The organism is Candidatus Saccharibacteria bacterium, from assembly GCA_034521515.1.
Lineage (GTDB): Bacteria > Patescibacteriota > Saccharimonadia > Saccharimonadales > JAXHMH01 > JAXHMH01.
This window is the reverse complement of the sequence record JAXHMH010000002.1, coordinates 115,343-173,013: the sequence shown is the minus strand read 5'-3', so window position 1 is coordinate 173,013 and position 57,671 is coordinate 115,343. Positions and strand designations below refer to the sequence as shown.

38 protein-coding genes and 1 pseudogene (2 of these 39 running past the window's edge) are annotated in these 57,671 nt (G+C 47.7%); 33 read left to right on the top strand and 6 right to left on the bottom strand.

Annotation, left to right across the window (positions count from 1 at the left end; translation table 11 throughout):
* The 9 genes from ileS to U5K77_00805 form a co-directional block, all read left to right on the top strand.
* Positions 1–464, top strand: the 3' end of a protein-coding gene (gene ileS, locus U5K77_00845) for an isoleucine--tRNA ligase (GenBank protein ID MDZ7744297.1). Its footprint begins 2,428 nt before the window's first position; the window shows 464 of its 2,892 coding nt (coding positions 2,429–2,892); its start codon lies beyond the left edge, outside the window; it ends in the stop codon at positions 462–464.
* Positions 465–533: 69 nt separating this feature from the next.
* Entirely contained in the window at positions 534–842 is a 309-nt protein-coding gene (gene rplU, locus U5K77_00840; protein MDZ7744296.1) for a 50S ribosomal protein L21, read from the top strand.
* A 408-nt stretch (positions 843–1,250) separates the two neighbouring features.
* Positions 1,251–9,998, top strand: coding sequence for a hypothetical protein (locus tag U5K77_00835; protein ID MDZ7744295.1), 8,748 nt, complete (start codon positions 1,251–1,253; stop codon positions 9,996–9,998).
* 3 nt (positions 9,999–10,001) lie between these two features.
* A complete protein-coding gene (locus tag U5K77_00830; protein ID MDZ7744294.1) occupies positions 10,002–15,569 on the top strand; it encodes a LamG-like jellyroll fold domain-containing protein in 5,568 nt (1,855 codons plus the stop codon).
* Between the two features lie 450 nt (positions 15,570–16,019).
* Complete coding sequence (locus U5K77_00825; GenBank protein MDZ7744293.1) at positions 16,020–21,212, top strand: carbohydrate binding domain-containing protein; 5,193 nt, start codon at positions 16,020–16,022, stop codon at positions 21,210–21,212.
* A gap of 91 nt (positions 21,213–21,303) precedes the next feature.
* Positions 21,304–28,044 carry a PA14 domain-containing protein gene (locus tag U5K77_00820; GenBank protein MDZ7744292.1) on the top strand — a complete coding sequence of 2,247 codons (6,741 nt, stop codon included), beginning with the start codon at positions 21,304–21,306 and terminating at the stop codon, positions 28,042–28,044.
* A gap of 39 nt (positions 28,045–28,083) precedes the next feature.
* Positions 28,084–28,827, top strand: coding sequence for a hypothetical protein (locus U5K77_00815; GenBank protein MDZ7744291.1), 744 nt, complete (start codon positions 28,084–28,086; stop codon positions 28,825–28,827).
* A 220-nt stretch (positions 28,828–29,047) separates the two neighbouring features.
* Positions 29,048–29,809, top strand: coding sequence for an AAA family ATPase (locus U5K77_00810; protein MDZ7744290.1), 762 nt, complete (start codon positions 29,048–29,050; stop codon positions 29,807–29,809).
* The gene (locus U5K77_00805; protein MDZ7744289.1) at positions 29,806–30,672 is read left to right on the top strand and encodes a ParB/RepB/Spo0J family partition protein; all 867 of its coding nucleotides are present in this window, start codon (positions 29,806–29,808) and stop codon (positions 30,670–30,672) included. Before U5K77_00810 ends, U5K77_00805 begins: the two co-directional genes overlap by 4 nt.
* 28 nt (positions 30,673–30,700) lie before the next feature.
* Here U5K77_00805 and lepB read toward each other — a convergent pair whose 3' ends face one another.
* Complete coding sequence (lepB, locus tag U5K77_00800; GenBank protein MDZ7744288.1) at positions 30,701–31,384, bottom strand: signal peptidase I; 684 nt, start codon at positions 31,382–31,384, stop codon at positions 30,701–30,703.
* Between the two features lie 87 nt (positions 31,385–31,471).
* Here lepB and U5K77_00795 point away from each other — a divergent pair, with 87 nt between their 5' ends.
* From U5K77_00795 to U5K77_00785, 3 genes are read left to right on the top strand one after another with little or no spacing between them, the layout of a single operon-like run.
* On the top strand, positions 31,472–33,112 hold the full coding sequence (locus U5K77_00795) for an LCP family protein (GenBank protein MDZ7744287.1): 1,641 nt from the start codon (positions 31,472–31,474) through the stop codon (positions 33,110–33,112).
* Complete coding sequence (locus U5K77_00790) at positions 33,087–33,836, top strand: hypothetical protein (protein MDZ7744286.1); 750 nt, start codon at positions 33,087–33,089, stop codon at positions 33,834–33,836. The genes U5K77_00795 and U5K77_00790 overlap by 26 nt, the downstream gene beginning before the upstream one ends.
* Before the next feature lie 30 nt (positions 33,837–33,866).
* Positions 33,867–35,048 carry a trypsin-like peptidase domain-containing protein gene (locus tag U5K77_00785; protein MDZ7744285.1) on the top strand — a complete coding sequence of 394 codons (1,182 nt, stop codon included), beginning with the start codon at positions 33,867–33,869 and terminating at the stop codon, positions 35,046–35,048.
* On the opposite strand, the gene prmC is transcribed toward U5K77_00785, so the two are convergent.
* From prmC to U5K77_00765, 4 genes and pseudogenes are all read right to left on the bottom strand, one after another.
* The gene (prmC, locus tag U5K77_00780) at positions 35,045–35,878 is read right to left on the bottom strand and encodes a peptide chain release factor N(5)-glutamine methyltransferase (GenBank protein MDZ7744284.1); all 834 of its coding nucleotides are present in this window, start codon (positions 35,876–35,878) and stop codon (positions 35,045–35,047) included. The genes U5K77_00785 and prmC overlap by 4 nt on opposite strands.
* Before the next feature lie 9 nt (positions 35,879–35,887).
* Complete coding sequence (locus tag U5K77_00775) at positions 35,888–36,130, bottom strand: hypothetical protein (GenBank protein ID MDZ7744283.1); 243 nt, start codon at positions 36,128–36,130, stop codon at positions 35,888–35,890.
* A gap of 27 nt (positions 36,131–36,157) precedes the next feature.
* Positions 36,158–37,213: a peptide chain release factor 1 gene (prfA, locus tag U5K77_00770; GenBank protein MDZ7744282.1), complete on the bottom strand. Its 1,056-nt coding sequence runs from the start codon at positions 37,211–37,213 to the stop codon at positions 36,158–36,160.
* A 311-nt stretch (positions 37,214–37,524) separates the two neighbouring features.
* Positions 37,525–37,764, bottom strand: a pseudogene (locus U5K77_00765) (type B 50S ribosomal protein L31).
* A gap of 460 nt (positions 37,765–38,224) precedes the next feature.
* Here U5K77_00765 and U5K77_00760 point away from each other — a divergent pair.
* Positions 38,225–39,046, top strand: a complete 822-nt coding sequence (locus U5K77_00760) for a DUF1566 domain-containing protein (protein MDZ7744281.1) — start codon at positions 38,225–38,227, stop codon at positions 39,044–39,046.
* A gap of 47 nt (positions 39,047–39,093) precedes the next feature.
* On the opposite strand, the gene U5K77_00755 is transcribed toward U5K77_00760, so the two are convergent.
* Complete coding sequence (locus U5K77_00755) at positions 39,094–40,005, bottom strand: DUF1566 domain-containing protein (GenBank protein MDZ7744280.1); 912 nt, start codon at positions 40,003–40,005, stop codon at positions 39,094–39,096.
* 489 nt (positions 40,006–40,494) lie between these two features.
* On the opposite strand from U5K77_00755, the gene U5K77_00750 reads away from it, so the two are divergent.
* From U5K77_00750 to secA, 20 genes are all read left to right on the top strand, one after another.
* Positions 40,495–40,902 (top strand): hypothetical protein, encoded by a 408-nt coding sequence (locus U5K77_00750; GenBank protein ID MDZ7744279.1) that lies wholly within the window; start codon positions 40,495–40,497, stop codon positions 40,900–40,902.
* A gap of 266 nt (positions 40,903–41,168) precedes the next feature.
* Positions 41,169–42,062 carry a 30S ribosomal protein S2 gene (gene rpsB / locus U5K77_00745; GenBank protein ID MDZ7744278.1) on the top strand — a complete coding sequence of 298 codons (894 nt, stop codon included), beginning with the start codon at positions 41,169–41,171 and terminating at the stop codon, positions 42,060–42,062.
* 29 nt (positions 42,063–42,091) lie between these two features.
* Positions 42,092–42,691, top strand: coding sequence for a translation elongation factor Ts (locus U5K77_00740; protein ID MDZ7744277.1), 600 nt, complete (start codon positions 42,092–42,094; stop codon positions 42,689–42,691).
* Positions 42,692–42,838: 147 nt separating this feature from the next.
* Entirely contained in the window at positions 42,839–43,096 is a 258-nt protein-coding gene (locus tag U5K77_00735) for a hypothetical protein (GenBank protein ID MDZ7744276.1), read from the top strand.
* 11 nt (positions 43,097–43,107) lie between these two features.
* Positions 43,108–43,671 carry a ribosome recycling factor gene (gene frr, locus U5K77_00730; protein MDZ7744275.1) on the top strand — a complete coding sequence of 188 codons (564 nt, stop codon included), beginning with the start codon at positions 43,108–43,110 and terminating at the stop codon, positions 43,669–43,671.
* A gap of 89 nt (positions 43,672–43,760) precedes the next feature.
* Positions 43,761–44,465, top strand: a complete 705-nt coding sequence (uppS, locus tag U5K77_00725) for a polyprenyl diphosphate synthase (protein ID MDZ7744274.1) — start codon at positions 43,761–43,763, stop codon at positions 44,463–44,465.
* The gene (locus tag U5K77_00720) at positions 44,465–45,571 is read left to right on the top strand and encodes a M50 family metallopeptidase (GenBank protein ID MDZ7744273.1); all 1,107 of its coding nucleotides are present in this window, start codon (positions 44,465–44,467) and stop codon (positions 45,569–45,571) included. Before uppS ends, U5K77_00720 begins: the two co-directional genes overlap by 1 nt.
* Before the next feature lie 22 nt (positions 45,572–45,593).
* Positions 45,594–46,385, top strand: coding sequence for a CPBP family intramembrane glutamic endopeptidase (locus tag U5K77_00715; protein MDZ7744272.1), 792 nt, complete (start codon positions 45,594–45,596; stop codon positions 46,383–46,385).
* 17 nt (positions 46,386–46,402) lie between these two features.
* Positions 46,403–47,665, top strand: a complete 1,263-nt coding sequence (locus U5K77_00710) for an aminoacyl--tRNA ligase-related protein (protein ID MDZ7744271.1) — start codon at positions 46,403–46,405, stop codon at positions 47,663–47,665.
* 63 nt (positions 47,666–47,728) lie between these two features.
* Positions 47,729–48,187, top strand: a complete 459-nt coding sequence (gene greA, locus U5K77_00705) for a transcription elongation factor GreA (GenBank protein MDZ7744270.1) — start codon at positions 47,729–47,731, stop codon at positions 48,185–48,187.
* Between the two features lie 358 nt (positions 48,188–48,545).
* Positions 48,546–48,842, top strand: a complete 297-nt coding sequence (locus tag U5K77_00700) for a hypothetical protein (protein MDZ7744269.1) — start codon at positions 48,546–48,548, stop codon at positions 48,840–48,842.
* 77 nt (positions 48,843–48,919) lie between these two features.
* Complete coding sequence (gene lysS, locus U5K77_00695; protein MDZ7744268.1) at positions 48,920–50,452, top strand: lysine--tRNA ligase; 1,533 nt, start codon at positions 48,920–48,922, stop codon at positions 50,450–50,452.
* A gap of 3 nt (positions 50,453–50,455) precedes the next feature.
* The gene (locus U5K77_00690; GenBank protein ID MDZ7744267.1) at positions 50,456–50,857 is read left to right on the top strand and encodes a hypothetical protein; all 402 of its coding nucleotides are present in this window, start codon (positions 50,456–50,458) and stop codon (positions 50,855–50,857) included.
* A 37-nt stretch (positions 50,858–50,894) separates the two neighbouring features.
* On the top strand, positions 50,895–51,731 hold the full coding sequence (locus U5K77_00685) for a hypothetical protein (GenBank protein MDZ7744266.1): 837 nt from the start codon (positions 50,895–50,897) through the stop codon (positions 51,729–51,731).
* 5 nt (positions 51,732–51,736) lie between these two features.
* Complete coding sequence (locus U5K77_00680; protein MDZ7744265.1) at positions 51,737–52,984, top strand: TRAM domain-containing protein; 1,248 nt, start codon at positions 51,737–51,739, stop codon at positions 52,982–52,984.
* Between the two features lie 32 nt (positions 52,985–53,016).
* Complete coding sequence (locus U5K77_00675) at positions 53,017–53,811, top strand: PD-(D/E)XK nuclease family protein (protein MDZ7744264.1); 795 nt, start codon at positions 53,017–53,019, stop codon at positions 53,809–53,811.
* A gap of 49 nt (positions 53,812–53,860) precedes the next feature.
* Positions 53,861–54,388: a hypothetical protein gene (locus tag U5K77_00670; GenBank protein MDZ7744263.1), complete on the top strand. Its 528-nt coding sequence runs from the start codon at positions 53,861–53,863 to the stop codon at positions 54,386–54,388.
* A 44-nt stretch (positions 54,389–54,432) separates the two neighbouring features.
* Entirely contained in the window at positions 54,433–55,677 is a 1,245-nt protein-coding gene (gene serS / locus U5K77_00665) for a serine--tRNA ligase (protein ID MDZ7744262.1), read from the top strand.
* Between the two features lie 18 nt (positions 55,678–55,695).
* Positions 55,696–56,070: a ribosome-associated translation inhibitor RaiA gene (gene raiA, locus U5K77_00660; GenBank protein ID MDZ7744261.1), complete on the top strand. Its 375-nt coding sequence runs from the start codon at positions 55,696–55,698 to the stop codon at positions 56,068–56,070.
* 94 nt (positions 56,071–56,164) lie between these two features.
* Positions 56,165–57,671, top strand: the 5' portion of a protein-coding gene (gene secA / locus U5K77_00655) for a preprotein translocase subunit SecA (GenBank protein MDZ7744260.1). It continues 1,103 nt past the right edge of the window; only the first 1,507 of its 2,610 coding nucleotides appear in the window; the start codon lies at positions 56,165–56,167; its stop codon lies beyond the right edge, outside the window.

Here is a 57,671-nt window from a genome sequence, read left to right as displayed (position 1 = left end):
TTTCTCAGAGAGCTGCTGCCGGTATCAAAGTCCGCCAGCCGTTGAAGACAGTTCGGGTTGACGGCGCGGAAGCTTTTCTTGGCGATAATGTGCAAGAGCTAGCTGCAATAATCACCGAAGAATTGAACGTAAAAGAGTGGGTAAGTGAAGGAAGCGGGAAAACAGACATGAAGGTCGAGCTTGAAACCAATATCACACCCGAACTTAAGCGTGAAGGTTTAGCGCGTGAAGTAATAAGGCACGTACAGAGTGCACGTAAACAGGCAGGACTTGAGGTGGATGATCGGATATCCCTCAGTTTGTCTACAGATGACGACGAGCTCAAGCAATCGATACAAGAACAGAGCCATATCATTAAGCATGAGACACTTGCAAATCATCTCACAAAGGATGGCGCAGGAGGGGTTGAATCGATTGCGAAGGTAGATGGTATCGAGCTAGCTATTAAAATCAGCAAAGATTAACACTTTTGACAAGTATACCCTTCTCTGTTAGACTCAATCGGTAACATTTCAAAAGGTAAGAGTAATTGTATGAAAAAAGCAATCATTGCGACAGGTGGCAAGCAGTACCTAGTCGTAGAAGGGGAAACCCTTGAGGTGGAGCTGCTCAAACAAGAAGGCAAAACTGCGACGTTTACACCCCTTCTTGTTATTGATGGCGACAAAACAACTGTTGGCACGCCAGAGGTAACTGGGTCTAAGGTGACAACTGAGGTGGTTGAGCCGGAAGTAAAAGCAGACAAAGTGACAGCTATTAGATATAAAGCTAAAAAACGTGTACATAAAACACGCGGCCACCGGCAGCGCCATAGTGTTATTAAGGTGACAAAAATAGCTTAGCTCAAGCTACGAACCTAAGATTCACGAAAACACCGCGTTCCTGCGGTGTTTTTTATAAATTGTTGATTTTTCCTGTGGATAACTTATACATTATGTGTTCAATTTTGGGCGCTAGTGCATTGTTTGCGTGCTACCGACCCCATCCATATCATGTCATCTTATATTTGCTACTACACTAATTTAAACCTGCAGTTTAACCCCGTTATCTGGAAACTAAGGATGTAAAAATCACAACTATAATGTCACAAAGAACCAGTATATTTGCACTGTCTGTCGGCTGTCGTAGACCTGACTTTGCTTTCCCTTGAATACCTCTTGTCATACAACCCAGATTCCGCCATACTAAACCCTAGATCTACCAAAACAAAAATACAAAAAACGTGTAGATCAAAAACAAAACAAAAACAAATGTTCCAAAAACAGCGGTCACACCGCCTACCTTTCAACACAGCCAAGCTCTGGCTATCAGGGCTATTGTTTGTGCTGTTTTTGTTTGTTTGGTCTATCCTAATTCCACCCCTGCAATCCACCTCTGCCGCCACCAGTGAATACCTCAACTTCCAAGCCCGTCTGTACAACAGTACCGGCAACATAGTGCCTGACGGTACCTACAACCTAGAATTCAAACTACACGACCATGCCACCAACACTGGTGGCGCCCAAGGCAGCTGTTCCGGCAGCTGTGCTTGGCGCGAAACCCGCACCAGCACTGACCAAGTCACCGTCCGCAACGGCTACTTCAGCGTCAACCTGGGTTCCGTCACCAGCCTGCCAGATATCAACTGGGATCAAGACCTGTGGCTCAGTATGAACATTGGCGGTACTGGCTCTCCCACCTGGGATGGTGAGATGACTCCCAGAATCAAACTAACCGCCATACCCCACGCCCTCAGTGCCGGCCAACTCAACCAAGACGACGGCACCAACCGCGGCACCCTCAACTTCAGCTCCATCACCAACGACCCATCAATCCTGCTACCTGATGCCAGTGGTACCATAGCCTTACTGCAAGGTGACCAAACCTTCACCGGCCAACTCACCCTCAGTGCGAGTGGTACGGCTCTGAACGTCACCAACAACACCACTGTAGGCGGCAACCTAACCGTCAACGGTAACACCATCCTCGGCAACGACGCCGCCGACACCCTGCTTATTAACGGCACTTCCATCACCCTGCAAGACTTCGACTGCTCCACCTACGACAATGGCGGTAAGCTAACCACCAACAGTTCTGGAGTCTTACTCTGTGCTAATGACGGGGGAGGCAGCGGTGGTGACTTTGTGGAGCTACAAAGTACCACTCCTGGTACCGCCCAAACCGGCCACATCAACCTTACCGGCACCATCATCGCCGGTAGCTTCAGCGGCGACGGCTCACTCCTTACTAACCTCAACGCCGACAACATCACCACCGGCACCCTGGCCGATGCCAGACTAAGCTCGAACGTGGCACTGTATGACGCCACCACGGCCAACTTTACCGGCACCTTGCAGCAAAGCGGTGACAATGTCTGTACGTTTGCCGGCAACTGTATCGGGGGTACCGCAGGCTACGGCGATATATTGCAAGGTGGCAATGATCTTGGCGGCAGCGTTGCCATGGTACTCGGTACCGTTAATGACGGTGACGTTAATTTCAAGACAAACGACACCATCCGTATGACCGTCTCAAACACCGGGCAGGTAGGCATAAATAACGTTGCTCCGGCAAACACGCTCAGTGTAAACACGCTTTCCACTGCTGACAGCTCGGCTCAGACCGCGCTTGCCACAGGCGGAAGCGCCAATACTGGTTTGCTTGTTCAGGGCACATCAGGACAAACCGCCGATTTATTACAACTGCAAGATAGCAACGGTAATGTCAACGCGTCGTTTAATGAAACAGGTGCACGGTTGACACTAGGCAGGATCGCCAGCAGCGGCACAGTTACGCAAGGCCTGTTGACGCTGGGTGACGGTAGCTATAGTAATTACGGCGCGACCATACAATCGGCTACATTGACTGCGGATCAAGCCTACTTACTCCCCAACACGACAGGTACATTTGTATTAACTCCGGGAGAGGCTGGTAGTCAAACCTTTGAGCACGAAAAATACGGACAGCCGTTTGTCGTACCAGCGGGTATAACAGAATTGTTCGTGGACGTTAGGGGAGCTGCTGGTGCTACAAGTAACGGTGGTACAGGTGCAATTATCACTAGCACTATCGAGGTCACTCCCGGGGAAACAATCTACATGTATGTTGGAGAACAAGGGGGTAGTTCGGATGTAAAAGACGGTGGTTGGAACGGTGGTGGTAGTTCAGCTGGTGGTGCTCTTTCTGCCGGTGGTGGCGGTGGTGGCGCATCAGACATACGACGAGGAGGGACTGACCTAACAGATCGTGTGGTGGTCGCTGGCGGTGGTGGCGGTCGTGGTTCGTATGGTACTAAACTGGGCGGTGATGGCGGTGACATCAATGGTTATGATGGCCAAACTGCAGGTGGTGAACCTGGTGGTAGCGGCGGCACGCAGTCTGCCGGAGGTGCCGGTGGCGGTGATGGCGGTTCGGGTAGCCTTGGTCAGGGTGGTGACGCTGTTAATCACTACTATTCTGGCGGCGGCGGCGGCGGCGGCTATTACGGCGGCGGCGCCGGTGGGGGTACGGGAACGTGCTGCGGTGGCGGTGGTGCTGGCGGTGGTGGCTCATCGCTTATGCCAGCTGGAGGTACGGCTTCGGTAGGCAATGAAGGTGATGGCAGTATCCATATTTCTTGGGTGGAAGATGCAGGCACGGCCGGCACTATCCCAGTGTTTGATGACAACAACACCATAATAGATTCAATGATAAGCCAATCAGGCTCATCCGTTACTATAGATGCCGGCTTAGATGTCACAGGCCAGGCTCTATTCCAGAACCAAACAGACTCTACAACTGCCTTCCAAATCCAAAACGCCGCAGGTACTACCAATCTCTTGACCGCTAACACTACTAATAACCGCATATCTCTTGGTTCTGGCACTGCCCTTGTGCTTGGCTCTGACTCTTCTTCCCCAACCGGCGTCAACGGTGCTATGTACTACGACACCACGTCCAACACCTTCCGTTGCTACGAAAACGGTGCCTGGCTAGATTGTGTGACAGATACCAGTGGCAACATCAGTCAAGGTGGTGACACATTCGGTGCAAATGTAGTCATAGGCGCCCAGGACAATTACGGCGTAGAACTCCTCGCCAACAACCAAACAGTCTTAAGCCTGTCTAATACCGGCCAAGCCCTATTCCAAAACACCTCCAACTCCACCACCGCCTTCCAGATCCAAAACGCCGCCGGCACCAGTATCCTCACCGCCGATACGACCAACCAACGCATCGGTATTGGCACCAACACCCCAACCGACAAACTTACCATCATAAACACCGACCAAAACCAAAATGCCTTACGTATCAACCAAACCGTGGCGACCACAACCTTTATGCTCGCTACTGGCGATACCACAGATGATCGTTTCCACAGCGTGATCCAAACCAGCGACGGCGGCTACCTGGCAGCCGGAAGAACTGATAGCTTCGGTGCCGGCGGTTTGGACGGCTATATGGTCAAATATGACGATAGCGGTAGCATCGAGTGGTCCCGTACTGCTGGTGATACCGGAGTAGACTATTTTGAACATGTTATCCAAGCCAGCGACGGCGGCTACCTGGCTGTAGGCTCAACCGATAGTTTTGGTGCCGGTAGTAATGACGCCTATATTATTAAATACGATGACAGCGGCGCTATCGAGTGGTCACGTACCGCTGGTGGTACAGGCTTGGACTACTTCTATAGTGCTATACAAACTACTGACGGCGGCTACCTGGCAGCCGGCAGCACAATCAGCTTTGGCGCCAGTAACTACAACGCCTACCTAGTCAAATACGACAGCAGCGGTACTATCGAGTGGTCACGTACCGCTGGCGACACCCAGCACGATCAATTCTTCAGCGTTATTCAGACTGATGATGGCGGTTACCTGGCAGCAGGTGAAACCGAGAGCTTCGGCGCCGGCGCCGATGACGCCTACCTAGTCAAATACGACAGCAGCGGCACCATAGAATGGTCCCGCACTGCCGGCGATACCGGCAATGACCGATTCCTTGAGGTCATCCAAACCAGCGACGGCGGCTACCTGGCAGCCGGAAGAACTGACAGCTTCGGTGCTGGTGGTAATGACGCTTACCTAGTCAAATACGACAGCAGCGGCACCATAGAATGGTCCCGCACTGCCGGCGACACCGGTTTTGATGCACTCTACTCCGTCGTTCAAGCCGATGACGGCAGTTATCTGGCAGCTGGATACACCGATAGCTTCGGTGCCGGTAACCAAAGTGGCTACCTTATTAAATACGACGATAGCGGCAGTATAGAGTGGTCCCGTACCGCTGGCGGTACCGCCAATGACCGGTTCTATAGTGTTGCTAAAACTGATGACGACGGCTACATAGCTGGTGGATATACCAATAGTTATGGAGCCGGTACCGCTGATGCCTATTTGGCTAAATACGACGCAGCCGGCAATATTACTGGCTGCACAAGCGAATGCACTAGTCCAACCTCCACCGCCAACTCCCCAACCTCCAGCACCAGCTCCCCAGCATCCACCGCCAACTCCCCAACCTCCAGCACCAGCTCCCCAGCATCCACCGCCAACTCCCCAACTTCCACAGTCACAAATATTGTGGCTACGGACACCTCGACCACAACTGTCGATGCTCTAACCGTTAACGCCCAGGGCGACACTGTGCTACACGGCAACCTACTCCCCGGCACTGACAACACCTACAGTCTTGGCTCTAGTACTGCCCGCTGGCAAGACCTGTTTGTTGGTCCCGGCTCGCTACATATAGGTACGGCAGGCAACGAAGGTGTCATTAGTTATGACACTACAGAAAATAACTTGGTACTAGGGTCTAGCTCTGGTGGTGTTAATATCCAAAACACCACTAACTCCCCAACCGCCTTCCAAATCCAAAACGCCTCAGGTGTTAATTTGTTCAACCAGGACACGGTTGATCAAGAACTATCCTTGTTTAATAACAACTTAACTGTTAACGCTAGTTCCAACTTTAATGTTACTGAAACTACTCAGCCAGAGTGGGAAACAGGTACGCTAACCAATACGGATGCAGTAGGCGGTAGCGTCAATCTGGCGGTAAACTCCTATGGAGCACCAGCTATTGAGGATAGCGAAAGCTTTGAGTCTGGCTTTGGTAACTGGACTAATGTTTCAGGCGATGATTTCGACTGGAGCCGTAATAGCGGTGGCACCGGTAGTTCCGGTACTGGACCGACAGCAGCTTACGATGGAAGTTGGTACATCTACACTGAATCGTCAGGTTCCAACTATCCGACCCAAACCGCTCTAATCGAGTACACTATGGATAGTCATGGCGGGGGTAGCGTTGATTTTAATTATAATATGTACGACAACACGACAATGGAATTGTCGCTGGAAAGTTATAATGGTGTCAGTTGGAGCGAGCAGTGGAGTGTGATCGGAGACCAAGGTACAGATGTTTGGAACAGTGCTAACGTCAGTTTTCCGGCGGGTACAACAAAAATTCGGTTTAAGGGCGTGACCGGTAGCAGTTTTGATAGTGATATGGCGCTGGATGCTGTGGTGGTCAATACCAACCAGCCAATATATGAGAGCACTGGTAGTTGGACTTCCGAGACCTATGACTTATCTGGTGTAGATATTGCTAGTGGCTCCACTGTTACCTGGGTCGATACTGTACCTGCTAATACGACGCTCGAGCTAGAGGCACGTGTATCGGTTGACGGTGGTGTTAGCTGGGGCAGTGGCTGGCAAAGCCTCACCAGCGGCGGCTCATTACCCGGTATTACAAATGGTATTGACCTCTCCGACGGTCAACTACAGGTACGAGCCAATTTATCCACGTCTGATACATCTGTTACACCGTTACTTCACCAACTGGATGTACTTGTCAATTCGTATGGAGAAGGTAAAGGTAGTGTCGGCATTGGTGGTAGGAACTCCTCAGTACGGCTAAACGTAGATGCAACGGGCTTTACATATGGATCAGGTGGTGAAACCTGGACTACTCACGCTTCCACAGAAGTAAATTTCTGGAATTCCGTCACCTACGGAAACGGCATCTACGTGGCAGTTTCCAGTGACGGCACCAACCGCGTTATGACCAGCCCAGATGGCGAAACTTGGACCGCCCACGCCGCCGCTGAACAGAACTTTTGGCGTTCCGTCACCTACGGTAATGACCAGTTTGTGGCAGTTGCCAACAGCGGCACCAACCGCGTCATGACATCGCCAGATGGCGAAACTTGGACCGCCCAAACAGCTGCCGAACAGAACTCCTGGCAATCTGTTACATATGGCAACAACCAATTTGTGGCGGTTTCTTATGACGGCACCAACCGCGTTATGACCAGCCTAGATGGCGAAACTTGGACCGCCCAAACAGCTGCCGAAGCTAACAGTTGGCGTTCCGTCACCTACGCCAACAACCAATTCGTAGCCGTAGCAGCCAACGGCACCAACCGCGTTATGACCAGCCCAGATGGCGAAACTTGGACCGCCCAAACAGCTGCCGAAGCTAACAGTTGGCGTTCCGTCACCTACGCCAACAACCAATTCGTAGCCGTAGCAGCCAACGGCACCAACCGCGTTATGACCAGCCCAGATGGCAAAACTTGGACCGCCCAAACAGCTGCCGAACAGAACTCCTGGCAATCTGTTACATATGGCAACAACCAATTTGTGGCGGTTTCTTATGACGGCACCAACCGCGTTATGACCAGCCCAGATGGCGAAACTTGGACCGCCCACGCCCCGCCTGAACTACACTTTTGGCAGTCCGTCACCTACGGTAACGGCACATTTGTGGCAGTATCTTCTAAGGGTAAAACTATGGTCAGCAGTGCTGAAGGTAAGGCGCTGCATATACAGGGCAGTAGTGAGTTTAATGGCAACAATAGATTTAAGGGAAGTAACACTATTGCTGCTACCTCAAAAAATGCGCTAATCGTGCAAGATGCCAGTAACGTTCCTTTGTTAAGTGCCGACACATCGGCAATGAATGTTGGTGTAGGAGGTATCAATACGTCTAACTCTAAGTTGTTGGTTCAGGGAGTACCTGTGGACAAAACCAACTGGACGCTGCATACCGCCGCCGAACAGAACTACTGGGAATCCGTTACCTACGGAAACGGCACATTTGTAGCAGTTGCAGATAACGGCACCAACCGCGTCATGACCAGTCCTGACGGCGAAACTTGGACCGCCCACGCCGCCGCTGAAGCTAATGGTTGGCAGTCCGTTACCTACGGAAACGGCACATTTGTAGCAGTTGCAGATAACGGCACCAACCGCGTCATGACCAGTCCTGACGGCGAAACCTGGACCGCCCAAACAGCTGCCGAACAAAACTCCTGGGGATCCGTCACCTATGGTAATAACCAGTTTGTGGCAGTTTCCAGTGATGGCACCAACCGCGTTATGACCAGTCCTGACGGCGAAACCTGGACCGCCCAAACAGCTGCCGAACAAAACTCCTGGGGATCCGTCAGCTACGGTAACGGCCGCTTCGTAGCGGTGGCTTATAATGGCATTATGGTATCCACAGACGGAGTGAGTTGGACAGACAATACTCCATCGGATCTCCCTTTAGTTAACAAAATAACATATGGTAACGGTGTCTTTGTGGCACTTAGAAGCGGGTACAACCATCCTTACGCACTGGTCTCTAGTGACGGGGTTAACTGGGAGCAGTCACAGGCTATATTTTCTTACATGATGGACTTCTCGTCTATCACTTACGGGGGAGGCAAGTTTGTTGCTGTATCGCGTTGGGATGCAAATTTTGTTACAAGCCTAGATGGTATAAACTGGTCTTACGAATACGTTGATGATTTGGCGTGGAATGAATGGAAGTCTATCACTTACGGTAATAATAAATTTGTAGCTGTAGCTAAAGATGGCGATGATAGAGTTGCTGTTAAAGAGGTTGTGCACGGTGATGCACTAAAGGTTGCTGGTCACAGCAATTTTACTGGAAACATAACCGTGTCGGGTAGTATAAGTATTGGGTCGGGTGACCAAAGTGTGATTAGTTATGATGAGGACAAACAAGAATTACAAAGCACCACTACTATTCATGCACCGAAGTTCACTGGCGGTGAACTTGATGTATCTCCAACCTCAGATGGCGAACACCACTATGTCTGGAGCGCTGCCACCGGCTGGATTAACCTAGAGCCTGGCACCATCTATGACGTACGGGTCTACCCAGACCACTTAGAGGGCATGGCCTGGGGCGAAACCACCGGCTGGATTAGCTTTGGCACCTACACAGGAGGCGGTGAACACACCTACCTAAACACTGATGAAACAGACTACGGTGTCAACCGTAACCCAGCTACTGGCGAGCTATCCGGCTTTGCCTGGAACACCTCCACTGGCTGGATTAACTTTGATCCAACCGATGGTGGTGTTACACACGACCCAGACACCGGTGAATACACCGGCTACGCCTGGAGCGAGAACTACGGCTGGATCAGCTTCAACGGCATAGCCGACGATACCACCGAGTACACCCCACGGGCTGGCCTGGGGAGCCGCAGCGTAAAATCGGGAGTTACGGGTAGAGCAACATTAACACCAGAATATCCAGGAGTTACTATTACGGCAGATGGTTCTAGCAACCTGGGCACGATGACCAGCGACTTCTGTTCTGGCAGTGCGCTACGGAGCACCAACCTGGGTGTATGCGCAGATGCAAATGACGAACATAGCTATTACAGCTGGACTACGGATCAAGGCACTGCACAGGACTATGATATTTATGTGCGACATCAGATGCCGAGCAACTTTGACGGGTTTATCTCAAACGACACGATTAAGATGTATGGTTGGCGCAGCACCGTTAATGATTCAGTGGAGCTGGCATTGTTCGGTGCAGATGGCACACAGTGTGGTTCGACGACTAACGCGGCGACAGCGGATGGAAGTTGGACGCTAACAGCACTAAATGCAAACGAAAAAGACTGTAATATAGCCGCCGGAGATGTCGTGGTATTTAGAGTTCGATTAACTGCAACTGACGGTAATTATGCCCGGGTAGGGGATATAAGCTTCCAGTACAGGGCGAGGTACTAAGCTATGAAGATGTATAAATTTACAACACTTATCCGAAAACTCTACCTGTCTAACCTTAAAAGCAGTCTTAACAACACCTTTGCAAGGTCTAACCTTGCAAAGGGTGGGCGAGGTGTAAATCTTGGCAAAACTGCTTTGTATGGATCTGGATATAACAGGGTTAAAAATGTAAAAAATACTGCTGTTGTAAAACATACAATTTATAGTATTGTTAGCCGATGGAAACGCCCAGAACAGATTAAGCGTCAGCAAACACAGACCGGAAGCCTGAAGCTCTGGCAACGCGTGAATGCGGTAGCGATTGCTGTTGTGTTGTTCGCGACATTAGCTGTGCCGGCGTTTTATATATTTGATAGATCGAGTAGCTACAATCTTGCCGATGACCTTTACGCTCTATTGGGAAGCCCAACAAAGGGCTATGGTAAACAAATGTCTTATGACTCCAAGGACGATGCCTATGTATTTAACCAGCAAGCCTTAAATAAAATGAGTGGTGACCCGATCGAACAACTAATTAGCAAGGTTGGTGCTGGGAATGAAAGTTCGTTGCCACTTTATGGGGCAAGTATTGCCCGAGACAGCGAGCGCGGTATGAAGTTTTATGACACACAGTTAGAAACTGGCTTTACTATGACGCCTTTGTTTGAAACCAATACTGGTAAGCAAGATGATGGGCACGTAGTGTTTCCATTACGGGAGTACAGGGACGCATATCTTGCGTATACACTCAAAAGTAACGGTGTTAAGGAAGACATAGTGTTGTCCGAACCAGTTGGTGATGAGCTGGTGTTTAATTATGATTTAGATCTTGGTGAAGCCCTAGAGGCACGTTTGTTAGAGGATGGTTCTCTTGGAGTATATTCTGCAGACCCAGCACTGTTTGGTGATGTTAGCTTTGGATCGGATGCTGATAAGGAGCAGGTATTGGCAGCGCGCACTAACGGTGAAAAAACTCATCTGGCGTTCGTAATACCTCGTCCAGTCATATTTGAGACCGTTGATGGTAATGTTCGTGAAGCAAGTGAAGGGCGCGCCCACTTTACGTATCAGGACGGCACTTTAACAGTTCGCTCCAGCCGCCTAGATAAGCTAAGTTACCCTGTAAGTATTGACCCAAGTGTAGTGGTTACCAGCAGTGACGACTTTGCTACTGGTAATAACGAGGGTGGCGTTAGTTTTGACCAGGATACTATAAGTCGTAGTAGTCCTAGCGGAGGCTCAACTGGAGCCTGGAGCTCTACAACGAGTTTGGGTACCGCTCGTCAGACACATGCCTCAGCTGTGTACAACGGTTACATGTATGTATTTGGTGGATATGATGACAACGGTACAATTACGAGATTTGACAGCGTTGAATACGCGCCAATTAATGGTGACGGAACGCTTGGTGCTTGGGCTACAACCACAAGTTTACCTAATATAAATAACGGTCTCAGTGCCGTGGTATATAACGGCTATATGTATATATTAGGTGGTTGGGATGGCAGTAGCACGTTTGGCGATGTGTATTACGTTTTAATAAACGGTGATGGTACGCTTGGCAGCTGGTCCGCAACGGAATCACTTACGACCCCTCGTCGTTATCACGAAGCGGTTGCTCACAATGGGTACATATATGTTTTAGGAGGTCAGAACGCAAGCAATACGCGCCTAAATGACGTGCAATATGCTGAGATTCAGGCTGATGGAACACTTGGGGCTTGGGCAGGAGCGGGCGCGAAGTTTACTAATGCGCGCCATGTACATACCGCTGTCGCTTATAATGATCATTTATATATAGCCGGTGGTAGTACGAGTGGTGGGTTAACGAACAATGTTCAGTACGCCTCTATTAATCAAGACGGAACCATTAATGCTTGGAGAGATACAGCTAGTTTAGTAACTGCTAGAAGTTTCCATAGTATGGCTGCCGATGGCGGATATCTATACGTTACGGGAGGAAACTCAAACCTTGATAGCACGGAGTACGCGCAGATTAAAAGCGACGGATCACTTGGAGAGTGGATAGATGATAGTTCTTCCTTTACGACTGCTCGTGGTGGGCATACGAGTGTTGTAGATAACGGGAATATATACATAGTTGGCGGCGGTTCTACAGGTGGCGGAACCGTACCGGCATTTAATGATGTACAATACACCAAAATAAACCCCGCTGGGGTTATAGAGAGCTATCAAAATGTAGGTACATTCACAGACGCACGCTTTGGGCATACTAGTGTGGTGCACGACAACAATCTTTATATAATGGGCGGCGCAAACGGCTCCAATACAATACGGTGGGCTACGATTGGAGAAGACGGAACTTTCGGTAGTTGGAATAGCGCATCTTTACCGGTCTCACAAAATTGGCACGCAGCCGTTGCATACAACGGGTACATGTACATATCAGGGGGACTTGTTGGGGGATATACTAATAACGTTTATTACTCGTCAATAAACAATGATGGCACTATAGGCTCGTGGTCGCTGACTACAGGTCTTAATGGGGCAAGAGCTTTCCATAATATGCACGCTTACCAAGGTTTTATGTATGTCACTGGGGGTATGACTTCATCAAATAACTATTTCAACGTCGAATATGCATCAATAAACAATGATGGCACTATCGGCTCGTGGTCGACAGTCTCCAGTGGCTTTGCTACAGATCGTCGTCAGCACGCATCACTTATTTATAATGGAACTATGTACATCATCGGTGGCTATGATGGAGCAACCAACCTAGATGATGTTCAATACGCATCTATAGATAGCAACGGTGATATTACTAACAACTGGACATCAGGTACGAATTTAAGTTCTGCGCGTTTTGACCCAGGTGTTGTAGCGTATAAAGGATTTTTGTACACAGCCGGAGGAAACGACGGAACTCAATTAGACACCACAGAGCTCGTTGCTATAAATCCAGACGGCTCAATCGAGTCATGGGAAGAAACAAGTAGTTTCAGTAACCCTAGAGAAGGTCACACTATGGAGCTGTACGGAGAGCGTTTGTATATAGCGGGTGGATGGAATGGCTCAACAAGTTATAACGATGTGCAGGCTGCAAAGATAAACAATGGTGGCTCGGGTGCGATTAATGCGTGGCAAAATAATGCTGACGCAGAAAATCTTGAGCAGTCAATTGAGGGGCATTGGGAGATGAACGGCAACGCCAACGACAGTACCGCTAATAACAATCACGGTACCGTCGTGAACGGTGCGTCATTGACGGCCGATCGTTACGGAAACTCGAATAGCGCGTACTACTTTGATGGTACGGATCAGTACATTTATACAAACGACTTAAATAACACAGAATTAGATTTTACAACTGATTATACGATTTCAGTATGGGCGAATCTTGAAAGTTTTGAGAATTTGGCTAGTAATTGTGGAGATGACCGGGTTTCTATTGTAAGTAAAACCGCTGGTTACCCATACACTAACGGGAATTGGGAGTTTATAGGAACAACTCCCGGAAGTACTAATTATCTTCAGTACCGTCATTCTTCCCCGGATGGCATAAGAGCAGTTGGTGCAACTTTAGATACGAACCAGTGGTATCATTTGGCAGCAAGTTACAATAAGTCAGAAGAAACGATAACCTTGTTTGTAAATGGAGAGATTGCAGGAACCGTAACGACTGATGGATACACCCTGCGTACTGTTGAAGACGGAGTGGTCAGATTCGGGGGTAATGGCCCTAATTGCTCAAACGATTTTATGACCGGCTCTGTTGACGATGTCCGTATATATAACAGGGCATTAGCTGAGGATGAGATACAACAGATGCATGCCGTTGGCAGCTCCATGGATGAGAGGTGGTTGCATACGACCACCGTTCATGATGGTTATATATATGTTGCGGGTGGAGCCAGGGGCGGTGCCGGAGGTTTTGATACTTTATTGAATGACGTTAAGTTTGCTCCAATTGATGAAAACGGCAACATTGGTAAATGGGAAACAACAACTAGTTTTAGCAACACACGTCACTCACATGCTTCTACGGTTTATAATGGGTACCTATATGTAACGGGGGGCTGGTCGGGTAGTACCTTTCTAGACGACGTACAGTACGCGCCGATTAGTCCAGATGGGTCACTCGGTAGTTGGAGTACTACTACAAGTTTACCTTCTGCAAGAGAAAGGATGCCCGTGGCTGCTCACAATGGGTATATGTATGTGTTTGGCGGGTATAATTCAACTTATCTTGATACCGTTTATCGTGCGCCGATCAACGGCGACGGATCACTCGGTAGCTGGACGGCTACAGGTGATACTTTTGCTGCTCCGCAACGGAATCACCAAGCAGTCATATACAACGATCATGTTTATATAACTGGTGGCTGGGACGGTAGTGATAGCACTAACGAGGTTATATATGCACCAATAAACCAAGCTGGCAGTCTAGGGAGTTGGGAGACCACCACAAGCTTTCCAATTGCTCGGAATGCGCATGCGTCTGTGGCTGTGAACGGCAATCTGTATGTTATTGGTGGTCAAGAGGGGAATGGCTCTAGCTTGATTGATGATGTTCATAGAGCGCCTATACATGCGGATGGCAGTGTTGGGGCATGGAGTAAATCTACTGATTTGCCATCAGTCAGGGCATATCTCACGCCAGCGTCTGATCAAGGGAAGATATATGTACTAGGGGGGCGTGATGGTGGTGATAATGAACTAGATGATGTCTATCTTGCTGGAACTGAATCGGTTCCGCGAGAGGCCAGCTACTCTAAGTTAATTGACCTTGGTTCGGCGCGCAATCTAACGGGGATAAGTATCGACAGCAGTGGCTTAGCTGACTACAGACTGGATTATAAAGTGGCTTGTTCCGCTGAGTTTGGCACGAGTACGAGCATTGCCAACATCCAGTCCGGCGTTGAACACGAGGTAAACGCGGGTGCTCGATACGCCTGGGCGCATGTTTCTGTTAATGATTCTTATAACGCTACTTTTCCAGATAATGGCGGAAGTGTTTTAAATAGTATTAACCTGACATATTCGTCGGGTCACCCCAGTCCAGACATCCGTATGCGTCTAGGTAATCACTTTCAAAACAATGTAAAACAACCGCTTGATACAACCCCCGAGGGAGGCGGCTCAGGTGGCGGTAGCTGTAGTCCGGTTTCGACCGAGAACTACCGTTATGTTCGTTGGGAAATTACAGAACGCAAGGGGCCAGATATCGCAATTCAAGCATCGGAATTTGAGTTGTTATTAAATGGTAGTCCGGTTATATGGCCAGGCGGAACCATTGCTACAAACCCGGGGGGCAGCAATCCAGCTAGCGAGGGTCCCGAATATGCGATTGACGGCAACACAGGCACCAAATGGCTCGACTTTAACTTCAGTAATGACGACACTTCAACTGAAGGCAACTCAATTCTTGATATCGATGCTGGAGCCGGTAGTACGTTAACCTTTGATGGGTATAGATGGGCAACCGCAAATGATGTACCAGACAGAGATCCGATAACGTGGAACATCTACGGCAGCGATAATGGAACAGATTGGAGTTTGCTAGATACAAGAACGCAAGAAAGCATTACAGATGATCGCAACACATACACAGGAAACTATGCACTTTAAGGACAAGCGAATGCTTTATGGGCACTTTGTTTAAAAAATGTAAGAGATGCGAGAATGGTTGAGACATTTTTAAAAATGGCTGTGGATAACTTTTGGGGCAAATTTTAGAAATTTGTGATTTACACAACAGTATTATTTTGGATGTAATAGTTAATACAATAGGTTGTAGGTGTTAAGAACACAGGCCGTATAAAAAACTGTAATAATTAACACAACAAAAATTGCTGCAAAATATTGCAAAACATTGCCTTAAAAAATGAGCAAATTTTTTATAGAAAAGGGGTTGTATCAATACCGATGCTCGGTGATACTGAAGGCGTGATCCAAAAAGCGCGGATTCGTAACCCGGGCTGGAACACAAAAATGATTTTCAAAACAAAACATGCCTCGTCGTAAAGGCACCAAAACGAAAATCAACACAAACAATTCAAACCAAACAAAAAGCAAACAATGCCAAAGACAATTCCCAGCGTCGGCAGGTACGCTTTTTCGCGTTTCTGTACAATCATTCGGCATATACCGCTAAGCTTTATTAGCGTATTTATTGCTGTGTTTATGCTCTTGCTTCCACTCCTCGGAACAGGGCTTCTTGTCATGCCCGCCACCAGTACGGTTGATGCGGCGCTTTCTGATACCCTGAATTTTCAAGCTCGTTTATACAATAACTCCGGTAACGTCGTTTCTGATGGTAGCTACTCTATAGCATTTAACTTATACGAAGATGCTACTACTGGCACCTCTATATGGAATGAAACTCAAAGCGTCACAGTCCGTAACGGTTACTTCAGCACCAATCTTGGTTCGGTCACTAGCTTTGGTAGTTCGATTGATTGGAGCGAAGAAAAGTGGCTGACCATGAACGTCGAAAGCGACGGCGAGATGACGCCGCGCATCAAACTAACCGCCGTACCTTATGCATTCGACTCTGGCAGGCTTGAAGGTCGGACAGCTGATGAATTTGCACAACTGGCGCCGAGCTTAATACAGGCAGTTAACTCTGCTAACACCGCACTACGCATAAATCAAACCGGTGCGGGTAATTTATTACAACTTCAGGGCGATGGATCAAATGTACTTACATTGTCTAAGACCGGTAATCTCACCGTTGAGGGTTCGGGGACATTTGACGGAGGATTAACCGTTAGTGCCGGCGGTACCTTTACTAATGCATCGAGTACTTTATTGACCGCTATATCAATTAGCGATCGGGCCACAGGTGGTAATATTGGATCCGCTGCAACAACCGTTGACGTCGCGACTACGTTTAACGTAAATCAGACAACTGCCAGCCAATCGTTAACATTGCCAACACCTACCGACACTACTTCCGGGCGGATTATATATGTTAACAACGTTGGCAGTGCAGAATTTACTATGTATGGCAACCCCGTTTCTGTGGGTAGTAGTAGTTCGTTCATTTGGAACGGTAGCAGCTGGTCGCAGACTATATCGTTTAATACCGCAGGCAATGTACTACAGGGTGGCAACACGTTTGGTACCGATATGGTCATTGGTAGCAATGATACACACCCCTTAAACTTGATAACCAATGGTATTACACGTGTAGAAATTGCCAGTAATGGCAATGTTGCATTTGACACCGATACATTATTTGTTGATGCAGTAAACAATAGAGTGCAGGTTGGATCAACAGCGAATATAGACGCGCGTCTGAGTGTGGTCGGCGGTGCCGATCAGACTCAGCTGCTTGTCCGTGCTCACAGCACGCAGTCGATGAGTAATCCGCTTGTTCTGCTCCAGGATTCTTCTGGGTCAGAACTGGCGCGTATTAACGCGACAACAAGTAGTTTGTTCTTCGGTAATGGAGCTGGTGGGTCGACCGCTTCAGGTGCAAATAACACAGGAATAGGCGCGAGCGCTCTGGGCGCTGTCTCGACGGGGACAGCGAATACGACGCTGGGTTCTGGGGCGCTCGCGTCTGTTTCTGTGAACAGCGGCAACACGGCCGTTGGGTACAATGCCGGCAACTTGGTAACGGGCAGTAACAACATACTGTTTGGTTACCAGGCCGGAGACAACATTACTACCGGAAGCAACAATATAATTATCGGTTACGATCTTGATGCCTCCGCAGTTGGAGTTAATAACGAACTTAACATTGGTAATGTTCTGCGCGGTGATTTGAGCACCGGTTCAGCTCTCTTCCAAAACACCACTGATTCGACCACTGGCTTCCAAATTCTTGACCAGGATGGCGGCACGCCAATCTTCAATGTTGATACTACTAATGAACGGATTGGTATAGGCACGGACAGTCCAGGCGAACGTTTGGACGTCCAAGGCGGCGACATTAATACATCTGGCAGCCTAATGACTGGCGGCACTACCCGCATTACTAGTACCGGTGTCCTCCAAAACGTCTCTCACGCTGATGCCGGTAATTTCTTCACTGCCGGTACACTTACCGTAGAACGTGGTGGCACCGGTATCGCCACCACCACCGCCTACGGCTTACTAACTGGCGGCACAACCAGTACCGGTGCCTTCCAGAACGCCGGTACCGGTACAACCGGTCAAGTCCTCCAGTCTAATGGTGCGAGTGCTCTCCCAACCTGGGTTGATGCTACTCAAGCTAACAGCTGTACGGACTGTGTTGCTCTGCAAGGTGCAACACCAGGCACACAACAAACCGGCAACATTAATATCTCTGGCACCATCGTCGCTGGATCCTTCAGCGGCGACGGCTCACTCCTCACCGACCTCAACGCTACCAATATCACTACCGGCACCCTGGCAGATGCCCGCCTCACTAGCAACGTGGCGCTACTTGACCGCAACAACCAAACCTTCACCGGCAACGATCAACTCTTCCAAAACACCACCGACTCTACCACCGCTTTCCAGATCCAGGATAGCGCCGGCACATCTAATCTATTTACTGCCGACACCACCAACAGCCGCATTGGTATAGGTACGGATAGTCCAGAGTTTAGCCTACATGTTGTAGGCGAAGGGTCTAACTATATATCTAACGATGCGTACGGGGGTATTCCGCTTATACAAGGTCGACGAGCAGGTGGAACGATCGGTAGCCCGACAGCCTTACAAGCAAACGACACGTTTGCTCAGTTTAGCGGACGAGGTTATGACGGTACGGGCTTCTCGGGCACGCGGGCTGCCATGGTGTTGCAGGCAACGGAAGCTTGGTCAGATACTGCACAAGGTTCAAGAATCCGTTTCTATACAACTGCTTCAGGTACGACGTCACTTGCGACACGGATGGTTATTGAGCAAAATGGCAACGTATCAATTGGCGGTGGTTACGTTACGGATGCACAGCTTTATGTTAGAAGCTCGGGTAACACATCAGCAACACAGTCACTTAGAGCTGATAACTCTGACGGTGACCCACTTCTATTTGTACGGGATGATGGCAGGTTAGGTATTGGCACTTCTAGTCCTCTTCAGCCATTTGGCGGTACCGGACTTCACATACGTAATGATTCTGGCAACGCTGGTCTGTTACTTGATTCAGACGCAACTGGAGCGGCGCTTCTCATGCTTGGGCGAGAAGGCTCAACAAACTGGCATATTGAAAATGACTCAAGCGACAGGTTCTCTTTGACACAATCTGGCGTTGCCCAAAGATTCTTGATAGACACAAGCGGCAACGTTGCAATCGGTTATTCGTCACCGGGTACTTACAAACTTGCTGTTAACGGCAATACATATACAGGCGGCAACATTGTATTAGCTGAAGGGTCTGGTCGAGCTATCAGTGTTGAAACTCGTACCACAAATACAATAGGCAATGACCTAACAGTTAGTGCCGGTGCGGCTGGATCGGGTGGTAGTGCGTTCGGTGGCGGCGACCTGGTGTTGCAGGGCGGTAACGCAGCCGGTACAGGTAATGCCAATGGCGGTGATATCTTGCTGAGTGGCGGTGATGGAGTTGGCACGGGAGCCAAAGGTCTAGTCGTGATTAGTACACCGAGCTTCACTACTTCGGCCACACAAAACTGCGCAAGCAACTGTACAATTACCCAAGCCAATGTTGACGGCACCGGAGTAGTGGTTGTAGATGCCACGGCTTCTGGTCTGGATGTTGACTTGCCCGACCCAACTAATACAACCGCCGGACGTGTCGTGTATGTTACTGCAGCTAACGGCTCCAATGACTTTACTTTGATCGTAAATGGCGGTGGTGTGGGCGATGAGATCGGCATGCGTGCTAATACAACCGCCACCATGATTTGGAACGGTTCTGACTGGACGGCGGCCGGAGCATCAAGCTCAACAACCCTACAAGCTGCCTATGATAACACCCTCACCAGCGCAGGTGGCGCAGAGCTTGTGCTTAACGGAGTCGGTGGCAGCGCCGATGGTCTGACAATCAGGAACAACCCAGATAACCCAATTGAGGGCGGCGTTCTCGAGGTCCAGACATCAATCGGCACCAACCTATTTAGTGTAAATAACTACGGTATAGAGCTGGCCGCCAACGGTGGCGCAGAAACCGCCGGTACATTCAGTACAAACTGGACCGCCGCACCAGCTGGAGGCACAATTAGCCGTACAACCACAACAGACGAATACGTCACAGGCCAGGCAGGTGTCGAGGTTACAACCGGGGCTAGTGCCAACCATGGCGTCCGCAACAACCTATCTGGCAACCCAGTGGTCAATACCACATACCAGGTATCGTTCACGGCGCGGCTAGACTCTGGCACATTCAATACACTCGAAGTCTTGTATTCACGAGATGGCGGTAGCAACACAGTTGCTTGTGATACGTACAGCACACAAACTATCGTGACATCTGATTGGACCAAGGTTACCTGCACGATTACTACCGACGGCACTACAGCAACCAACCCAGACCTCATCATCCGCCAGACAGATGCCACAGCGCGTACTTTCTGGATTGATAACCTCAGCTTCCAGCGCAATGATAGCACCACAACCCCATCCCATGTCCAAATTGGTGGCGGTATCACCGGTGGTTCAGTCACCCTGTTTACACTTGACCGATCATCAACCCCACCAGTAGATGACGGTAACGATACGTATCTCGGCTCAATGTACTACGACACGACAACCGGACGCATTCAGTGTTACGAGGCTGATGGTTGGGGTGCTTGTGGATCACCTCCAGACAACTACGTCAACCTATTGCCAGAATTCCCAGGTGCTGTCCTAAACGGCACGGGCGTAGGTACGATGACAGCAGACTTCTGTGGTAACGGCGGCGGCCTCAGCGTAAACACAACAATGTGTGACAGCGGCGAAGCCCGTAACTTCTACCAATGGACATCTCCACAGATAACAGAGCAAGAATACAGTATCTACATTACCTACCAGTTACCAACCGCCTTCAAACAATTTGCGAGTAACGATACGATTACGCTGACGGCTCGTACAGATAACGTTAGTAACGGCAAAGTCACCTACGAAATGTTCCGCAACGAAGGCGGCACGATTAACCAATGTGGTACTGAAACCACCGTTACTACAACCGCAAACACATGGCAGACGGTCGGTATCAGTGGTAACGAGGCCGACGGCTGTGGCTTCTCCACCTCGTCAGCTAACAACTTCGTTATCTTCAAGATAAACGTGAAAGCACAAAGCAACGCTAATGTATTTGTCGGCGAGCTGAACTTCACAACTAATGGTCAGTAATCCTACTGTGAACAGTTTCATCACTAGAGATAAATTGGTACAATACTAAGCGTTAGGAGAAACGCCAAAACAACGGTGCGAGTGTAGGTATATGGGTAAAAGAAATAATCCGTTCCAAAACAAGTTTTTTGCCCGCAGCTTTCGTCATATTTCCAGTTGGCGCAAAGAGGTGGGAGTGTTGATGTGGCAAAAAGTCCCCCGCGACATCTACCGCATAGATCAATACTTTAAGAAGCGCACACTACTGCGACGTATCGGCTACGTATTGCTTGCGTTGCTCATACTGCTCAGCGTGTTCTTTGGACTAATCAACCCACGCATACAAGACGCTAGCTATGAACTTGCTGCCAACGCTCGTGCGCTGCTGGATGACCCCGTCGAAAGTTATGGCGAGAAACTCCAGCTGGACGAAGAAAACGGTGTGTATGAATACAACAAAGGCTACGCTCCGTTTGTTGGTTCGTCTGTTGGGCAAAGCGGTACACCGAAGTTCATAGCAACCTTGCCACTCGATCCCCAAAAAGGCACATCAATTACCGACCCGGTGAATGAAGTATCTATAACCTTTACGCCCAAGTTTGGCCTCGGGATGCCGCGCAAAGACGTAAACCAAGTGGTGTATCCGCTTAAAGGAATGGATGCCCACAAAGTCTATACATTAAAAGGGAGCGCCATAAAAGAGGACATCATATTGCATACCCACCAGGGTGACACTATGACGTTTGATTATGACGTTGGTTTGCCGGAAGGTACTCAGATGCGCCTAGAAAATGATGGGTCTATCGGTGTATATGGTGCCGACCCAACACTGCTTGGTAAAGTCAGCACAAGTTCTGAAAAGGATGCAGAACTATTAAAAAATGCTAGAGAAAATGCCAACAAAGAGCAGTTATTGTTTCGTATCCCGGCGCCGTTTATTTTAGAAGGCAAGCGAGAACTTAGCCCGGCGCAAGCCCGGTTTGAGCTCCGTGGCAATGAACTTAAGATTATCGCCAGCGAACTCCAAACTGCAACCTACCCAATTAGTATTGACCCGAGTGTATACATCGAAACCGCTAGTAAGCTGATGCGTGGCAACAATGAAACAAACATAGACTTCAATGTAGACAACGAGCTTATCCAGAAAGGTAGCACTACTGGCGCACGTTTTGACGAATGGCAAAACACCATGCCTCTTGATGAGGAGCGATGGGCGGCTGGTACGGCAGTTGCTGGTGGTTATATATATGTTATTGGTGGCAAAGGAACAACCGGTCTGAGCGCTAGTTCTTATACCAACCCTGGTAGTTTTGATTTCGAGGTTCCAACCGGTATTACAGAAGTGACTATTAGCACATGGGGTGGCGGCGGTGGCGGTGGCGGCGGTGGTAGCGCAAGTGCAGGTGGTAATGGCGGCGGTGGTGGTTTTGCTAGGTCGACTGTTTCGGTAACCCCCAGTGAAACGTTAAATGTGCGCGTTGGTGGTGGTGGTGACGGCGGCATAGCGAGAACCTACTCTGGGGATGGTGGTGGTGGCGGTGGTTATAGTGGTGTATATCGGAGTTCCACTCCTCTGATTATCGGTGCTGGTGGCGCCGGCGGTGGTGGTGGCGATAACTCCTCTGGTACGGCTGGGGGTAACGGAGGCGCCGGAGGAGGCACAAATGGTATAGGTGGTGGCAACTCTTCATCTGCTGGTGGTGGTGGCGGCGGCACCCCGTCATCTGGTGGTAGTGCCGGGACAGGGGGGCTTAATGACGGATCTGCTGGAAGTAGTGAGACAGGTGGTGATGGCGCTGATGGGCGTACTGGTCAAGGTGATGACGGAAGCACAGGAAATGGTGGTGTAACAAGTGGTGGTGATGGCGGTCTTGCTGATATTGGGCTTGGAGTTGCTGGCGGCGGCGGCGGCGGTTCCGGGCGATATGGAGGCGGCGGTGGATCAGCATCTGCAAGTGGAGATGCTGGTGGCGGTGGTGGCGGTGGTGGCTCTAGCTACACTACTGGTTCAAGTACTACCAATACGGCTGGTAGTGGTACTACTCCAGGAAATAATGGTGACGCTTTGCAGGACGGCTCAGGTATAGGTGGGTCAGGCGGTGGGTCTGGCAGCACTGGTAGTGATGGTGAATCTGGCTTAGTCGTTATTCAATATTCATCAGGCGTAAGTACAGGCGCAAGTGAATCTAATGTCTATTGGGCCAAATTCAATCCAGTTACAGGTATAGTAGAAAGTCCAAATCCTGGTGAAGGAGCTTGCAGTGGGTGGTGTACCGATCCGGCATATAACTTGCCAGCTCCAAGGTCTGCATTATCAGTCGTCGCGTATAACGGTTTTCTTTATGCATTTGGTGGTCAAGATGGCAGCGATACCCGCACCGACACTGTTTATATTGCAAAGTTAGGTGCCAATGGCGAGCCTAGCTTGTGGCATCCCACAGACACAGATCCGGATAACTGGGAACACTGGTATGTGGACACTAGTCTAAGCAGCGAACGGACATTTGCGGCCGCCAAAGCCTACAACAACCGCATATATTTGCTCGGTGGTCAGACAGATGCAGCGAGTGGTGGCGTGAGTACTGTTGAATTTGCCGATATTAACCCTAATGGTACGCTCAGTAGTTGGACTTCTGCGGGCATGACATCGTTGCCGAATGCGCGTCATAACCACTCAGTAGAGGTCTATAACGACCGTATGTATCTGCTCGGGGGTAATAGTAGCGGCACGCTGCAAGATAGCGTGTATTACACAAGACTCAATAGTAATGGCACAATGAACGATTGGGTAGAGACCAACGGATTTGGTACGTCGCGCATGGCGTGGGGCGGCAACTTTAGTACCATATGGGGCGGCTATATTTATATAGCAGGAGGTTGCTCGGTGACAAACGGTAGCGGTTACTGTACGAGCACCCGGGATGATATTCAGCTGGCAAGTATCAATGCTGATGGTAGTTTGACGGATTGGAATACCATCCTAAATGTAACGGACACGCGGCAGGGGTATGGGTTTGTATCGTGGCGGAATACATTGTATGGCGTATCAGGCTGTATGGTGCAGAGTACCGTTGATGGGAGTTGCACGACAGCAGCGTCGTCTATGATTTACGGTGATATCAACCAGGACGGTGATGCCTCGACAGTAAGTATTACAGAAGCGAGCGGTTCAGGTAATTGTACGGGTGGTGACCCGTATGATTGTGACTTGCCGCCACCTGGTGACGCTGTGGGGCAGATTGGTCATATGTTGAGCGTGAGCGTAGTCCTTAACGGGTATCTATATGTGATTGGCGGCTGCGTGGACTACACATGTGACGGATCTACGCCTGGTGCAAGTGATGTATCTGGGAATATAGCATATGTCTCTATTGGCCCAGATGGAACGCTTCGGGAGCCAGCTACATGCAGTGGGTCATCATATGGTTCTTGGTGTGTCGATAGCACAAACCGGATAAATGGCACCACAGGTGTCGCTGCCGCCGGTGTGGCAGTGTTTGAAAGCCGCATTTACGTTGTGGGCGGGCTTGATGGCGGTGGCAACACTAATACGATATTTAGAAACACGGTTAATGATGACGGGAGTTTATCAGGCGCCTGGGCATCTCAATCGTTAACTGGTACTGGGGCTGCGAATGTTTCGTATACTTTCGCATATGCAAGGGCTAACCCAGATTCAGCTGGCTCTAATCCGGGCAATCTATTTATCTTTGGGGGGTGCACAGACAGCACGCAGGCGGGTTGCACGACGTACAGCACCGGTATATATAAATGCAATATTCAAACAGGTGGTGCTATTGCTAGCTGTTCGACCGCTGGTCAGTTACAGATGGACTCCGATCCAAGCACTGGTGGCAGCCAGGGTTTGGGTATTCATTCAGGTACGGTGTATGCAAACTATATATACTTGATTGGTGGTGTGAGTGATACAGAAGTGGACAAAGACACGGTCTTATATGCCCAGTTTGATGATAATAATGACGTTGTGGCGGTGTCTGGTTCTGGCTGGATTGAGTCTCCAAACACACTGTCTATTGGGCGCCGGCGCGGCTACGCCTTTGGCTACAACGGCTACTTATATGCCGTTGGAGGATACGAGGACGGTGGCGGAGGGACAATTATTCCGGATATCGAGTTTGCTAAAGTCAATGTTAGTGACGGTTCTATTGGGACGTTCAATAAATCGGTAGTTACGATTAACCAACGCTGGGGTCTTAGTATGGTTGTGTCAAACTCGTATGCTTACGTGATCGGTGGCTGTAATGTTGGTGCTAGCCCTGGTGGCTGTAGTAGCTTTGAGCCATCACTACAGACATTCCAAATTTATAATAATAACTCCGGAGCAACTGCTGACTATACCGAATCCACTGGAGATTTTGCTACCGCTAATAGCCGTATAGGAGCTAGTGCCACTGTACTGGGTGGTTATATTTACGCAGCGGGTGGTACTACCCCTGGTAGTGCGGCGACAGATAACGTTCAATATGCCCAACTTAGCCCGGATGGTACTATAGGGAGTTGGTCTGACTCAACCGGTTCTTTACCTGAAGGGCGAGCCTGGGGGCAGCTTGAGTCGGCAGGGGGGTCGCTGTACTACGTTGGCGGTAGAGATGATAGCTGTAGTGGAAATACCACGGGAAATTCTCGATTTGAGCGCTGGAATGATATTGGCGGCGGGACGGCTGTTTCAGATTTGTATAACGAACCAAGCTTTCCGGATAATCCAGATTCTACACAAACGCTAAGCGGCTCCGATCTGGCGGGACCGACAAATATCGCAGATAATTTCGGCGGACGGCTGTCTGCAATTATATGTCCGCCTACCACAGGCGATTATACGTTTTGGATAGCTAGTGACGATAGTTCTGAATTACGGTTAAGTACGGATTTAAACCCCGACAATGTTAGCGTAATTGCGTCTGTTACCGGCTGGACAAACCCGAATGAATGGACTAAGTATGGATCCCAAGAATCTTCGCCAGTAACTCTAACAGCCGGCGTGCCTTATTATATTGAAGCAAACTACAAAGAGGGTAGTGTCGGAGACAATATATCAATTGGCTGGACTCGACCTGGGAATGTCCAAGATCGTCCAATCTCTAATACGTATTACTCCTCCCCAGAGGAGATAGACTCACTTGGAGATCCACAATCATCGGTGTATTATGCCACTCCTTCATCTGGTGATATATCATCGTGGTCTGCTGCTACAAATGGCTTGCCTGGCGCACGTTCACAGCTTGGTGCTGCCCAATGGAATAATCGTCTGTATATTACTGGCGGTATAGACAATACTGGAAATGCAAGCGACTCAGTTTATGTTTCGCCCCAGCTTAATAGTGGCGGTGACATCGCAAGCACATGGACAACCGAAGCAAATACGTTTGATGTAGCTAGAAGTGGTCTTACAACCATCGCGTACGCGAATAACTTATACATTATAGGCGGGGATGATGGTACGAACTATTTTAGTGATGTGCAATATACGCAAATAAACGCGGATGGGACGCTTGATCCTTGGTCGTTTACTACAAACTTAACGCAAGCGGTGAGCGGCGCAGACGGGTTTGCAGCTAACGGATTTATGTATATCGTTGGCGGGCGCTCCAGTGCAAATGTCTGCACAAACAACACCTATGTGTCACCTATTAGTGCAAATACTACTATAGCGACAGGCAATGAGCCGACGGGTATCGGTGAATGGTATCAAACTAACGTTGAGTATGAGGGTGAACGCTACGGTTCTGCAGTCACCTATGATGAAGGGAAGCTATACATGTTAGGAGGCGGTTGTATACAACAGAGCGTGACATACGGTACATACACATTTGATGCAGACAACGACGGTGACGAAGGTGCATGGACGTTTGTTTCTGATAATGGAACCGACGGTTTAAACTCATCAGGCACTAACCGAGCATGGTCGCATGATACCAACGATACTCCGTCCGTGGATGTTGGTCCGACTTCAGGACAAGGAGGTAATCCTGACGGTTATGTATACACAGAGGCTTCATCTCCAGCTGCAGGCGGGGATACTTTTCATATGACCTTTAATAAGACACTCAATGCGGAAACACACAACTGGGACATTGAATTCTATTGGAACCAGCGTGGCAATAGCAACCTAGCAACTGTGCAGATACAAACAAATGAAAATGGTGGAGGCTGGACAACACAGGCCACGTATGGGTCGGGTGGCCCGGATGTTGCTACTGGTGGGACACAGCAGTGGAATCAGGAATCGTTTGACCTGTCCTCCGTCGTTAGCGATAGCTCCACGGAGTTGCGCCTGCTTGTTACACTCGGTAGTACGGGCGATATTTGGCATAACGATTTTGGGATTGATTCCATTACTATTGACGGAGAAGTTTCGAGCTCAGGCACAACTATCCTGTCGTCTAATCAGCACTACACGGCTACTTTGCAATCACAACCACAGGTGGCACGGTATTCGCGGTTGATAGACACAGACACCAATGTTTTTCCGACTAAATGGCTCATGAACGGAGTTGATAACTCGATTGGTGCTCGTTGGCAAACTATCTATCGTTCATCGACAGCGAGCAATAACAGTTGGGGTGTTGCTACTGATTTTGGTGATGTGACACTTGGCAATCCGGAAGATTTTGTTCCGCTAGACGGTACGGGTACGGATACTGACTTTGCTAGATATTTTTACTTTACGATCACCATAGATAGCTCGCAGACATACGGTTACCCAGACGATGTAACCAGGGGTCCTACACTAAACGACTTGTCACTATTCTTTACATCTGACCCGTCTAAACGTTTACGGCACGGCAAAACGTTTACTGGCGGTGAGCAACAGCCGCTGGATACGCCATTCTAGAGCACGATTAAGCGGTTTTATGGTAAGCTTGGAATAAATATGGGTAACAACAAAGACGATTTTTGGCTAGACGACGACCCCGAGTTGCGAGCGCTACAGCAGCGTGCCGGAGTTGAACAAAACGCACCAGCAAAACCGGAGACCTACGATTACATCCGCAGCCGGTTAGCTAAAGATGCCCAAGCTGTCGCACCACCCAAGCCGGGCGGTAAAAAAGAGTCAATAATAAAGCAGTTTTTTCCTAAGACCCTACCGAAGTTGAGGCCTCCTCGGCTAAACCGCAAGCAAATCAAGTTGGCGACAGCTGGTACAGGGGTAGTAGCCCTAGTCTTAGTAGGAGCAGTGGCGTTGTCTCTGACGAGAAATGGCACAGAAGTAGAAGAGCAACAGGGTGGTGTGTTATCTGATAGCGCTCAAGTTCCACCGTTTGCAACTCTACTACCACCAAGCGATAGCGGCGCAGTGCTAAGTGGGCTCCGCTATGATAGCGACAAGAAGGTGGCGAGCTTTACGAGTAGAGTTGACGACGTCGCTGTAACTGTTAGCCAGCAAGAAATGCCAGAAAACTTCTCTACTAACCCGCAAGAAGGCCTCAAGAAGTTAGCGGGCGATATCTTTGCAACTGAGCAAATTGAACTATCTGACGGGATGGCCTTTGTCGGGAAAAGTACCAACGGCCCACAGACAGCAATCATGGTCAGGGAAGGGATATTGATCTTCGCCCACTCCCAGCGTGAGATCCCAGAGGACAAATGGAAAGACTTTCTGGAAACAATAGAATAACCTAAAAAGGCTAGTATTATACGGCTAGTTTAACAAAATATGTCAATATGTTGACATATATGCGGTAGTTGATGAGAGTATGTAGTATTTTACGACGTGCGGTTTTTTGGCGTGAGACCAATAGCTAATCATTTAAAAACGGTCTAAAATGATATTTTTACGGCGTTTACTGGGTGAGGTAATAGTGGTAATCTAGATGTAATAGGGGTACAACATATACATGAGTCATACTATTGCGGTTATTAACCAGAAGGGTGGAGTCGGCAAGACTACGACGGCTATTAATGTCGCGGCTTATCTAGCTAAAGCTGGCAAGACAGTTTTGGTGGTTGACGCTGATCCTCAAGGTAATGCTACAAGTGGACTTGGCTTGGATAAACATTCGCTCGGCTCAACCTTATATGATGTATTGTTTGATAATGCGGATGCCGCGTCAACCATACTTGAGACTGAAACCGATGGGTTGTTTGTACTGCCGAGTAACGCGAACTTAGCTGCAGCAGAAGTTGATATGGTCGGTACGCTGAGCCGCGAGACATTATTAAAACGAGCAATCGAAAAATGTAGCCATGATTATATATTGATAGATTGTCCGCCATCGCTTGGGTTACTTACGGTCAATGCGTTAACTGCTGCCGATAGTGTATTGATTCCGGTTCAAGCCGAGTATTATGCGTTGGAAGGTTTAAGCCAGTTGCTTAGCGTTATAGACCAAGTAAGGCATGGGCTAAATCATAATCTTTCAATACTTGGTGTGGTGCTCACAATGTATGATGCACGTACGAGTTTGTCCGGTCAAGTTGAAGCTGAACTAAAAAAGCATTTTGGAGATAAAGTTTTAAGTACAGTGGTTCCGAGAAATGTCCGTTTAGCTGAAGCACCAAGTTATGGCAAAACAATTGCCGATCATGATAAATGGTCACGCGGGGCTCGTGCTTACAAGCAGCTTACAAAAGAAATAATAAAAAGGGCAGTAGCATGAGCGCTAAAACCGGATTAGGCCGTGGATTCGATTCGCTTATACCAAAAGGTCTGGATACCCAGAACCTTATAAATGAAGGCGAACGAATACAAAATATACTCATTGCTGATATTTCGCCGGACAAAAATCAGCCGCGATCACATTTTGACGAGACTGCACTAGAAGAGTTAGCAGATTCAATAAAACGTTACGGTATTGTGCAGCCTCTGATAGTAACCCCTATTGAACACAATAAGTATTCAATAGTTGCCGGTGAACGACGCTGGCGAGCTGCTAAACTTGCTGGGCTGGACAGGGTGCCAGCAGTTATTAGAAACGCCGCAGAGCTTGAGAAGCTAGAAGTAGCACTTATAGAAAATGTACAGAGAGTTGATTTGTCACCGTTAGAGCAAGCAGTCTCGATAGAAAGACTGCATCAGCAGTTCAATATGAACTATAAAGACATAGCCAGCCGGCTTGGTAAAGCTGCTACCACCATAAATAATATTGTGCGACTGTTACAGTTGCCTGAAAAAGCGCGCGATGCGTTGGCTCAACAAAAAATTACTGAAGGTCATGCCCGTGCAATTTTGGCACTTAAGCCCGACACGGTAAAACAACAGAAATTGCTAGAGCTGATTTTAAAAAATGGTTGGTCGGTGCGTCAGGCTGAGCAGTATGTTGTGGGCAGCCGCAATAGTGCCGGTTCACAGAAAGCGGCCGTAAAGCGCGTTTCTACAACCACACCGGAGACAAAACGGATTGGCAGTAAACTTAAAACCGATGTAACGCTCAAACATACCGCCAAAGGCGGCAGGCTGGAGATTCACTTTAAAAACGACGATGATTTACGACGTATCGTTAAAACATTAACCAGCCAGTAGTTATATAATAGCTATTAATATAAGCACCCTAAAATGTTCTGGCTTCGCGGAACGGATAGGCTCGAAACACAAGCGTACCTATAACCTCGTCGGACGATATCGTACCAAACGAGCGGGAATCAAGTGAATTTGGCCGGTTATCACCTAAAACAAACAGTTCATTGTCGGGTACAGTTATGTCTACGTTTCCCGGAGTAGTGGGCGACACATAATCTTGATAGCCTCCAGCTCGATCTGGATTGAATCCAGCCGGAAAGTCAGCGTTAAAAACAGTAAGCTTATTGTCGCGTACCACGACTCGATCACCAGGCAGTCCGATTACTCGCTTGATGAGTTGTCTATTTTGATGTGCATTGTTGTCCACCGTTCGATTGAACACAATTATATCGCTGCGCTCAGGTAGGAAGTCTTGATCTCTTAGGTCAGCCCAGGTTTTAGCGGTTTTTAGTACAATTAAGCGGTCTCCGTGGTACAGGCTGGTTTCCATGCTTGGCCCATCTACTTGATAGGATTGGAACACGAAGGCGGTCAGCAACAGGGCGACTATGGGAGCTATCAAAAGGATGCTAATGGTAGACAGTGCTGATTTGAGGCGTTGTTTTTTGCTAGGTTTAACCGGTTTGGGCGGCTCAATTGGTGGGCTGTGAAAAGAAGGCGGATGCGACGATTCAGAATCAGCCTGCGGTTGTGGTATGATAGGTGTCTGTTGCATATTCAGACTACAACTATACCGCACATTTGGTGGATATGCACGGTTTACGAAACAGGGTCGCAAACGTATACTTTAGCATAAGCATTTATGAACCAACATCATCGCTATAAAATTCCTTCAGATAGGCATCGCCGTAAGTCAGTTGACGGTCTTATTGACGATACTCAAAGACGCGATCAAAGTAACCCGTTTGCACCGCATCGTAACCGAACACCTTCCATGAGCCGGCATAGGCTGGACGATTTCAAGCAAGCTGAAGGATTTAATCCGGTCAGCCAAGCGGGACTGGGTACCCGGAATACGACCCCACAACCGGATAGTCCGGCAAATTCACCTTTCAATCAAGATAAAACTAAATCACATGAGGAAAAGCCGCACAAAATCAAAAAACCAAAACGAGCCAAGCGATTTTCGGCGTCTCGCGTCATGATGAAAATGGTCACCGCTGTGTTCTTGGTCAGCCTCGTGTCGGCGGGGTATTTGTTTGGACGAGCATTTTTGAATGCACAACAAACATTTAGTGGTGGTGTGTCGGTTCTGGAAGAAAACATCGCCAAGGATGGCCGTATTAACGTACTGATGATGGGTAAAGGTGGTGATGGACAAGAAGGACCCGATCTGACGGACACGATTTTGATTGCTAGCCTTGATCCGGTCAATGATGAGGGTGCATTGGTGAGCATTCCGAGGGATTTGTATGTCCAGGCTGGACCTTATGGAGGGTATACAAAAATCAATGCAGTGTTTGCAAATGCCAAAATGGCGGCTATGAAAGAGGGCAATGAAGAAGAGCGGGCAGCAGAAATTGGTCTTGAGGCTGCGCGGTCTAAGGTAAGTGAAGTAACCGGAGTACCGATTCATTACCATGTGATTATTGATTTTAAGGGGTTTGAAAGGGCTATCGATATAGTTGGCGGGGTGGAAGTTGATGTACCTGAGGAACTGGCTGTTTACGAACATATGCTGATAAACGGCCGTCCCTATTTGTTGGACGTAGCGTCCGGCAATCAAACGTTTGACGGGCAAAAAGCGTTGGCGTTTGCTCGTAGCCGAAAAACAAGCCCGCGGGGTGATTTTGATAGATCCGAGCGTCAACGGATTCTGTTGGTTGCGCTTGGTAGGAAAATATCTTCAGCTGGTACGTATGCTAATCCGGTACGGATGACGCAGCTTATGGATGCGCTTGGCGACCATGTGCGGACGAGCTTTACCGGTGTCGATGAATTAGCCAAACTATATGAGTATGCCAGTGCTGTGCAGCCTGACGACATTAAATCGATCGGTCTGGCCGGGCCTCCAAACGATTATTTGACAACCGATAACATAGGCGGTTTGTCAGTAGTGGTACCTCGTGCCGGTCTAGGTAACTACGACGATATTCAAGAATTCTTACGGTTTGAATTACGAGACGGTTACCTAAAAAGCGAAGATGCCAAGATTGCTGTTTATAATGCCGCCGGTATACCTGGGCTAGCGACTCGCTCCACAGAGGACTTAAAAGCTCGCGGCTACACTATAGATGAAATAGAGTTTTACACAAGGTCAGATTTAACAGAGACGGTTATTGTAGATTTGAGCGATGGGGAGAATGAGTATACCCTGGGTTATTTGGAGGAGCGGTTCGGGGTTGATGTGCTTGATAAATTACCGGACGAGGACTTTGACCCAGGTGACGTAGACTTTGTTATACTACTGGGAGCTAATGAACAAAATCGCCTCCAAAATTAAACCGCGCGGTGGGTTCGCCCATGTACTGTATGTTGCGTTCAACATACTGATACCGGTTGTTATGTACGTTTTAATGCAGTGGGGCTTGGTCATGCTTGCACTGGCGGTTGTATTGCTTGCCAAGTGGCGGATGCTGGCCGTACAGCCGCGTCACTGGTGGCCAAATATTCGCGCTAACGCGGTAGATATTATTGTAGGATTGGCGATTTTAGGGTTCATGACACAAACCGGTAGCAGTGGTATGCAGGCCTTGTTTGCCCTGCTATACGGAATATGGCTGATTGTCTTAAAACCAAAAGCGGATATTTTATCCGTAAGTCTGCAAGCATTTGTTGCCCACACCTTTGGTTTAATTGCAATTTTCTCGGTATGGGGGTCGGCGCCGACTGGAGTTATGGTTTTGTCGGCAGGAGTGGTCGGCTACGTCTGCGCGCGACATTTCTTTACCAGTTTTGATGAACGACATACGCCATTATATGCGCACACTTGGGGGTATTTTTGTGCTGCGTTGGTATGGATCCTGAGTCACTGGTTGTTGTTTTATAATTTTTTGCCGCAGCCAGCCTTATTATTGACGGTTCTTGGGTTCGGTTTGGCGGGGTTGTATTATTTGGAGCAGACTGACAGGTTGTCCATCTTACTAAGACGGCAATTCATGTTTATAATGGTAGCTATTGTGGTGGTTGTTTTGGCGTTTTCTGACTGGGGCGACAAAGCGATATAGCAAATGATACGCGGTTTTAAAAGGGGGTTTATGAAGCAATCAAAGGGTTCTGAACCAAGACAATTTATGTTGAATTTTGATCGAGCCAAGTTGGCACTAGTTGGGCTAGTGTTTTTGCTGAGTACATCGGCTGGTTTTTTGGGCGGGTGGTTGGCCTCTGGCAGCCGCCAGCATCAGGAGACACAGACAGCACAAGAAGTAGTTGTAAACGAGGGACAGGCAATCAGTGAAATCGTTGACGAAGTCGGCGAAAGCATTGTCTCGGTGCATGTAGTGACTGAACAAACTTCACTAGGATTTTTTGGGCCATCAACCAGGCAGCAAGCCGGCGCAGGGAGCGGGTTTATTATTAGTGAAGATGGCACGGTATTGACTAATCGGCACGTTGTACCAGAAGGAACTGCTGAGGTTAGTTTGACGTTATCGGACGGAACAGAGCTCGATGATGTGGAGGTGATTGGCCGGACGGGTGCTAATGACCCGCTGGACATTGCATTTTTAAAAATTAATGACGCACGCGGCAATCAACTAAAACCAGTTGAACTAGGTAATTCTGGCGAAGTGCAGGTAGGTGATAGGGTAATTGCTATCGGCAATGCGCTTGGGCAATTTCAAAATACTGTGACATCAGGGATTATATCCGGTTTTGGTCGGAATGTTCGAGCGGGTGGCAGCCGTGGAGCTGACACGCTGCAGAATTTATTCCAGACAGATGCAGCCATAAATCAGGGAAATTCTGGCGGTCCTCTGGTGAACTTCAAAGGTGAAGTCATAGGTGTGAATACAGCAGTAGCGCGAGGCGACGGAACTGAGGGTATCGGGTTCTCCATACCAATTGACGATGTAAAAGGGCTTATATCCAGCGTCTTAAATGAAGGGGAGTTGCAACGCCCCTATATTGGCGTGCGGTATGTGCAGCTAAACGAAGGGTTGGCGGAACAGTTTGATTTAGACGTAACCAGCGGCGCTTATATTGTGCCGGCTGAAGAAGGCGAACCGTCATCTGTTATGGCCGACAGTCCGGCCGATGAAGCTGGTTTGCAAGAAGGCGATATCATTACTCATGTCGGCAGTGAGGAGATTGACGGGAGCAATAGTTTGGCGTCTTTGATAGGCCGTTTGCAAGTCGGCGAACAAGTTACGCTTACCATAATTCGTGATGGTCAAGAACAATCAATTAGTGTGAGGCTTGGCGAGTTCCCGCAAAACTAGTCTTGCTTAAATAGTTGTATAAAATCCTGAGTTTGCTGCAGGTTATAGCCGGCAGTTTTGGCTATATTTTGAAGTGTTTTATGTTGCGGAGGCAAAGCTTCGGTTAGTATAAATGCTGGTTGGTTTGGCAGCGATTGAAGCTGGTCAAACAGCTCGCGGTATAGGTCTAGTCCGTCAGATCCGCCAAAAATAGCGTGTCTGGGTTCGTGCATGGCTGCCTGGTTGATCGTGTGATTATCAGGAACGTAGGGCAGATTCGCTACAACTATGCATGGTTTGAAGTTTGAAGTTTGAAGTTTGAACATTGGCTCTATGAGGTTGCCGTGGAGGAGCTTTATATCCGCACCTAGGCTATTTGCATTTTGCCTGGCAGTCTTTATGCAATTTTCATCGATATCAGTCGCGTACACCTCGAGCTCTGGCATTTCCAGTTTAGCGGTAATCGCAATACATCCACTGCCAGTCCCTACATCTACAATACTTTTTACTTTTAACTTTTTACTTTCAACTTGCTTGAACAATAGTTCAAGCATCGTTTCGGTCTCTGGTCTAGGCTGTAGGGTGTGCGAGTTAATAATAAACTCGCGGCCATAAAATTCTGACTTACCGCGTATGTATGCCAAGGGCTCATGGTTGGCGCGTCGCTCAATCTGATCTTTCAACTTTTCAACTTTATAACTTTTCAACTCATATTCTGGATGTGCCAACAGCCACGAGCGACTCTGGTTAGTTGCATCCTCTAACAAAATTAAACAGTCCAATCGGGCAGTGGCAATGCCGTTGTTGTTCAATTTCTCTTGGGCTGAGTTTAAAAAAGCGTTTGTTTTCAAGGTCTAAATCTAAATTTCAGATAGCTTGACACCGGTTTGCTTGGCGATTTCGTGAATCCAACGCTCCAGGCGGTCTACCTTGCGCGCGAGCAATATCGTTTCTTGGTGATAATCTTTTATCTGTCCAGCCAAATCACCTATAGCACCATTAATCTCCAGGTGTTGTTGTCTGGACTCTTCTGCGTGAGCTTCCAGTCTAGTATTGACCTTCTGAACCTCTTTGAATAGTTTGGTAAATTGGTCTTCGCTCATGAGTCCATTGTACCACCCACAGCTGGTTTATTCCGAACTCAAAAGCTCGTGTTCGGCGGCATGTAGCCGCTCAATCAGATCGTCTATGTCTCCGCTGAGGGCGGCAGGGATGTTACTGCGTGAGTAGCCGATGCGATGGTCGGTGATGCGATCCTGAGGGAAATTGTAGGTGCGGATCTTTTCGCTGCGCGCGCCGCTGCCGATTAGTTTTTTGCGGGCATCGGATAGCTGCTGATGTTCCTCATCAATTTTTGCCTGGAGCAAACGGGCGCGCAGCACATTTATCGCTTTGGCTTTGTTTTTAATCTGCGATTTTTCGTCTTGGTTAGCAACAACCAACCCGGATGGTATGTGTGTGATACGAACCGCGGAATCGGTGGTGTTGACGCTTTGGCCGCCTTTGCCACCGCTGCGGTAGACATCAACTCTAAGATCAGCCTCATTTATCTCTACATCAGTTTCTTCGGCTTCGGGCATAACGGCTACCGTCACGGTGCTGGTGTGTACACGACCCTGACTTTCAGTTACTGGGATGCGCTGTACTCGGTGTACACCAGCTTCAAATTTGAGCATGCGGTAGGGTTCCTCGCCGCGGACACTAAAGACAATCTCTTTATAGCCGCCGGCGTCCGACGGGCTTTCGCTAATGAGCTCGGTTTTATAATTATGATTTTCTGCCCAGCGTACGTACATACGGTATAACTCGCCAGCAAACAGGCTGGCTTCATCGCCACCGGCTGCCGCTCTGATTTCAATAATAATGTCTTTATCATCATTGGGGTCTTTGGGAGTGAGTGCTTCAGTTAACTTTTCCTGGTTTTTGGCCAACTTAGGCTCCAGCTCCATAAGTTCATTTTTAGCAAGTTCCGCCAGTTCTGGGTCGGAGCCGCTGGCCATGTCGGTGGCTTGTGCGTGAGCCTCAGTGAGCTGGTTGCGCTCATCGAACAGGGCAAGAACGTCTTCCAGGTGCTTTTGGCGCTTAGCTAGTTTTGGATACTTTGGGTCACTAAAAATTTCCGGGTCAGTTAGCTTGTCCCGTGATTCTTCTAGCTCGGCTCGTAGTTGTTGTTCTTTTTGATCCATATTGAATAGGGTATAGGGTTTAGGGGCCAGGGTCTAGTGGGTGGCTAGGGTATAGCGTTTAGGGGTTAGGGTGGAAGGGGGAGGAATAGGGGGTGTTTTTTTGACGGCCAGCTCAAAATTAAATCACTGAACTATTGACTCATCCCTGTGCGCTAAACGCTACTCGCTATCTATGTCGACCTTTTACTGTCCACTACCAACTATTTTTCGGTAGTTTCTTCAGCCTCTTCCTTCTCAGCTTCTTTCTTTTCGGCGCGAGTTTTTGCTTTGGTAGCAGCTTTTTTCATAGCTTCCTGGCGGTCTTTAGCGGCAGCAAAACGAGCTTTGAACTTGTCTACACGACCTTCGACGTCGAGTAGTTTTTCTTGACCAGTAAAGAATGGGTGAGAAGCGCTGCTAATGTGCACTTTAATCAGAGGGTATTCTTTGCCATCTTCCCATTTAGTGGTTTCTTCGGTTGGGGCAGTGGATCGTGTCAAAAACGACCATCCATTTGATAAATCCTGAAAGACGACCGGGCGGTAGTCCTTGGGGTGTAAATCTTTTTTCATTTATAAATCCCTGGCTGCTTAATTGCTACTTAATTACTAGGCCGGTTAGCAGTGAGCCGTAACTGCAGTCGACCGTCATTGTATAAATTTAGACCGGTGCAGTGTACACCCCTGTTAGGTTGTTGTCAACATATGTAGGGTATAGGGTGCAGGGTGTAGTGTAGGGTGCAGCGCAAAAAGAAGCAGAGTCTACCAAACATGCGAGTAGTTGTGTGTTTTCGTAACCAGGGGCTTCTGCTAACTCCTAAACCCCATACCCCCACACAACCCTAAACCCTAAACCCTTCACCCTGTACCCTTCACCCTGTCTTCACCCTAACCCCTACACCCTAGCCCTTCCCTCTGCTATACTACCTACCATAAGCAAGTAGGCAAGAGAGTAAGACAGCAAGACAGTGGAGCCACTATCAAACGGTTAATACAAACACTAGCCACAGCTATCAAAAAGACACTTAGCTTCATGGGAGAGCGAGTAGTCCCTATCCTGATTGCCGTACTACTGCTTGGTATTGGCGGTGCCGTGTTTGCCAGCCTAAACCCACCAGCTCCACCAACCGACCCATCCAGCCAAAGCTACACCCTAGATGACTTATGCAACCGCCTACAAACCGGAGCCGCCGGTACTATGGTCGCAACCTTCACCGAACCAACCACCGGCCCGGGTGACACCACCCCAATGTGCAGCTTAGATGAGTTATTCGGCCTGCTGCCAGAGGCCGATCAGGATTGCGCTGAGAGCAACCAGGTAACGTCCGGAAAAACATACTGGAGTTTGTGTGAAGCGGGGACTATTGAAGCGTTTACGCCGGTTAAGCTTGCTGCTACCGGACAAACCACCAGTTATGCTACTGGAGATGACGGAGATTTAGAAAGAGGAGAAACCACCAGCCCACGCTTTACTGATAATGGCGACGGTACGATAACTGACAACCTAACTGGTTTAGTTTGGTTACGTCATGCTAATTGTTTTGGTACAAGAGATTGGGCAACTGCAATCAATGACGCCAACAACCTAGCGAGTGGTTCCTGCAGCCTCAGTGATGGTTCAGTTGCTGGAGACTGGAGACTCCCTAATATATACGAGTTAACAAGCTTGATTGACTATAGTAGGTGGAATCCTCCGTTACCTTCAGGTCACCCATTTGCTAGTGTAGCATCTGGCCAACATTACTGGACATCGGTTAGTTTTGGAGCAAACAATGCTCTACTCGTTGGCTTCAGCGATGGTTACACGCCAATTGTTGCCAAAACCAGCACTAACTACGTACTTCCTGTAAGGTAAACCTAACCTCGTATCAGTAGGGGTAACTATATAAAAAAATTTGATTTTTATCGAACTGGCCAGACAAAAGCACCCAAGGATTTATCCCTAGCACCCACCCCACCTGAAGTAATACTTGTACGCCATGCATCGGAAGTATTAGGTGCGCGCGTAGTAGAAGTCCAGTAGCTGTCGGTTTGTAAGTTTGTAAATGGATGGCCACTCACAATGCTTGGATTATAGTGTCCGAAGTCGAGAACGCTGTATAGCTCCCGAACATTTGGTAGTCGCCAATCGCCGGCACTACTCCCATCAGTGAGCCCACAGCTACCATTTGCTAGATTGTTCGCGTCTGAAACAGCCGTTGACCAAGTTCTTCCGCCATTGCAGTTTGCATCTTGAAGCCATATAAGATCGGTAATGTTGTCGGTAACTGTACCGTCACCGTTATCTGTAAAGCGTGGACTGGTAGTTACCCCGATTTGTAAATCACCGTCATCTCCAGTGGCAAAACTGTTGCTGCTTCCTGTAGCGGCTAACCGAATTGGCCAATCATCATTCACACTACTCGCCGTCCCTACCTGTGGCCCCCAATCTGTGCTACATAACCCCCAATAAGTCTGGCCGTCTATCACGTCACTTGGCTGAGCGCAATTGGTGTCATCTACTTCTGGCATGAGAGCCATTAAGTCATTGAGGCTATGCATGGTAGTGCTACTTGGTCCGCTGGTTGGTCCGACGAATCCGGATTGGGTTGGCGAGGCAGAGCCAGTCGTTAGCTTATCGTAGACTTGGCTTAGTGTCGGACGCTGCGAACTAGGGCTATTTGGGCCGCTGGGTGGGGTGAGTTGAGCCAAGGCTACACCTGGCCATAAACCAGCGCAAAACACCAGACCCAGCAATACTAACCCCGGTCTATAGATACCCTTTAGAGCCCGCCTGAATGATACAAATGTTGGTTTTGATTTCTGGCTCAACATCACGCTTGTCCTTTGGGGTTATTGTAACACAATAAATTACCTTAATTGCATGTCAAAACTTTATTAATAACACCGTACTACCTAACTAAATTTTTTAGTAATCAAGGAGTAAAATAAACGCGCCAGTCGAGTGGCGCGTTTAAGATTTGCTCTCAATTAAGTACGAGCTATCTTCGCAGCATTACTACAAAGCCCGAGACCGCCATATTGACAGACAAGCGCACCCCGCACATTCTGCCCCCTCCGCTACCACTAGTTGTCTTAGTCACTCACACAAACTACTCCTGACACCAATACCAACAACCACAAATAAAAAATACTTTCAATTTATTGACGGCCGTCAATAAATTGAAAGTATTTGATCGTATTAAGTACCTGTGTAGTTTCATTCAAGCGATTGACGGTTGTTGCTTGTTTGAATGTGGATAAATGAGATTTTTATTTCTAATAAAGTAGTATCTTGGCACCGGGTATATGTATACTAGAGACATGACTAAGGAGCGTTCTAATAAGCCGACCGATATTGATGATATAGCGCAGGCTATCCAAAGCCTAGCTTCGCTTGTGGACAAGCGTTTCGACCAAGTGGACCAACGGTTCGAGCAAGTAGACCGGCGGTTTGAGCAAATTGACGGGCGGCTTACCAGGCTAGAAAACGACAACGTCTCATTGCATGCCGAGATGCGTGAGATGAATGCTAAGTTGACGAATATTGACAATAGGTTGCTGGGTGTAGAGAGTGACATCAAAGAAATTTATAGTATTATCACCAAAATCCAGGCTAAAAAAGTGCTGACCGCCAAAGATAAAGTTGAACTTGAGCGTCAAATGGAGGCTCTGTTTGAGTGGGCACGCCAAGTGAGCAAGCAGACCGGTGTTCCGTTACCAAAATTGTGAAAAACAAAACGATGGTTTGTCTTCCGATAAACAGCTACGAATGCCGCTTGCGTCCCTGATGCTTATCTGGTAGTATTGGGTCACTACAAATTAAGCAGTTTGGGATAGTGGTTCTCCTTGGCTTTACCCGTGCAGGGCAGCAAAGGCACCCAAATGAAGGTCAAGAATCAGCCCCTCCGCTTTTCGCGGTATTTAGTAATCTGATTGCATATTACTAAAATAACCGTGAGAAACCGAGGAGCATAAGAAAGGAAGCAGTAAACGATATGGCTACAAAAGCTGAATCTGCGTCAGAAACCAAGGACGTTAAAGACACCAAAACCACAAAAGCAACTACCACAAAGGTAGACCCCGTAAGAAACAAACAGACAGAAACAAAAGAGGATAAAACTACTACCACAGGAACGAAGAAAGTTTCTAACGGGGTAGATATCAAACAACTATTAGAGGCCGGAGCCCATTTTGGCCACAAAACCAGCCGGTGGCACCCAAAGATGGCGCCGTATATTCACAGCAAGCGCGAGGGCAACCACATAATTGACCTGACAAAAACGGTCGACAAGCTGGAGGACGCCCTAAAGTTTCTAGAAAATACGACTGCGCAGGGCAAGCAAGTGCTATTGGTCGGCACTAAGCGACAGGCGCGAGATGTCGTTAAAAAAGCTGCCGAAGAAACCGGCATGCCGTATGTGGTTGAAAGATGGCTTGGCGGTATGTTAACCAACCGTAATACTATTGGCGGGCGTGTTAAGCACCTAAAAGATCAAGAGTCCAAAATGGAGAGTGGTCAGCTAGAGGCTAAATATAGCAAACTAGAAGTGCAGCGGTTTCAGGAAGAAATCGACGAAATGAATCACATGTACGGTGGTATTAAGGAATTGCAAGCCAAACCTGGCGCTGTATTTGTGGTAGACATTATTCACGAGATTAATGCAGTACGTGAAGCACGTAAGCTTGGTTTGCCGGTTGTCGCCTTAGTTGATACTAACGCTGACCCGACAGATATTGATTACCCTATTCCGGCTAACGATGATGCGATCAAGACGATTCAATTGATTGTCGGCTATGTTCAATCGGCAATCGAAAACGGTAAGGTAAAACATCAAAAAGCAGCCACAAAAACAACTACTAAAACTGCAGATAAAGACAAAGATAAGTAGACAGTAATTTTTGATGAAGGAGAATATTGATGGCGAATATTAAGATTGATGATATTAAGAGGCTAAAGAATCTGACGGGTGTAGGTTTGACGGATGCCAAAGCCGCTCTAGAAGAAACTAGTGGTGATTTTGATAAGGCGTTGGAAGCCATGCGCAAGAAGGGTTTAACTAAGGCCGAAAAGCGTGGCGAACGTGAAGCCCGCGCTGGAGTAGTTGGAACCTACAACCACGACAGTCGTATAGGGGTGTTGGTAGAAGTCAACTGCGAGACTGATTTTGTAGCTCGTAACGAATTATTTACTGAGCTTGTAAAAGATTTATCTATGCATATTGCTGCTTCAGCGCCGCAGTATGTCAGCACCGATGATGTGCCAGAGGAAGAGTCTAGCAAGATCCGTGCAGAATTTGTTGATAAAGCAAAAGCCGATGGCAAGCCAGCTGATATGATTGATAAAATTGTAGACGGTATGGTCAAAAAGCATTTTGCAGAACGCTGTTTGTTGGACCAACCTTTTGTTAAAGATCCGGATCAGACCGTAGGTGAGTACGTTAAAGAGAACATCGCTAAGCTGGGCGAGAACATCGTAGTACGCCGGTTTAGTCGTGTCGCATTGGGCGAAGTCGCTTAACATTGATAAATAGGATCGAGCCCTTTTATAGTTTCTAGCAGCGGGATGGTGTCTACGGACTCATCTCAAAAAACACCAGGATGAAGCCACGATCCTTCAGTAATTGTTTAATCCGTACTACAATAAATATGTTCAGGAGGTGATTAAATGGGTGTACCACAAAAAATACGATGTGAGCCATTTGAGACATGTGGCAAAGAGTGCCCCGTAGAAGGTGCGAGCGATATCAGTGTCCGTGAGCGGGCAATAGATGGTGTGGAGTTTGCTGTAGAAAACGATGGGAATTGGCCTGATATGTATCCTGGCCCAAGAGATGAAGAGGCCAGAGATAGAGCGTTTTCGTGCATGCGGACCATGTGTATCGCAAAGACAGTTGCAATAGGAAGCTATAATCAGAGAAAGTAGAATCAGAGTATATGAATCCAAGTCAATTAGTAGACCGAGCAAAAACCAAGTTTAACGCAGCGCTTGAGCACTTCGAGGATGAGTTAAAAAAAATCCGCACCGGTCGGGCGCACCCGAGCATGTTGGATGGTGTAATGGTAGAGGCATACGGCACGGAAATGCCATTGATCCAGGTAGGCAGCATTAGCACACCCGAGCCGCAACTTTTGCAGATTACGCCGTTTGACCCGAATAATATTCAGGCTATTTCAGCAGCGATTCGTAACAATCAAGGATTAGGAATGAATCCGATGGATGACGGCAAGGTCGTACGCGTGCCAGTACCACCGTTGACCGAAGAGCGCCGCCGGGAGTACGTTAAATTAGTCGGAACCAAACTGGAAGAGTGTATGGTGAGCATGCGCAACGTTAGGCACGATGCCAATAAAGAAATTGATCAAGCAAAGAAAAACAAAGATATCAGCGATGACGATGCCAAGCATCTGCAAAAACAAGTTGATACGGCTATGGGAGAAGTAAAGTCACAGGCTGAAACTCACGCCAAAGCCAAAGAGCAAGAGATTATGACCGTTTAGGTCGAGTCTCATGTTAAAAGAATTTAGCAAGCGGCTGGGACTCAGAAAATTCATTACTTAAACAACGAGCTAGGTTATACTTATATAGCATGCAGCACAACAAACAAGCAACCCAACCAACTCACATCGGACTGATACTTGACGGCAACCGTCGTTGGGCAAAAGCGCAAGGTTTATCAACCCTGGACGGGCATCGCAAAGGATACGCAAATCTAAAAACAATCGCTAAACATGCGTTGAAACTGGAAGGTTTACGCTATTTGACAGTATTTGTGTTTTCCACCGAGAACTGGAAACGATCCGAGGAAGAAGTCGGTTATTTGATGGATCTAGCGCTTTGGGTGGCGAATAATGAGGTCAAAGAGCTGCACAAAGAGAATATTAGGGTACGGTTTTTAGGTACCAAGGATAAGCTGGATAAAAAGTTATTAGATGCCATAGAAAAAGCCGAGGAGCTAACCATAAACAATACTGCCGGTACGGTTGGATTGTGCTTTAACTACGGCGGACAACAAGAAATTACCGAGGCTGTCAGGCAAGCAAACGAGGCGGGTGAGGACATGCGTGCGCTTGAACCGGCAACGCTGGAAAAGTACCTCTATGCGCCTGATATTCCGCCGGTTGATATGATTATACGAACCTCTGGTGAGCAGCGAATAAGTAATTTCATGCTGTGGCGCGCCGCCTATGCCGAACTATATTTTGCCGACAAACACTGGCCGGATTTTGACACTGATGATTTTGATGCAGCAATAGAAGACTACAAAAATAGACAGCGGAGGTTCGGGCAATAATGGCAATTGTATTATTGATTTTGGGTATTTTGTTATTTGTCGGTTTGGTGGTGGTGCACGAGTTTGGCCACTTTATTGCCGCACGTCGTAATGGGGTGGAAGTTGAAGAATTTGGCATTGGTTTCCCGCCACGGGCAAAAGTGCTAACCAAGAAGCACGGCACAACCTACACGCTTAACTGGCTGCCTTTGGGCGGGTTCGTCAAGCTCAAAGGTGAACACGACGAGGACGACACCCCAGGTAGCTATGGTGCCGCAAAATTAGGTGCCAAGGTAAAAATTTTGTTGGCCGGTGTGGGTATGAACTTCTTGGTAGCAGCCATACTGTTCACCACCTTGGCACTGGTCGGTATGCCCAAGGCAAACTTAGCAGATCTGCCGTTTTATGATCGCGAGCAATTTAGTGTAGCAGCCGATACTGAGCTGGTGAGCAGTCAGATATTTGTCGGCGTGGTTGAAGACTCTCCGGCGGCCGAAGCCGGTTTGCAGTCTGGTGACGAGCTACAACGGGTGGATGGAGAGGTTATAGAGCGGGCTGATGAACTACCGGCAATTACCGAAAGTTTGCGTGGACAAACGGTAGATATTGAATATGTTCGTGATGGCGAGGTATTTAAAACTAGCGCGACACTTAACGAAGATGCCAACGGTCAGGGCTATCTTGGAGTGGCGCCGGCTGATGCTCAAGTAATACGGGCAACGTGGTCGGCACCGATAGTCGGTGCTGTCAGTACGCTGCAGTATACCGATGTGTCATTACGGGGCTTGGGTTACGTGGTTCAAAATCTTTTTGCTGGAAAACCAGAAGTAGCCGGCGAAGCGGTAGGTGGACCAGTTGCTGTATTTATGATATTGAGCGACACCGCTGCAATCGGTATTGCGCAAGTACTGTTTGTTATTGCCTTGGTATCTGTGAGTCTAGGGATCATGAACGCGCTGCCTATACCGGCACTTGATGGCGGACGGCTGTTTGTAACATTGATATTTAGGACGTTGAAAAAACCGCTTAACAAAGAACTGGAAGAGCGCATTCACGGCACCGGGTTTATGGTGCTGATGCTACTTATAGTGGTTATAACAGTCGTTGATATCCGGCGTTTTTTCTGAGAACTGATGTGGGGATGGCGTCATGACTGATAACGACCATGAACAGCAATCAGTAGCCGAAAAACCTAAAACTCCTTTTTTAGGTCTCACGCCTAATCTGAGTTTGTTTGGGACGTTCGCTGTCTATATTTCGGCTCAGATATTGAGCTTAGTCGTAGTGGGCGGCTATGCGGCATTGCGGTTTGGTTCGTCGGATCAGGCGCAGAGGTGGTTACAATCAAACCAGTACGCCCTATTTGCGATGTCTCTCTTGACGGCTTTGCTTGGTACGGCGTTGATTGGACTTATTTTGCGGTGGACGAAAACCAACTGGCGAAGTATCGGTCTCAAGAGACCACAGCTCAAAGACGGGTTGAATGCCTTGCTAGGGTACGGGTATTATTTTCCGCTATTCATCGTCACATCGGTAGCGGTTTATAACTTTTTGCCAGGTGTTGATTTTCAGCAAGAACAACAACTGGGGTTTGACAGGGCAGTCAGCGGCTGGCCGCTACTAGTGGTATTTGTAGGTTTAGTTGTTTTGCCGCCGCTATACGAAGAGATTCTATGTCGTGGATTTTTATACACCGGATTACGACGGAGAATGAACATGTGGGTTGCCGGTTTTATTACCAGCGTTGTATTCGCGGCAGCGCATTTGGGTTTTGGTAGCGGTGATCCACTACACTGGGCGGTGGCGATTGATACGTTCGTCCTGTCAATAGTACTTGTCGGGTTGCGCGAAAAAACCGGTAGTCTGTGGCCGGCGATCGGGTTACACGCTATTAAAAATATGATTGCTTTTAGCCTATTGTTTATATTCAGAATTTTCTAAGGTAGAATGAAGCTACGATGAGACGTTCACAACTATTTACTCGTACGCGCAAAGACGTGCCGGCGGATGAAACCGCACGTAACGCCCAACTGTTAATTCAGGCTGGTTACATTCATAAAGAAATGGCCGGAGCTTATAGTTATTTACCGCTTGGACTTGAGGTACTTGAAAATATAAAGCGCATTATAAGAGAAGAAATGGACGCTGTAGGCGGCCAGGAACTGCTGATGACCAGCTTGCAGCCCAAAGCTACCTGGGAGGCTACTGATCGCTGGAATGATGAAATAGTCGACATTTGGTTTAAATCTAAACTGAAAGATGGCACGGAAGTCGGGCTAGGTTGGTCGCACGAGGAGCCGATTGTCGAGATGGTAAAACAGCACTTAAACAGCTATAAAGATTTGCCGATTAACGTGTACCAGTTTCAGACAAAGATGCGCAACGAGCTGCGAGCCAAGAGCGGCGTGATGCGGGGGCGTGAGTTTTTGATGAAAGACATGTATTCTTGCAGCATTGATGAGGCTCAGCATGAGGCGTTTTATCAAGCAACAATAGAGGCTTATAACCGAGTATATGAACGGCTTGGGATAGGCGATGAGACCTACATTACGTTTGCTAGCGGCGGAGCTTTTACACAGTTTAGCCATGAGTTTCAGACAATCTGTGAAGCAGGTGAAGATGTTATTTATGTGCACCGCAAAAAAAATATTGCCGTGAACGAAGAGGTTATGGACGATAAGACACTGACAGATCTTGGTGTAAAGCGCGACGAGTTAGAAAAAGTAAAAAGTGCCGAGGTGGGTAATATCTTTAATTTTGGAACACAAAAAAGTGAACAAATGGACTTTATGTTTACTAACAAGCAGGGTAGCAGGCAACCGGTTCACTTGGGTTCCTATGGCATAGGCGTGTCACGGTTAATAGGAGTGCTAGCCGAGAAATTCTCTGATGATAAAGGTCTGGTTTGGCCACGTAGTATTGCACCGGCGGTTGTTTATCTTGCAAGGCTCGGAAATACACCACATGTGATATCAGAAGCCGATAAATTGTACGATGAGTTGACGAACAGAAATATCTCAGTATTATATGATGACCGGGATGCGCGCCCGGGTGAAAAATTTGCTGATGCCGATTTGCTGGGTATACCGTACCGTGTCGTCGTCAGCGATAAGACGACAGAAGCGCAGGTATTTGAGTTAAAATCACGCAGTTCTGCGGATGCAACAACGGTTAATAAGAACCAGCTTATAAAAGAGCTAGTAGGTGGCAAAAAAGCTTGATATACTAGGGCCATTCTGTGAGACCTAAACAGAGGTGACCTGATAAAGGAAGGGTATGTAATTATGAAAAAACAGTTTCATTTGACAAAGGAAGGCGTATCGGAGTTAGAGGCCGAACTTAAGGATTTGGTTGCTCAACGCGGACCAATTGCCGAGCGAATCAAAACAGCGCGTGAATTTGGCGATTTGAGTGAAAATGCTGAGTATACGTCAGCTCGCCAGGAGCAAGAGCGTGTTGAGGGACGAATTGGAGAAATTGAAAACATTTTGCAAAACGTTGAAGTTATCTCTAAACCAAAAAGTGACAATAAGGTGCGTTTAGGTTCTAGCGTAAAGCTCAAAGCCAAAGGAAAGACCAAAGAGTTTCAGGTGGTCGGGACTGTCGAAGCCGATCCACTAAATGGAAAAATCTCTGATGAGTCACCAATCGGCAAAGCTCTACTTGGCAAAAAAGAGGGAGAAGAAGTCGAAATCGTTACGCCCGCCGAAACTGCTACTTATAAGATTGCCGAAATAGCATAGATCAGTATATAAATAAACGCGCCAGTCGAGTGGCGCGTTTATTTCTAATCCGAAAAACTAGGGTAGAAAAAGCTCAAACAAAATGGAACATATGTTTTAAAAAATAGTAAATTTAGTTAAGTAAAGTTTTTTGTGGTTTTTAAGATATCTTGACTTTTATCGCTATTTGCTAAGAGTGCTAATGTATGGAAAAATAGTGGCCATGAGTTTTTATAGAATTTTATCGCCTGTAAACAAGTCCAAGCTTTGGTCGTAGCACCAAGGCGTATTCTTCTTTTATAACTTAAACTCCCCGCCGGTGCATACGACCAGAAGTACTCACGGCGGGGAGTTTTTAATGTTAAGTAAGGAGAAAAGTATGGAGTTTAGTGAATTTAGAGCACAAGTAGCAGAGGCGATTGATGCCAGTAACAGCATTGGTTCAGATGAGTTGCGCGAAGTACCTGTAGATGAACCCGAACCGTTTTTAGTGTTTTGTGGTAACCCCGAGCGCCTGTTAGAACAGGGTGTCCACAGCATTTGGCTTGAAATGAACCGACGGTTGCAAGAGGGCAACGAGAGAATTGTGCCGTATTGTATAAAGGAAGGAGATATGATTATTCGCGGTCTAGCTATCGCACGTAGCGACCAAATACTAGATTCAGACGTGCAATAATTACTACCAGTTTCGACTCATATCTATCTGAGGTATACTAACTGTTAATGAGAAGGAAAGGATAAAAACTCACGTATATGCAGTGGTTGAATAAAATTGCCGACGAACTGACGCAAGCGCACCCGGAAGGTGAGTTGTTAATCGAAAGCGGTATTGCGCCATCCGGCTCGTACCATATGGGGTATTTACGTGAAATTATTACGTGTGATGCGCTGTTGCGCGAGCTGCGCAAACGGGGGCGTCGCGTGCGACACGTACACTTTGTCGATGATTTAGACGGTTTCCGAAAAGTTCCGTCATCGGTTCCGGCAGAGTACGAGCGATATCTAGGCATGCCATTATGTGACTTGCCAGCACCCGATGGTTCGCAGCGATCATATGCAGATTTTGCATTGCAAAGCTTTCTCGACAGTGTAGCGCGGCTCGGTATTGAGTTTGATATGTTGCGTGCGCACGAAAAATATCGTGCTGGCTTTTTTGTACCGGCGATTGAGCGGGTGCTGGAATCGATTGATGAGACAAGGCGAGTGCTAGAAGACGTCTCGGGGCGTACGCTCGACCAGCAATGGTCGCCTATACAGGTAAATGAAGGCGGCTACTTGAAGAAACGACCTTTTGTCGGCATTGATGTTGATAAAAAAATTATCCGATATTTGGATAAGGATGGTAATGAACAAGCGACAAGCTACCAGAGCGGCGAGGTAAAACTGGATTGGCGAGTAGATTGGCCGGCGCGCTGGTGGTTACTCGGTGTGCAGGTGGAGCCGTTCGGGCGCGATCATGGAAGTAAGGGTGGTAGCTATGATACCGGTCGAGCATTGATGGATCGGGTGTTTCAAGCTCCGGCACCGTATCCGATCCCTTATGACTTTGTTAATCGCGCTGGAGATACCAAGAAGATGAGTGCCAGCAGTGGTAATGGTATTTTAATGAGCGAGGTGGTCGAAGTACTGCCACCGGAAGTTTCACGTTACTTTATATTGCGCATGGCACCGTCGAGAGCGTTGTTTTTCGATCCGCAAGGGGGTGTGGTGCGCCTGATTGACGAGTTTGCACAGTTGCTTGCCAAGCCAAATAAAGATGAAGGCGAAGAGCAGTTAGTTGGTCTGTGCACCGAAGGCATTGAGCAGATTACGGTTAGTAGTGTGCCGTTTTCGCACTTAGTGGCAAGCTATCAGGCATCGCTTGGTGATGCAGAAAAGACCTTGGACGTGATTGCTCGAACCGAGCATAAAGCGCACGTTCAACAGCAACGTGACACGATTATTGCCGAACTTAAGTTTATCGACAAATGGCTGGCAACGTGGGCGCCGGAAGAAGTTAAGTTTTCGCTTGCCGAAACAGTTGACGAGCAGGCGTTCAGCCCTAAGCAGCGCGATTTTATGAATCAGCTTGCTGATAAGATATCGGCTGCCCCTGGTGATGCTGACGGTGAATGGTTCCATAAGGCTATTTATGAGTTTAAGGAGTACACTGACGTGCCGCCTAAAGAACTGTTTGCAACCTTGTACCGTGCGCTGATTAATAAATCGTCCGGCCCGCGAGCCGGCTGGTTTTTAAGCATATTACCGCGCGAGTGGTTGATTGCACGGCTGCGACTGGAAGAATAAGCCATGGTTTTGGGTGAACTCGAACGGCTCGCTTTGGATGCAGTGCCGTCAGGTAGTGTCGACGAGATTCAAAAGGAAGCACGGGTGGGATTTGCTTTGGCCGAGAGGTTAGCAGAGAAAGGTTACTCGTATATACAAGGCGGCCGCGAGTACCGTAAATTTAACGCCGAATTGACCGATGAAAGCGTGGCACTAGAAGCGATCTGCTCGCTTACTCGCAGAAGAGAATATGATACAAACGTGCTCAGTGCTAGATTTCGTGTGGTAGATTTGTCCGACGGGGGTGAGATGGTACTGCGATTTTGGCGTGAAAAGGCCAAGAAGCTGAGTCTAGATGATGATTTTTCCCAAATGGTACTGGGGTACTTTCAGGCTCATCTTGAAGAACACTCTTGGGGCAGCTAGGTGTTCACAATATCACGAAAATGGTACACTCTTTATTATGGCAAAGAAGACAACAACTAAGGCAAAGACAAAGACGGCAAAGAAACCAACCTCTACAAAGCGCACCAAGCAGCCAGTTACATTATTGAGAACCTTGTATAGGCTAACATTAATTGGCAGCATTCTTGCAATAGTCGTAACGTGGGCGTTTATGGCAGCAACTTACTTCTCATGGACGGTACGCTACCTAACAACTAATCCACTGGCTGACTCACAGGATGCCTCGCTCGTAAGCGCTGAGCGCATCTTGATGGACATAGATTTGCGCGTGTTACTTGCCGTGTTGCTAGGTGTTAGTGCGGTTTATTCGCTGTTACTTTTGACAAGATGGCGAAGCAGCTACGAAAAGGCCATGACTAAACGTGTGTATGTTTGGCGTTGGGTTTACTTGGCGGTCACTATGGGGTTACTGACAAGCGTTGTCGCTATGTTGAGCGGTATTTCGGATGTGGCTGTCCTTAAGCTTATCTCTGGTATTGTGGTGATTGGCTTCGGTTTGGCGTGGCTAAGCGAACGTCAAAACGAAAAGGCTCGCAAGTTTGTACCTTCAGCCTATATATTGTCGGTTCTTGCGGTGTTTTTGCCGTGGCTTTTGATATTATTCACTACGCTTGCAACAACGCTTTATGGATTTGAGAGTTTAGCGGGGCATGTGTATGCAGTGCAGGGTATTGTGTTAATCGGATTGGTACTGCTGTTTGCGAACTTGTGGCTGAGTAACCGCCGCCGTAGTGCCTGGAAAGACTATGCAGTAGTTGAGCGCAATTATATTTTGATTGCGTATGGATTGCAGTTCGTTAGCGTTGCGGTTTTGATTGCCGGCTTTACTAACTAGACCGCATGCAAGAAGAAATTGTCATTGAAAAACTAGTTCATGGTGGTCAAGGCATGGGATCTCTGGCCGACGGGCGAAAAGTATTTGTTTGGAACGCTTACCCTGGCGAACGTTTGGTAGTTCGGGTCACTAAAAAACGTCGTGATTATGTTGAAGCAGTAGCTGAAGATATTATTAAGCCATCAAGCGAGCGAATAAAACCGGTAGATGAAGCGTTTTTGAGTACCAGCCCGTGGCAGACACTGTCTTATGCAGCTGAAAATACTTACAAACAAAATATCCTTGAAGAAACGTTGAACCGTGAAGGCGTAGTCACACCGGAGGCTGATTTCGTTAGTCCTGACGATTATCTTTATTACCGAAATAAAATGGAGTACAGCTTTTGGGCGGACGAGAATGGTTTGCATTTAGCGTTATTTCATAGGGGCACACATGGCAAACGCATCGTTGAAGGCAGTAGTATTGCGCGACCCGAAGTTGACCAAACTGCCAACAGAATTTGTGCAATTTTAAACACAGCAGGCGTGCGCGGTAGCCAACTTAAAACGGTGGTAGTTCGCGCTAATCAACGTCAAGAAACAGTTGCCGCCATTTTTGTAAAAGACCAAGATTTCCCAGAAATTAAAGAATTGGCTGAAGTTTGTAAAGGTGTGGCGGTATATTATTCTAACCCCAAGAGCCCAGCAAGCATTATTACCAAAAAGCTATACGTGTACGATGATATTAGACTAACCGATAATATTGCCGGCCATGATTTCCTATACGATGTAAACTCGTTTTTTCAGGTAAATGTGCCGCTATTCGAGCAAGCTCTCATGCACATAAAACAAGCAGTAAATGGCCACAAGCAGATTGTCGATATGTATGGCGGGGTGGGTACAATTGGTGTAAGCGTGGGTGCTGATACGATTGTTGAACTGGATGAACACAACGTTAAGATGGCAAAGCACAATGCCGGGCAGTCCAGTAAAGTGGTGCAGGCCAGCACTGAACAGGCTTTGGACTATATCACTGAATATACATCGGTTATTTTTGATCCACCAAGAGCGGGGTTGCATGACAAAGTGGTTGATAGAGTAATTGATGTTCTCCCGCCAACGGTGGTTTATTTAAGCTGTAACCCTGCCACTCAAGCACGTGATATTGCTAAGCTATTACCGGCTTATCAGGTAAAGAGTGTAGTTGGTTATAATTTTTTCCCACGTACCCCGCATATAGAATCATTGGTAATTTTACAAAAATCCGACAAGTAATTGGCCGGCTGCTCGTGTAGAATGGAGACCTAATGGCATATTACTCAAGACAACGTACGTCTCCCTATAAACCAGGGCAAACGCAAGTATTTAAGGTGAGCCGAAGTAAGATAGAGTTGTTCGTGCAATGTCCGCGCTGTTTTTGGCTTGATGCTAGGCTTAAGGTTAGGCGACCGAGTAGCCCACCATTTAGAATCAACTCTGCAGTTGATGAACTGCTCAAAAAAGAGTTCGATGTATATCGCAAGCAGGGAAAGCCTCACCCCATGATGGAAGATTTTGGGGTAGCAGCTGTACCGTACGAGCACGACGAGCTTGATACTTGGCGGGCTAATTTTACTGGTGTTGCTGCGGTTCATGAGCCGACTAATTTTCATGTATTTGGAGCAGTGGATGATATCTGGGTAAACGAGGCAGGTGAGCTGATGGTCGTTGATTATAAGGCCACCGCCAAACAAAGCGACGTGACGATTGATGCCGATTGGCAGATGAGTTATAAGCGGCAGATGGAGGTTTACCAGTGGCTGCTGAGGCAAAACGGCTTTAAGGTCAGTGACACCGGTTACTTTGTGTACTGCAATGGTCGGCTTGATATGGACGAATTTGATAACCGGGTTGAGTTTAAGACCAAAATAATCCCGTATACCGGGAGCGACGGCTGGGTAGAGTCAACCTTATCGGATATAAAAAATTGCCTAGAGGGTGACATGCCAGCAGTCGGTAAAGCGGCTATGGGTGGCGATTGTGACTATTGTACTTACGCTCGTCAGCGTACCGAGCTCACCGTGAAAGCATTACAGAAAAAATCAGCCAAAAATACTCGTTGACAATTATATATAAAGAGTGTCAAACTGTTATTCAGCGGGAGTACGTACTATGGCCAGTGAATTTGATGATGTTTTCAGAAGAGCGAAAGAGCGAGAAGTTGTTCAAAAAAGAGCACAGAAAGATGCTGAGGAACGAGCTAGGTTAGAGGTTGAAAAGAAGCAACAAGAAAGATCAAAAACACTTAAACTAGCAGTGCACGCGAGCAGGTTACTTGTTGCGCACGCAGTGCCACACGATGCTACGTATTACCAGTTTAGGTACCGCGAAGCAACGCTTTTTTCTAAGCGTCGGGAAATCCGAAGCTTACTGGTAGATGGATGGCTTGTGACCATGAACCAAGAAACATATGACGAAGGTGGAGATGTTCGGCATGACAGGATTGTCTTGGAGCCTGGTGGTAAACTAACCGATGTGAACTGTAAGGGGATGTTAAACGATAGTATCTATACTGAATACGGCGGGGAGAAGATATACCCGATTACGGCTGATAGCGATAAGTTATGTTATCCGTTCAGTGATGAACGTGTGCAGATTGAGCTTGCTGCTTTATTATTAAAACACCAACTAGATTCTTAGATCATTCTTAAGGAAAAAGAACCAGCGTCCGCTATAATAGAATTATGATAGACATTCAATTTATTAGAGATAATCCAAAACTGGTTGCAGAAAAATCCAAACAAAAAGGCTACGACGTTGATATAACGCAGCTACTAGGCTTTGATGAAAAGCGACGTGAGCTACAGCAACAAGTCGAAGAGTTGCGCCGCCAACGCAACGAAATCTCAGAGAGTATGAAGGGTCAACGCCCCAGTGACGAGCAAATTGCCAAAGGGCGTGAAATCAAGGAACGCTTAGCTGATCTTGAACATCAGTTGACATCGATAGACAAAGAATTTACAGACTTACTCAAACAAGTGCCAAATATGTCTCTTGACGACGTACCGGTGGGCGATGAAGATAAAAGCGCTGAGATAAAGACATTTGGTGACAAAAAAACGGGGGCGCGTGATCATTTGGATATTGCTACAGGGCGCGACTGGGTTGATTTTGAGCGTGGCGCTAAAGTAGCTGGGACAAAATTCTATTTTCTAAAAGGTGATTTGGCGCTACTTGAAAATGCCATAACGCAGTATGCGCTGGATTTTGTTAATCAAAAAGGTTTTACCTATATGTTGGTTCCGCACATGGTGAACAGCAGGATCGCAACGGGTACTGGTTTTGAGCCTAGGACTAGCGAGCAAAGTGACGAGTATCACATTGATGGCGAAGATCTTACGTTAATAGGTACGTCTGAGTTGCCATTGACCGGTTATCATGCTGATGAAATTATAGATGAAGACAGGCTGCCGTTGCTCTATGCTGGACTAAGTCCATGTTACCGAAAAGAAGCAGGTACGTATGGTAAGCACACGCGTGGGCTTTTCCGAGTCCATCAGTTTAATAAATTAGAAATGTACGCTTTTACGACTGCCGAAAATAGTGCAAATATGCACGAAAAACTACTCTCATTTGAAGAAGAGTTATGGCAGGCAATCGGAATTCCTTATCGTGTCATTAATATTGCTTCTGGTGATCTTGGCGCGCCCGCCGCTAAAAAGTACGATATCGAGTATTGGTCCAGCGTTGACGGAGAGTATCGTGAGCTGACAAGTTGTAGTAACTGCACAGATTTTCAGACACGTAATTTAAATGTTAGAGTTCGTCGGAAAGATGGCAGCGTGGAGATGTTGCACTCATTGAATGGTACGGCTGTATCGTTGGCTCGCTCGCTGATTGCTGTCCTTGAGCACTACCAGCAAGCCGACGGCACTATTACAGTCCCTGAAGTCCTGAGACCGTATATGAACGGCAAAGACAAAATATAGATTAAAAGAGGAGGGTTTATGATAAAAAATATTGAGATAAGAGGCGTTCACACTACGGTTACACCAGAGCTGCAGAAATACGTTGATAACAAGATTGGTAAACTGGATCGATTTACGCCGCGTCATGCTCGAGAGAGTGTCAGGGCAGATGTGTTTTTGAAAGAGTCAAAAAATAAAACTAAAAAAACCTGCACTTGCGAGGTTATTATGCACTTGCCACAAGAACGCATCGCTACCAAAGAATCGACAGTAAATATGTTTGCAGCGATTGATATCGTGGAAGCAAAACTAAAAAACCGCCTTAAGAAATATAAAGATACGCACGGTAGCCAGAAGTTGCATCGCAAGGTTTTAGCGCGGCTTAGGCGGCAGACAGGTGGTCAAGAAATATAAGTATTTCTGAAAATAATCTGGAATAAGGTGCCATAACTAAGGTACAATAACCTGTATTGGCAGCATTTTCTGAAGTCTAGTCAGGGAGGAATCATTGAAAAAGATTGTTAAGCGTGTCCTCGGAGACCCGCAGATAAAAACGCTCAAACGCATGCAGAAACGCGTTAAAGATATTAACGCGTTGGCTGAAACGTACAAAAAAATGTCCGATGCCGAGCTGAAGGCACAGACGGAAAAATTGAAAAAGCGTCTTGAAGATGAGTCACTGGATAAAATTCTTCCTGATGCATTTGCTATTGCACGCGAAGCTGCCAGCCGGACGGTAGAGATGAGGCCATTTGATGTGCAGCTGATTGGTGGCATGGTGCTGCACGAAGGTAAAGTCGCAGAAATGAAAACCGGTGAGGGTAAAACCTTGGTTGCGACGTTGCCAGTTTATCTCAACGGTTTGACCGGAAAAGGTGCTCACATTATTACTGTCAACGACTATTTGGCTCAACGTGATGCCGGTTGGATGGGTCAAGTTTACGATTTCTTAGGTTTATCTGTTGCGGTGATTGTTGCGGATGCCTCGTATATTTATGACGCCTCTTTTTCCAATAATGATCATCAGGATCCACGGTTCGAACATCTCAAGCCATGTTCACGCCAAGAAGCATATGCCGCTGACGTGACATATGGCACAAACAATGAGTTTGGGTTTGATTATTTACGCGACAATATGGTTAGGGAGATCGACCAGCTTCGCCAGCGCGATTTACACTTTGCGATTGTCGACGAAGTTGATTCAATCTTGATCGATGAAGCTCGGACACCGCTGATTATTTCTGCACCATCAATGACTAGCGGCAGCGCCTATGAGCAGTTTTCTAAGGTTGTACGTAACTTAGAGCGAGACAAAGATTATGAGGTCGACGAAAAGCGCCGTGCGGTTATATTGACAGATGACGGTATCGAGCATGTCGAGAAAATACTAGGTATTGATAACTTGTACGCTGCGGGTAATATCCGGACTATATATCACCTCGAACAAGCGTTAAAAGCACAGGCAATCTTCAAGCGTGACAAAGACTATGTAGCAACCAGCGAAGGTGAGATTGTTATCGTAGACGAATTTACCGGCCGATTATTGAAAGGTCGTCGCTATAACGAAGGGCTACACCAAGCTATCGAAGCCAAAGAAGGGGTCGAGATACAACAAGAGTCTATGACTTTGGCCACGATTAGTTTTCAGAACTACTTCCGATTGTATGAAAAGCTTTCTGGTATGACAGGTACTGCGGCGACGGAGGCTGACGAGTTTCACCAAATCTATAAGCTAGATGTCGTAGAAGTGCCACCAAACAAGAAATTGATCCGTGAAGATAGACAGGACCGTATCTATAAGACCGAGTCAGGTAAATTCCGAGCGGTTGTCAAAGAGGTGAAAGAAGCACAACAGCGAGGTCAACCAGTACTTATTGGTACGGCATCGATTGAAAAGAACGAGCGGTTAAGCGCACTTCTTAATAAAGAAAAGATCACCCATCAGGTACTAAACGCTAAGAATAACGAGCGGGAAGCAAATATTGTTGCGAAAGCCGGTCAAAAAAGGGCAGTAA

Excerpts from the sequence above, each read along its gene's own strand:
- U5K77_00715 (MDZ7744272.1), top strand. The coding sequence starts at position 45,594 with ATGACTGATAACGACCATGAACAGCAATCAGTAGCCGAAAAACCTAAA.
- U5K77_00735 (MDZ7744276.1), top strand. The coding sequence starts at position 42,839 with ATGGGTGTACCACAAAAAATACGATGTGAGCCATTTGAGACATGTGGC.
- U5K77_00830 (MDZ7744294.1), top strand. The coding sequence starts at position 10,002 with ATGAAGATGTATAAATTTACAACACTTATCCGAAAACTCTACCTGTCT.
- U5K77_00835 (MDZ7744295.1), top strand. The coding sequence starts at position 1,251 with ATGTTCCAAAAACAGCGGTCACACCGCCTACCTTTCAACACAGCCAAG.
- U5K77_00675 (MDZ7744264.1), top strand. The coding sequence starts at position 53,017 with ATGGCATATTACTCAAGACAACGTACGTCTCCCTATAAACCAGGGCAA.
- rpsB (MDZ7744278.1), top strand. The coding sequence starts at position 41,169 with ATGGCTACAAAAGCTGAATCTGCGTCAGAAACCAAGGACGTTAAAGAC.
- U5K77_00710 (MDZ7744271.1), top strand. The coding sequence starts at position 46,403 with ATGAGACGTTCACAACTATTTACTCGTACGCGCAAAGACGTGCCGGCG.
- U5K77_00670 (MDZ7744263.1), top strand. The coding sequence starts at position 53,861 with ATGGCCAGTGAATTTGATGATGTTTTCAGAAGAGCGAAAGAGCGAGAA.
- rplU (MDZ7744296.1), top strand. The coding sequence starts at position 534 with ATGAAAAAAGCAATCATTGCGACAGGTGGCAAGCAGTACCTAGTCGTA.
- U5K77_00805 (MDZ7744289.1), top strand. The coding sequence starts at position 29,806 with ATGAGCGCTAAAACCGGATTAGGCCGTGGATTCGATTCGCTTATACCA.
- U5K77_00760 (MDZ7744281.1), top strand. The coding sequence starts at position 38,225 with ATGGGAGAGCGAGTAGTCCCTATCCTGATTGCCGTACTACTGCTTGGT.
- greA (MDZ7744270.1), top strand. The coding sequence starts at position 47,729 with ATGAAAAAACAGTTTCATTTGACAAAGGAAGGCGTATCGGAGTTAGAG.
- U5K77_00815 (MDZ7744291.1), top strand. The coding sequence starts at position 28,084 with ATGGGTAACAACAAAGACGATTTTTGGCTAGACGACGACCCCGAGTTG.
- U5K77_00720 (MDZ7744273.1), top strand. The coding sequence starts at position 44,465 with ATGGCAATTGTATTATTGATTTTGGGTATTTTGTTATTTGTCGGTTTG.
- frr (MDZ7744275.1), top strand. The coding sequence starts at position 43,108 with ATGAATCCAAGTCAATTAGTAGACCGAGCAAAAACCAAGTTTAACGCA.
- U5K77_00795 (MDZ7744287.1), top strand. The coding sequence starts at position 31,472 with ATGAACCAACATCATCGCTATAAAATTCCTTCAGATAGGCATCGCCGT.
- raiA (MDZ7744261.1), top strand. The coding sequence starts at position 55,696 with ATGATAAAAAATATTGAGATAAGAGGCGTTCACACTACGGTTACACCA.
- U5K77_00690 (MDZ7744267.1), top strand. The coding sequence starts at position 50,456 with ATGGTTTTGGGTGAACTCGAACGGCTCGCTTTGGATGCAGTGCCGTCA.
- serS (MDZ7744262.1), top strand. The coding sequence starts at position 54,433 with ATGATAGACATTCAATTTATTAGAGATAATCCAAAACTGGTTGCAGAA.
- U5K77_00685 (MDZ7744266.1), top strand. The coding sequence starts at position 50,895 with ATGGCAAAGAAGACAACAACTAAGGCAAAGACAAAGACGGCAAAGAAA.
- U5K77_00775 (MDZ7744283.1), bottom strand. The coding sequence starts at position 36,130 with ATGAGCGAAGACCAATTTACCAAACTATTCAAAGAGGTTCAGAAGGTC.
- lysS (MDZ7744268.1), top strand. The coding sequence starts at position 48,920 with ATGCAGTGGTTGAATAAAATTGCCGACGAACTGACGCAAGCGCACCCG.
- U5K77_00825 (MDZ7744293.1), top strand. The coding sequence starts at position 16,020 with ATGCCAAAGACAATTCCCAGCGTCGGCAGGTACGCTTTTTCGCGTTTC.
- U5K77_00740 (MDZ7744277.1), top strand. The coding sequence starts at position 42,092 with ATGGCGAATATTAAGATTGATGATATTAAGAGGCTAAAGAATCTGACG.
- U5K77_00820 (MDZ7744292.1), top strand. The coding sequence starts at position 21,304 with ATGGGTAAAAGAAATAATCCGTTCCAAAACAAGTTTTTTGCCCGCAGC.
- U5K77_00810 (MDZ7744290.1), top strand. The coding sequence starts at position 29,048 with ATGAGTCATACTATTGCGGTTATTAACCAGAAGGGTGGAGTCGGCAAG.
- U5K77_00750 (MDZ7744279.1), top strand. The coding sequence starts at position 40,495 with ATGACTAAGGAGCGTTCTAATAAGCCGACCGATATTGATGATATAGCG.
- U5K77_00700 (MDZ7744269.1), top strand. The coding sequence starts at position 48,546 with ATGGAGTTTAGTGAATTTAGAGCACAAGTAGCAGAGGCGATTGATGCC.
- U5K77_00790 (MDZ7744286.1), top strand. The coding sequence starts at position 33,087 with ATGAACAAAATCGCCTCCAAAATTAAACCGCGCGGTGGGTTCGCCCAT.
- U5K77_00680 (MDZ7744265.1), top strand. The coding sequence starts at position 51,737 with ATGCAAGAAGAAATTGTCATTGAAAAACTAGTTCATGGTGGTCAAGGC.
- prfA (MDZ7744282.1), bottom strand. The coding sequence starts at position 37,213 with ATGGATCAAAAAGAACAACAACTACGAGCCGAGCTAGAAGAATCACGG.
- lepB (MDZ7744288.1), bottom strand. The coding sequence starts at position 31,384 with ATGCAACAGACACCTATCATACCACAACCGCAGGCTGATTCTGAATCG.
- U5K77_00755 (MDZ7744280.1), bottom strand. The coding sequence starts at position 40,005 with ATGTTGAGCCAGAAATCAAAACCAACATTTGTATCATTCAGGCGGGCT.
- U5K77_00785 (MDZ7744285.1), top strand. The coding sequence starts at position 33,867 with ATGAAGCAATCAAAGGGTTCTGAACCAAGACAATTTATGTTGAATTTT.
- uppS (MDZ7744274.1), top strand. The coding sequence starts at position 43,761 with ATGCAGCACAACAAACAAGCAACCCAACCAACTCACATCGGACTGATA.